59 protein-coding genes and 1 tRNA gene (1 of these 60 cut by a window edge) are annotated in these 57,671 nt (G+C 41.8%); 52 read left to right on the top strand and 8 right to left on the bottom strand.

What is annotated here, in order from left to right:
• Positions 1–103 precede the first annotated feature (103 nt).
• Positions 104–1,558 carry a BglG family transcription antiterminator gene (locus tag DAHG_RS13850; protein ID WP_022938946.1) on the bottom strand — a complete coding sequence of 485 codons (1,455 nt, stop codon included), beginning with the start codon at positions 1,556–1,558 and terminating at the stop codon, positions 104–106.
• 146 nt (positions 1,559–1,704) lie between these two features.
• Between DAHG_RS13850 and DAHG_RS13855 the strand changes: the two genes are divergently transcribed.
• From DAHG_RS13855 to DAHG_RS13880, 6 genes are all read left to right on the top strand, one after another.
• A complete protein-coding gene (locus DAHG_RS13855) occupies positions 1,705–2,031 on the top strand; it encodes a PTS lactose/cellobiose transporter subunit IIA (RefSeq protein ID WP_022938947.1) in 327 nt (108 codons plus the stop codon).
• Complete coding sequence (locus DAHG_RS13860; RefSeq protein ID WP_022938948.1) at positions 2,028–3,419, top strand: glycoside hydrolase family 1 protein; 1,392 nt, start codon at positions 2,028–2,030, stop codon at positions 3,417–3,419. The genes DAHG_RS13855 and DAHG_RS13860 overlap by 4 nt, the downstream gene beginning before the upstream one ends.
• Before the next feature lie 10 nt (positions 3,420–3,429).
• Complete coding sequence (locus tag DAHG_RS13865; RefSeq protein ID WP_022938949.1) at positions 3,430–4,734, top strand: PTS sugar transporter subunit IIC; 1,305 nt, start codon at positions 3,430–3,432, stop codon at positions 4,732–4,734.
• Between the two features lie 14 nt (positions 4,735–4,748).
• Positions 4,749–5,054 (top strand): PTS sugar transporter subunit IIB, encoded by a 306-nt coding sequence (locus tag DAHG_RS13870; protein WP_022938950.1) that lies wholly within the window; start codon positions 4,749–4,751, stop codon positions 5,052–5,054.
• Between the two features lie 41 nt (positions 5,055–5,095).
• Positions 5,096–5,515 (top strand): hypothetical protein, encoded by a 420-nt coding sequence (locus DAHG_RS19740; protein WP_022938951.1) that lies wholly within the window; start codon positions 5,096–5,098, stop codon positions 5,513–5,515.
• Between the two features lie 100 nt (positions 5,516–5,615).
• Positions 5,616–6,164, top strand: coding sequence for an HD domain-containing protein (locus DAHG_RS13880; protein WP_022938952.1), 549 nt, complete (start codon positions 5,616–5,618; stop codon positions 6,162–6,164).
• 49 nt (positions 6,165–6,213) lie between these two features.
• On the opposite strand, the gene DAHG_RS13885 is transcribed toward DAHG_RS13880, so the two are convergent.
• A complete protein-coding gene (locus DAHG_RS13885) occupies positions 6,214–6,777 on the bottom strand; it encodes a hypothetical protein (protein WP_022938953.1) in 564 nt (187 codons plus the stop codon).
• Positions 6,774–7,232 (bottom strand): thioredoxin-dependent thiol peroxidase, encoded by a 459-nt coding sequence (gene bcp, locus DAHG_RS13890; RefSeq protein ID WP_022938954.1) that lies wholly within the window; start codon positions 7,230–7,232, stop codon positions 6,774–6,776. The genes DAHG_RS13885 and bcp overlap by 4 nt, the downstream gene beginning before the upstream one ends.
• 163 nt (positions 7,233–7,395) lie before the next feature.
• Between bcp and DAHG_RS13895 the strand changes: the two genes are divergently transcribed.
• A tRNA-Ile gene (locus DAHG_RS13895) sits at positions 7,396–7,472 on the top strand.
• Positions 7,473–7,530: 58 nt separating this feature from the next.
• Here the strand turns inward: DAHG_RS13895 and DAHG_RS13900 are convergent.
• Genes DAHG_RS13900 through lpdD form a run of 3 tightly spaced genes read right to left on the bottom strand, consistent with a single transcriptional unit; the run spans position 7,531 to position 9,950 of the window.
• A complete protein-coding gene (locus tag DAHG_RS13900; protein ID WP_022938955.1) occupies positions 7,531–8,100 on the bottom strand; it encodes a UbiX family flavin prenyltransferase in 570 nt (189 codons plus the stop codon).
• Positions 8,097–9,572, bottom strand: coding sequence for a UbiD family decarboxylase (locus DAHG_RS13905; RefSeq protein WP_022938956.1), 1,476 nt, complete (start codon positions 9,570–9,572; stop codon positions 8,097–8,099). The genes DAHG_RS13900 and DAHG_RS13905 overlap by 4 nt, the downstream gene beginning before the upstream one ends.
• A 12-nt stretch (positions 9,573–9,584) precedes the next feature.
• On the bottom strand, positions 9,585–9,950 hold the full coding sequence (lpdD, locus tag DAHG_RS13910) for a prenylated flavin chaperone LpdD (RefSeq protein ID WP_022938957.1): 366 nt from the start codon (positions 9,948–9,950) through the stop codon (positions 9,585–9,587).
• Between the two features lie 90 nt (positions 9,951–10,040).
• Between lpdD and DAHG_RS19745 the strand changes: the two genes are divergently transcribed.
• Positions 10,041–10,907, top strand: coding sequence for a LysR family transcriptional regulator (locus tag DAHG_RS19745; protein WP_022938958.1), 867 nt, complete (start codon positions 10,041–10,043; stop codon positions 10,905–10,907).
• Positions 10,908–11,061: 154 nt separating this feature from the next.
• A complete protein-coding gene (locus tag DAHG_RS13920; protein ID WP_022938959.1) occupies positions 11,062–11,916 on the top strand; it encodes a ChbG/HpnK family deacetylase in 855 nt (284 codons plus the stop codon).
• A 118-nt stretch (positions 11,917–12,034) separates the two neighbouring features.
• Here DAHG_RS13920 and DAHG_RS13925 read toward each other — a convergent pair whose 3' ends face one another.
• The gene (locus DAHG_RS13925) at positions 12,035–13,942 is read right to left on the bottom strand and encodes a BglG family transcription antiterminator (RefSeq protein WP_022938960.1); all 1,908 of its coding nucleotides are present in this window, start codon (positions 13,940–13,942) and stop codon (positions 12,035–12,037) included.
• Positions 13,943–14,029: 87 nt separating this feature from the next.
• Positions 14,030–14,845 (bottom strand): HAD-IIB family hydrolase, encoded by an 816-nt coding sequence (locus DAHG_RS13930; RefSeq protein WP_022938961.1) that lies wholly within the window; start codon positions 14,843–14,845, stop codon positions 14,030–14,032.
• Between the two features lie 260 nt (positions 14,846–15,105).
• On the opposite strand from DAHG_RS13930, the gene DAHG_RS13935 reads away from it, so the two are divergent.
• From DAHG_RS13935 to DAHG_RS14150, 43 genes are all read left to right on the top strand, one after another.
• Positions 15,106–15,897 (top strand): PTS sugar transporter subunit IIC, encoded by a 792-nt coding sequence (locus tag DAHG_RS13935; protein WP_022938962.1) that lies wholly within the window; start codon positions 15,106–15,108, stop codon positions 15,895–15,897.
• Entirely contained in the window at positions 15,897–16,721 is an 825-nt protein-coding gene (locus DAHG_RS13940) for a PTS system mannose/fructose/sorbose family transporter subunit IID (protein ID WP_022938963.1), read from the top strand. The genes DAHG_RS13935 and DAHG_RS13940 overlap by 1 nt, the downstream gene beginning before the upstream one ends.
• Before the next feature lie 71 nt (positions 16,722–16,792).
• A complete protein-coding gene (locus DAHG_RS19750) occupies positions 16,793–17,284 on the top strand; it encodes a PTS system mannose/fructose/N-acetylgalactosamine-transporter subunit IIB (protein ID WP_022938964.1) in 492 nt (163 codons plus the stop codon).
• The gene (locus DAHG_RS13950) at positions 17,277–18,194 is read left to right on the top strand and encodes a hypothetical protein (protein ID WP_022938965.1); all 918 of its coding nucleotides are present in this window, start codon (positions 17,277–17,279) and stop codon (positions 18,192–18,194) included. The genes DAHG_RS19750 and DAHG_RS13950 overlap by 8 nt, the downstream gene beginning before the upstream one ends.
• A gap of 21 nt (positions 18,195–18,215) precedes the next feature.
• The gene (locus tag DAHG_RS13955) at positions 18,216–19,055 is read left to right on the top strand and encodes a Nif3-like dinuclear metal center hexameric protein (protein WP_022938966.1); all 840 of its coding nucleotides are present in this window, start codon (positions 18,216–18,218) and stop codon (positions 19,053–19,055) included.
• Positions 19,052–19,468 (top strand): PTS sugar transporter subunit IIA, encoded by a 417-nt coding sequence (locus DAHG_RS13960; RefSeq protein WP_022938967.1) that lies wholly within the window; start codon positions 19,052–19,054, stop codon positions 19,466–19,468. The genes DAHG_RS13955 and DAHG_RS13960 overlap by 4 nt, the downstream gene beginning before the upstream one ends.
• 26 nt (positions 19,469–19,494) lie before the next feature.
• Positions 19,495–20,295, top strand: coding sequence for a ChbG/HpnK family deacetylase (locus DAHG_RS13965; RefSeq protein WP_022938968.1), 801 nt, complete (start codon positions 19,495–19,497; stop codon positions 20,293–20,295).
• 18 nt (positions 20,296–20,313) lie between these two features.
• Positions 20,314–21,147: a ChbG/HpnK family deacetylase gene (locus DAHG_RS13970; RefSeq protein WP_022938969.1), complete on the top strand. Its 834-nt coding sequence runs from the start codon at positions 20,314–20,316 to the stop codon at positions 21,145–21,147.
• 283 nt (positions 21,148–21,430) lie between these two features.
• On the top strand, positions 21,431–22,861 hold the full coding sequence (locus DAHG_RS13980; RefSeq protein ID WP_022938971.1) for an NAD(P)/FAD-dependent oxidoreductase: 1,431 nt from the start codon (positions 21,431–21,433) through the stop codon (positions 22,859–22,861).
• Positions 22,861–24,114, top strand: a complete 1,254-nt coding sequence (locus tag DAHG_RS13985) for an NAD(P)/FAD-dependent oxidoreductase (protein ID WP_022938972.1) — start codon at positions 22,861–22,863, stop codon at positions 24,112–24,114. Before DAHG_RS13980 ends, DAHG_RS13985 begins: the two co-directional genes overlap by 1 nt.
• On the top strand, positions 24,111–24,485 hold the full coding sequence (locus DAHG_RS13990; protein WP_022938973.1) for a DUF1667 domain-containing protein: 375 nt from the start codon (positions 24,111–24,113) through the stop codon (positions 24,483–24,485). Before DAHG_RS13985 ends, DAHG_RS13990 begins: the two co-directional genes overlap by 4 nt.
• A gap of 80 nt (positions 24,486–24,565) precedes the next feature.
• On the top strand, positions 24,566–24,940 hold the full coding sequence (locus tag DAHG_RS13995; protein WP_022938974.1) for a GntR family transcriptional regulator: 375 nt from the start codon (positions 24,566–24,568) through the stop codon (positions 24,938–24,940).
• A gap of 24 nt (positions 24,941–24,964) precedes the next feature.
• Entirely contained in the window at positions 24,965–25,669 is a 705-nt protein-coding gene (locus DAHG_RS14000; RefSeq protein WP_022938975.1) for a hypothetical protein, read from the top strand.
• Between the two features lies 1 nt (position 25,670).
• Complete coding sequence (locus DAHG_RS14005) at positions 25,671–26,831, top strand: hypothetical protein (protein ID WP_022938976.1); 1,161 nt, start codon at positions 25,671–25,673, stop codon at positions 26,829–26,831.
• 4 nt (positions 26,832–26,835) lie between these two features.
• Positions 26,836–27,528, top strand: a complete 693-nt coding sequence (locus DAHG_RS19755) for an ATP-binding cassette domain-containing protein (RefSeq protein ID WP_022938977.1) — start codon at positions 26,836–26,838, stop codon at positions 27,526–27,528.
• A gap of 54 nt (positions 27,529–27,582) precedes the next feature.
• Entirely contained in the window at positions 27,583–29,436 is a 1,854-nt protein-coding gene (locus tag DAHG_RS19760) for a YgiQ family radical SAM protein (protein WP_022938978.1), read from the top strand.
• Between the two features lie 252 nt (positions 29,437–29,688).
• On the top strand, positions 29,689–30,828 hold the full coding sequence (gene nagA, locus DAHG_RS14020; protein ID WP_022938979.1) for an N-acetylglucosamine-6-phosphate deacetylase: 1,140 nt from the start codon (positions 29,689–29,691) through the stop codon (positions 30,826–30,828).
• Positions 30,829–30,861: 33 nt separating this feature from the next.
• Positions 30,862–31,659 (top strand): Cof-type HAD-IIB family hydrolase, encoded by a 798-nt coding sequence (locus DAHG_RS14025; protein WP_022938980.1) that lies wholly within the window; start codon positions 30,862–30,864, stop codon positions 31,657–31,659.
• Positions 31,656–32,504, top strand: a complete 849-nt coding sequence (locus tag DAHG_RS14030) for an aldose 1-epimerase family protein (protein WP_022938981.1) — start codon at positions 31,656–31,658, stop codon at positions 32,502–32,504. The genes DAHG_RS14025 and DAHG_RS14030 overlap by 4 nt, the downstream gene beginning before the upstream one ends.
• 54 nt (positions 32,505–32,558) lie before the next feature.
• Positions 32,559–33,458, top strand: coding sequence for an ROK family protein (locus tag DAHG_RS14035; RefSeq protein ID WP_022938982.1), 900 nt, complete (start codon positions 32,559–32,561; stop codon positions 33,456–33,458).
• A 9-nt stretch (positions 33,459–33,467) separates the two neighbouring features.
• Positions 33,468–34,697 carry an aminopeptidase gene (locus DAHG_RS14040; RefSeq protein ID WP_022938983.1) on the top strand — a complete coding sequence of 410 codons (1,230 nt, stop codon included), beginning with the start codon at positions 33,468–33,470 and terminating at the stop codon, positions 34,695–34,697.
• Between the two features lie 333 nt (positions 34,698–35,030).
• Positions 35,031–36,761 carry a threonine--tRNA ligase gene (gene thrS / locus DAHG_RS14045; protein WP_022938984.1) on the top strand — a complete coding sequence of 577 codons (1,731 nt, stop codon included), beginning with the start codon at positions 35,031–35,033 and terminating at the stop codon, positions 36,759–36,761.
• Positions 36,758–37,708: a hypothetical protein gene (locus DAHG_RS14050; RefSeq protein WP_022938985.1), complete on the top strand. Its 951-nt coding sequence runs from the start codon at positions 36,758–36,760 to the stop codon at positions 37,706–37,708. The genes thrS and DAHG_RS14050 overlap by 4 nt, the downstream gene beginning before the upstream one ends.
• Positions 37,709–37,736: 28 nt before the next feature.
• Positions 37,737–38,471: an ABC transporter permease gene (locus DAHG_RS14055; RefSeq protein WP_022938986.1), complete on the top strand. Its 735-nt coding sequence runs from the start codon at positions 37,737–37,739 to the stop codon at positions 38,469–38,471.
• Positions 38,472–38,750: 279 nt separating this feature from the next.
• Positions 38,751–39,239, top strand: a complete 489-nt coding sequence (locus DAHG_RS14060) for an NADH-quinone oxidoreductase subunit NuoE family protein (RefSeq protein ID WP_022938987.1) — start codon at positions 38,751–38,753, stop codon at positions 39,237–39,239.
• Between the two features lie 4 nt (positions 39,240–39,243).
• Positions 39,244–39,600 carry a hypothetical protein gene (locus DAHG_RS14065; protein ID WP_022938988.1) on the top strand — a complete coding sequence of 119 codons (357 nt, stop codon included), beginning with the start codon at positions 39,244–39,246 and terminating at the stop codon, positions 39,598–39,600.
• The gene (locus DAHG_RS14070; RefSeq protein ID WP_022938989.1) at positions 39,597–40,022 is read left to right on the top strand and encodes an ATP-binding protein; all 426 of its coding nucleotides are present in this window, start codon (positions 39,597–39,599) and stop codon (positions 40,020–40,022) included. The genes DAHG_RS14065 and DAHG_RS14070 overlap by 4 nt, the downstream gene beginning before the upstream one ends.
• Positions 40,019–41,194, top strand: a complete 1,176-nt coding sequence (locus tag DAHG_RS19765) for a [Fe-Fe] hydrogenase large subunit C-terminal domain-containing protein (protein WP_022938990.1) — start codon at positions 40,019–40,021, stop codon at positions 41,192–41,194. The genes DAHG_RS14070 and DAHG_RS19765 overlap by 4 nt, the downstream gene beginning before the upstream one ends.
• Entirely contained in the window at positions 41,191–41,523 is a 333-nt protein-coding gene (locus tag DAHG_RS14080; protein ID WP_022938991.1) for a hypothetical protein, read from the top strand. Before DAHG_RS19765 ends, DAHG_RS14080 begins: the two co-directional genes overlap by 4 nt.
• Before the next feature lie 2 nt (positions 41,524–41,525).
• Complete coding sequence (locus DAHG_RS14085; protein ID WP_022938992.1) at positions 41,526–42,224, top strand: PHP domain-containing protein; 699 nt, start codon at positions 41,526–41,528, stop codon at positions 42,222–42,224.
• Entirely contained in the window at positions 42,221–42,784 is a 564-nt protein-coding gene (locus tag DAHG_RS14090) for an ATP-binding protein (RefSeq protein WP_022938993.1), read from the top strand. Before DAHG_RS14085 ends, DAHG_RS14090 begins: the two co-directional genes overlap by 4 nt.
• On the top strand, positions 42,781–43,146 hold the full coding sequence (locus DAHG_RS14095) for a (2Fe-2S) ferredoxin domain-containing protein (protein ID WP_022938994.1): 366 nt from the start codon (positions 42,781–42,783) through the stop codon (positions 43,144–43,146). The genes DAHG_RS14090 and DAHG_RS14095 overlap by 4 nt, the downstream gene beginning before the upstream one ends.
• 11 nt (positions 43,147–43,157) lie before the next feature.
• Complete coding sequence (locus DAHG_RS14100) at positions 43,158–44,954, top strand: NADH-quinone oxidoreductase subunit NuoF (protein WP_022938995.1); 1,797 nt, start codon at positions 43,158–43,160, stop codon at positions 44,952–44,954.
• A gap of 10 nt (positions 44,955–44,964) precedes the next feature.
• Positions 44,965–46,707, top strand: coding sequence for an NADH-dependent [FeFe] hydrogenase, group A6 (locus tag DAHG_RS14105; protein ID WP_022938996.1), 1,743 nt, complete (start codon positions 44,965–44,967; stop codon positions 46,705–46,707).
• Positions 46,708–47,184: 477 nt separating this feature from the next.
• Entirely contained in the window at positions 47,185–47,412 is a 228-nt protein-coding gene (locus tag DAHG_RS21740) for a type IV toxin-antitoxin system AbiEi family antitoxin domain-containing protein (RefSeq protein WP_022938997.1), read from the top strand.
• 658 nt (positions 47,413–48,070) lie between these two features.
• Positions 48,071–48,412: a nucleotidyl transferase AbiEii/AbiGii toxin family protein gene (locus DAHG_RS21745; RefSeq protein WP_205408122.1), complete on the top strand. Its 342-nt coding sequence runs from the start codon at positions 48,071–48,073 to the stop codon at positions 48,410–48,412.
• 638 nt (positions 48,413–49,050) lie between these two features.
• Positions 49,051–49,659, top strand: a complete 609-nt coding sequence (locus DAHG_RS14120; RefSeq protein WP_022938999.1) for a DivIVA domain-containing protein — start codon at positions 49,051–49,053, stop codon at positions 49,657–49,659.
• Positions 49,660–49,702: 43 nt separating this feature from the next.
• Positions 49,703–51,388 (top strand): hypothetical protein, encoded by a 1,686-nt coding sequence (locus tag DAHG_RS14125; protein WP_022939000.1) that lies wholly within the window; start codon positions 49,703–49,705, stop codon positions 51,386–51,388.
• Entirely contained in the window at positions 51,336–51,860 is a 525-nt protein-coding gene (locus DAHG_RS14130) for a hypothetical protein (protein ID WP_146211914.1), read from the top strand. The genes DAHG_RS14125 and DAHG_RS14130 overlap by 53 nt, the downstream gene beginning before the upstream one ends.
• A gap of 211 nt (positions 51,861–52,071) precedes the next feature.
• Positions 52,072–53,268: a hypothetical protein gene (locus DAHG_RS14135; RefSeq protein WP_147576405.1), complete on the top strand. Its 1,197-nt coding sequence runs from the start codon at positions 52,072–52,074 to the stop codon at positions 53,266–53,268.
• Positions 53,265–54,515 (top strand): sugar transferase, encoded by a 1,251-nt coding sequence (locus DAHG_RS21905; protein ID WP_022939003.1) that lies wholly within the window; start codon positions 53,265–53,267, stop codon positions 54,513–54,515. The genes DAHG_RS14135 and DAHG_RS21905 overlap by 4 nt, the downstream gene beginning before the upstream one ends.
• A gap of 84 nt (positions 54,516–54,599) precedes the next feature.
• On the top strand, positions 54,600–57,368 hold the full coding sequence (locus DAHG_RS14145; protein ID WP_022939004.1) for a hypothetical protein: 2,769 nt from the start codon (positions 54,600–54,602) through the stop codon (positions 57,366–57,368).
• Positions 57,369–57,449: 81 nt separating this feature from the next.
• On the top strand, positions 57,450–57,671 hold the start of the coding sequence (locus DAHG_RS14150) for an O-antigen ligase family protein (RefSeq protein WP_022939005.1). The gene runs 1,119 nt beyond the window's last position; the window shows 222 of its 1,341 coding nt (coding positions 1–222); it begins with the start codon at positions 57,450–57,452; its stop codon lies beyond the right edge, outside the window.

A 57,671-nucleotide genomic window follows, 5' to 3' on the forward strand; every position in this document is an offset into this window, starting at 1 on the left:
AGAAATATAAAGAGTCATTAAGGCAATTAAAAACCCAATCAGCTGAGTGCCAATTGGGATAAAAATTTTATTTATTTTATGTGTCTACTTGACAGGGTCCAGATCAGCATGATGTCAGAAAGACATTGTTGCGGCGCAGCTTTTTTTCTTTTAAATACTTGGCGATCGCTTCATCGACCTGCGCACGTTCCACTACATCAAAGAAAGGCGATATATTGATGATTTGCTTGCCGATAATTTCTAATGGCACTGTTGATATCACAAAGTCGATATTTTGTTTTGGCACGACATTGCTTGCCGGGTCCATCACGTGCAGGCGCAGAATATCTTTATGGCGCTCTAAAAGCTTGTTTTGAATATGCTCGGCGATTCCCTGATAATGATTGGCAATCAAGAGGATATCAATATATTGATCATTATCCATAGAATTCTCAATGATAAAACCAATATGAACACTTAAAAAGCCAATCTCATCATCAGGGATCGTTATATGAAAGGCTTCCTCTAACTGTTTGGCAAGACTGACAGCCACATCATAAATAAAGGGGCATTTCTGTTTCATCGTGCTGTGTATTTGAGTGCTGACAAAATTATTGGAATTACTGCGTTTAATCAGATCAAAGATATGCAGTGAAAGGTTGTGAACCATACTGGCATAGTCAACCTCCAACATATATTTCTCAAAGGTAGTTGCGAGAATTGAACTGATCTTTGTTTCAAATTCAAAATCATAACTGTCATAAGGTGATTCACGGTTTGGGTGAACGACTTGTCCGCAGAATAGGCTGGTAATATAAGCTATATCACCTTCGGTAACTGTTTTATTAAAATGCTTTGTATAACGATGACAAACTTCAGAAGCTAATTTATATTCGATTGAATCAGTGTCTACATCTTTCAGCTTCGGTGTATGAATGTCTTGACTGATGCGGTATAAGCCGATAATTAAATTTAATGAAAGACTTGATGAATAGGCATCCTGGATATAATAACCATTTGCTTCGACACTGCTTAATACAATAGTATAAAGACTGCTGATATCCATATCATGAAAGTAATCTGCCAGATTATCGATATTCATCATTCGACTGGGGAAATCGGCATAGATCATTTTACGGATCATTAATCTTTTATTCAATTCAGTACCTTCAATTCTTACTGTATTATGCGCGTAAATTAATTGCAGATCATTTTCACAAATGAGCTTATTAATTTCTTTCAGCTTATTGCGCAGCGACGAGGTGCTGACATAAAATTCATCAGCGAGCTCATCAACATCAATGGCCTGATTAGCATTGAGAAGCCGCCGTAGGATTTTTTGTCTCAGGTCGGTATCTTCTAAGGCCATCAGCTGCAGTGAAGATTCATCATCAATGATTTTATAACCGGCATTATCTGAATCAACTAAGGCCATTCTTTTTAATTCTGCCATTTCACTTGTAAGTGTTCTTAATGAAATATTCATGTTTTCCGCAAGCAGCTTGCCGCTGGCTCGGCCATGGCATTTCATTAGTAATTGAAGTATCTTTTTTTCCCGTTCACTTAATGTATTGCTCATGATGCACTCACCTTCTTCTTATTTATTTTAACTAATAAGAGCATAATTAAACAAACAAACATTTGCAAGGGGGTACGCAATTGTTAATTTGTATCGCAAAGCAGTGCATCGTAGAATGAAGGCGTGGAAGGAAGTGGCAGCAAATCATGAATAAGGAAGAATGTCAGCTGATAGCCTGCAGTGTTATCGCTAATGCAGGGAGTGCTTATGATTGTTTTATATCAGCGGTCAAGGAAGCGGATAAGGGCGCTTTTGAGGCGGCTGAGAATCTGATGAAAAACGGTGATGAGTATCTGCTGAATGCCCACCGTGCGCAGACGGATCTGCTGAATGCGGAAATGCGGGGGGAAGAAATACCCATCGGAATATTGATGGTACACGCACAGGATCATTTTATGCATGCGATGACGTATAAACAGAGTGCAGCTGATCTGATCCGGCTTTACAAGAAAATGGAAGGAGTGAAAGAATGAGTGAATTTTTATGGGGCAGCGCTACTGCTGCATATCAGTGTGAAGGAGCTTGGAATGAGGATGGCAAGGGCTTATCTATGTGGGATACTTATTGTCACAGTGAGCGTAATGAAGGCGGCATCAGCGGTGATGTTGCCAGTGATTTCTATCATCGTTATGAAGAGGATATCCGTATGCTTGCAAAAAGCGGTCAGAATGCGTTTCGTTTTTCATTGTCATGGACCAGAATTATTCCTGACGGTGTAGGGGCCGTGAATCAAAAGGGAATTGATTTCTATCTGAAGGTCATCGAAACATGCCGTCGTTATCATGTGGAACCGTTTGTAACAATTTATCATTACGATTTACCTGAATCATTATATCAAAAGGGCGGCTGGGAGAATCGCGAAACCGCTGTGGCATTTGCTGAATATGCCGCGGTATGTTTTGAAGCCTTCCATGATAAAATTAATTTTTGGACGACAATCAATGAACCGGATTATGAGTCAATGTGCGGATATATCGTTGGCAATTATCCACCGCATGTTCATGATGTAAGCCGCCGCAGCAAGGCGCTGTATCACATGCTGCTGGGTTCCGCGATGGCCGTCAAAATCTTCAGAGATAAACAGTATAACGGTCAAATTGGTTTAGTTTATACGCCAAGCTCCGTTCAGATCCGCGTTGATAATGAAGCTTATCGTCAGGTGGCAGAGAATGCTGAACTCTATTACAACACCGCGGTCAGCGATGTCATCGTTAAGGGTTGGTTTCCAGAAAAACTCATTGCCAAGATGCAGGCAAGCGGCTTAAATTTAGACTATGTAAAAGCTGAGGATAAAGCCGTATTTCAGGCTGGTATCGTCGATTTCTTAGGTGTCAACAGCTATAATCGGGTATTAGTTAAGCCTTATACTGCCGGTGAATCGACGATGTTTATGAATAATAAGGGAAAACAGAATAAAACCAATCATGCTTCGAGTATTATCAAGGGTTGGTTTGAGACAGATTTTGATCCAAAGGCTAAGTATAATCCATGGGGGTCAGAAATCTATCCGGATACCATTTACGATATGCTTAAAGATATCAAGCAGATGTATGGTGATATCCCTGTGTATATAACGGAAAGCGGCATCGGCACTTATGATGAATTAAATGCAGAGGGTAAAGTTGACGATGATTACCGCATTGAAATTTTAGAAGGCTGGGTAGATGGCTTGCTGCGGGCAAAAGCTGAGGGCTGTAATGTTTTAGGGTATTTTATCTGGTCGACAATGGATTTATACAGCTGGATCAACGGTTATGAAAAACGGTATGGCTTAGTTTATGTTGATTATGAGCATGACTGTCAGCGCATTCCGAAAAAGAGCTACAGCTGGTATCAAAAAAAGATAAAAGAGAATCTATAGGGAGGATAATATGAAGAAATTATCAGAAATGCTGGAAAAGAAATTATTGCCGATGGCAAATAAATTTTCTAAGCAGCGGCATTTAAGAGCAATCTCAAATTCATTTTTAAGCATTGTTCCTTTTTTAACCATCGGATCTTTAGCACTGGTGTTAATTTCACCGCCGGTTGATTATACAACATTAGAGCCTGGTTTTATGTATAGCTTTTTTCAGGCATGGGCTGTATTTGCTGAACAGATAGCTACGCCGATTGGGTCTATCTATACGATATGTATGGAATTTATGTCAATCTTTGTGGCTGCGGCTATCGGTTATTTCTTAGCACAGGAATATAAAATGAAGGGCTTTCTGCCGCCTGTTCTATCAACAGTTGCCTTTTTGATCTTGGCAGGTTTGGGCGCTGATGGCAGCAAGACCTTTGATTATTTTGGCGGTACCGGCTTGTTTACGGCAATTATCGGCAGCATTATAGCCATTGAAATCCTGCATTTCTTATTTAAACGTAAAGTCGGTTATATTTCATTAGAAGGTCAGGGGGTACCGGAAGCATTAACGCAGGCCTTTGCCTTACTGATACCTACGGCCATTACATTAATTGGTATTGGCTTGCTGCATTGGGGTATTGTCAGTCTTACCGGTGATACTTTACCGGCTTTGATGACGGTGCTGCTTTCACCGGTATTGAGCGCGACAGATTCACTGCCTGGTGTCTTCCTATTAGCCTTTTTAGTTATGACATTCTGGTGGTTTGGTATTCATGATTCTTGTATTACCGGTCCGATGACAGCTTTTTGGACCATCGCGCTGACGGCGAATATCGCTGCTTTCAACAGCGGTGCGGCAACTACGGCAGTTCCATATATTGTGACTGATCCATATTGGTTTATGTTCCTGATGATCGGCGGTTCCGGGGCGACCTTCGGTTTGTGCATCGTCTTGCTGACCTGTAAATCAAAACAGCTGAAAACAGTCGGCAAGCTCGGTATTGTGCCTGCTTTCTTCAATATTAATGAACCGGTTATTTTCGGTGTGCCGTTAATGCTGAATCCAATGATGTATATCCCTTTTGTCGGCGCCGTATTGGTAAATTGTGTCATATCATATGGCGCGATGTATTTTGGTCTGGTGGGCAGAACGATTGCTCAGCCGGGATGGAATATGTTCTGTCCAATCGGGGGACTGCTTTCAACGCTGGACATCAAGGCAATGCTGCTGATTGTGGGATTGATTGTATTAGATGCGCTTATTTACTTTCCGTTTATCAAAGTGTATGATAAACAAAAGTATGAAGAAGAAATGGCCAGCGTCAAATAGAAGGAGAACGAGCGATGAAAATATTATTAATGTGTTACGGCGGGTTAAGTACCGGCTTAATGAAAGTCAGACTGGAAGAAGAAGCAAAGAAGTATGGTGTTGAGGATATTGAAGTTGTCGCTACGGCGCTTGCGGAGGCTGAGAATGATTTCGGTGATTATGATGTTTATTTGTTAGGGCCGCAGGTGCGTTATGCCTATGATGACATTAAGGCGAAGCTGGCAGATCGTCTTGTGCTGACGATTTCAGCGTCTGACTTTGGTTTAATGCGGGCGGATAATGTATGGCAGGAAATTGTCAAAGGATTGGATAGAACATAGGGATCAGCAATGCTGATTCCTATTTCTTAGGCTGGCTGAAAATGAAATTAATAGCCCTGCTGATTATTCTCGTTTCCGGGGTGCTGTATCAGATCTGCTCAAAATCCATTCCTTCTGATGTGAATCCGTTCATCCCTTTATTGTGTACTTATGCTGTCGCTTTTCTCTGTGCTTTACTGCTTGCTGCGGCTAGCGGTGGCTTGGCTCAGATCGGTACTGAGTTAAAGAAAGTAAATCGCTTCAGCTTTTTACTTGGAGCTGTGATCTGCTTTTATGAATTAGGCTTTCTGCTTGCTTACCGTCATGGTTTCAGCTTGACAACTTTACCGCCTCTGGCCAATATTCTAGTTATTGTAGCCGTCTGCGGTATCGGGTTACTATTTTATGGTGAATCAATGCCGCCTCTGCATCTTGCCGGTTTGGGCTTGGCGGTTGTAGGTGTCATACTGACCATTGTTTAATCATTAATTAAGAGATAAGCAAAAACTTCACAAAGATTTCAGATAAAGTCAATTGACTTTTATTTTCAGTATGTTATTCTAGTAAATAGAGGTGAAGAGATTGGAAAAAGCGATTTATTCTAGATTAGACTTGAATGACATTACAAATCCAAAAATCAGGGAGTTTAATGAAATATTAAGTGACCTGCTTACAATGAATGAAGTACAGCAGCTTGATGAGTTTTCCCAGCATTTAAATACAACACGACTCCAGCATTCTTTGAATGTTGCTTATTATACGTTTCTGATTTGCCGTAAGTTTAACTGGCATACGAAAGAGGCTACAAGGGCGGCTTTGCTGCATGATCTGTTTCACTATGATTGGCGTGAAAAGACACATGAAGGCTGGCATCCGGCTCTGCATCCGCGGGTAGCGCTTGAAAACGCGCGTAAAATCGCTGATGTAACACCTTTGATGGCTGACTGCATCGTTAAGCATATGTGGCCGATGACTTTAAAAGCGCCTCGCTATAAAGAGGGCTGGGTAATTACCGGCATGGATAAGTATTGCGCGACATTAGAATGCATTCATCAATCTTCATCGATTGTAAGAAAGTCAGCAGCTGTAATGTATCTCGCTTCTTTTATATCTTTTATACATTTAGGATAAACCGATCTCAGATCGGTTTTTTATATGAAAAAGCTGGCGGCGGCCAGCTTTAATTAATAAATAGGGGCAGTTGACTGGTTTTTGCCAGCTGTGCCATTTCCAAGTAAAGATTTAATGCCTCCAGGGCCATTTTACTTACTTGATTCACGGTTGTTTCATCCTTAAATGCACTGCGTTTCAGACGCAGGCATTGATCAATCAATTCATCAAGACTGCCAAAAAGCATCACTTCTTCATTCATATCAGCAAATTCAAAATTATAAGGGAAATTACCGGGCAGGAAGATATCAACACTGCGCAGCAGCTGCTTATATTTTGAATCATTGCTGTTGGCCGCCTTACTATAAATCTTATCCTCATCCCATACGCTCTTTAATTTAGCGGGCAGCGGTTTCTTCGCTTCCGTATAAGCGGCGCAAAGGGCGAGGGCAGCCAGACATTCCTCATCGATTTCTTTGACGGCAAAGGCTGAACTATCTTCCTGCCAGCCGTCAATCATGATTTCATTTTCTTTTAAGACGTCAATCAGGGCAGCCTGCCAAGTTTGCGTATCTTTTAATTCTGCGCCTTCATAACAGTGGGCAAAGCTGGATACGGTTAATTCTATTTTCATACATTCAGTACCGCCGCAACTTCAAGCGGATTTTTTTCTGGATTGACCTTTTCCATCGCATGCAGAATCTTGCCTTCTTCATCGATGATGTAAGTAGAACGGACAATGCCCATATATTCATGACCCGCTAGCTTCTTCTTTTTCCATACCTCATATTCCTGAAGTATATTTGTCTGCGGATCACTTAGAAGGGTAAAGGGCAGCTCATACTTCTCTATGAATTTCTTATGTGAGGCAGCGGAATCTTTGCTGATTCCAATCACTTCAATATCCTTGCTGCGGAAAGCCTCATACATACTTTTAAACGCGCAGGCCTGCTTGGTGCAGCCAGGTGTATTATCTTTAGGGTAGAAATAGAGAACGACCTTTTTGCCTAGAAAATCACTGAGATGAACAATGTTGCCATGCTGATCAGCGAGTGCAAAATCAGGTGCTTTTGTATTGATTTGTAACATAATGTACCTCCTATGGTAGCTATTATACCATGACTTAAAGGTTTAAACCAAGACAACGCTTAAAAACCATCCGCAAAGAAAATGCCGGCTAAGAACAATTTTTTGTAATGTTTATCTTGCAAGCTAAAATGCTTTATGGTATTATATATGGGCACTAACAAGTGGGCCTGTAGCTCAGGTGGTTAGAGCGCACCCCTGATAAGGGTGAGGTCGTTGGTTCGAGTCCATTCAGGCCCACCAGATTAATGATTACCGGAGACAAATGTTTCCGGTTTTTTTAATATATATATGAAAGTTATCAGCAGTTTGGCTGCCATGGCTTAAAAGGCTGATAGGACAGTTCAAATTGCGCCAGCAGCTTACCGATCAGATGATCCTCCATTTCTTTGATTGTTGTGGGTTTTTGATAATACGTCAGTATCATCGGCATAATGGTTATGTTTGAGAATCTGGATAGTTTAAGCAGATTTTCTAAATGAATCGCACTGAGAGGATTTTCACGTACAGCCAAGATAAGCTGCCGATGCTCTTTAATCATTACATCGGCACAGCGCAATAATAAATTATCTGAATAACCATTGGCGATTCCGGCAGCGGTTTTCATCGAGCAGGGGATAATAATCATGCCTGCACTTGGATAGGTACCGCTGGCAATCGCTGCCCCTATGTTTTTCACATCTTCGTAATGATCGGCCTTAGATAGTAAGCTTTCAAAGCTGATTGATGTTTCAAGCATCAATGTTTGCTTGGCACTTTCACTGACGGTCAGAATTGTTTCAACCTCAGGATTCATTTTTAATGCTTCCAGCAGATGAACTGCCAGCGGCAGTCCGCTAGCACCGCTGATGCCAACTATGATGCGTTTCATTGATCGTCCTCCTTAAACCAGTGACGCGGATCTACATCTTGAAATTTTGCTCTTTCAAAGCGCTGCTTCTGATTAAATGGAACGGTGCAGTCAAAAATGGCTTTGCATGCATTGCCGTGTTCTTTAAGCAATGGATTATAGACAGGATCATTGGAAGGATCAAGCGGATGGCATTGAATGCCAGGTAAAAGAATCAAATCACGGTCAGCCTGAAAGCGGGTGGTCATGGCCCATAGGACATCATTCATATCAAAACAGTCAACATCTTCATCAACAAGGAAGACATGTTTTAATTCCGCGAATGCACTGAATGCCAGTAAGGCTGCTTGTCTGTGACGGCCCTCGTCAGAAGCGACTGACTTTTGGAACTGTAAAACAGCAATATATTTTCCGCCGCCGCTGGACGCGCAGTAAACATTTTTCAGTTTGCCGGGCATGGCTTTATCAACCATTTGCAGAATACTGGCTTCGGTTGGAATACCGGCCATTGAAACGTGTTCTTCGCTAGGCCCGATACATGTCTGCATAATGGGATTTTTACGGGTGGTAACCGCTTTTACTTTAATAACAGGCAATGAAGGATTGGCAGGACCGCAATAACCGGGGAATTCCGGCATTGCCTTACCAGAGTTGCTATTTATATCCTCACGCATTCTAACTTTGGGCAGAATTTCACCTTCAATGACATATTCAGCATTGGCAATTGCTTTTTCATTAATTGTCAGACATTGGACTAATTCAACAGGCTTATTGCGGATCGCGCCTGCAATCTGCAGCTCATCATAACCAATAGGGGTGGTAGGCGGTTCAAAGCATGCCGTCACTTCGATGGCTGGATCAACACCGATACTGATTGATATCGGCAGCGGCTGCCCCTTTGCCTCAGCAAGCTCATGGAAAGCACCGATATGCCGTGCTCCCGGCTGCAGAAAAATGGTCATTTCATCTTTTGACTGAATACAGAGACGATGAATCGAAACATCTGATTCACCAGTGATTGGATTAGAGGCATAAGCCATTCCGAGGGTAATATAAGGCCCGGCATCTTCGATGCTGTTGGTGGATGCCGGAATCAGTTTCCGTAAATCAAAGTCATGTTCATCCGCTCGGTACACAAGTGTTTGACATAAGGCTTCCGCCTGTGGAATAGTAATCGGTCTAACCGGCCTTTCAACGGCATTCTTTAATAAAAAGCCAAGCTTTTCGGGCTGACAGTTTAATAAATAGCCTACTCTTTTCCGGCTTGCTAAAAGGCCTATTGCAATACGTGCCTCAGGGTATCCTTTAATTCTATTAAAAACAGCTGCCGGACCTTCCTTAGTTGGCCGCATGACTGTACCGCCGGCACCTATTTTCCGATATAAGCCAGCCAATTCATTCATTGGATCGATTTCTATATCAGTCTCAATGAATTGATTTTCCATGGTTTTTAATAAGTCCAAAGCTGATCGCAGATCGTTAATTTGATTCATAATTCCTCCTTTTTAGCTGACACTTAGGTCTGTCAAAACTTGGTTTAATAATTCATCAGCAAGCTTTTGGATTTCTTCCAGCTGCTGACTGGTCGCCTGTTCGATATGAATGCCGCAGCTGCAGACACAGCGGCATCCCAATTGTGCGGCTGCCGTACTGGCATAATGCTCTGCAAGTACACCGTCCTTATGACCTGTAACATTGAGTATGCTGGCAGTAGCGCTCAGCTTGCCGCCGTTTAGGCTCAAGCGGGGAATGGCTAATGCAGTGCTGCCTAAATGAGCTTCACCGCCGGTTAAAATTAGTGAAAGGTCTTTTCCCATTTTAACGGCAATACATTCCAGTTTTATACCATTTTTTTCATTGAACCATTTCATATATTCCTCCTGATTCAATCGTATCAAAAAACATGCACGAATCAATTTGATTTTTGGTATAATATATTCCATAAAGGAATAGGTGAGCGTATGACATTGGAACAGTTGCAGTATTTTGTTGTAATTGTAGAAACGGGAACTTTTTTAGGCGCGGCTGAGGAGCTGCATCTTTCTCAGTCCTCTCTATCAAAAAGTATTCAGCGCATGGAAAGAGAATTAAATGTTGTTTTATTTGACCGCAGCGGCCGCAGTGCGAGATTAACTGAGGCAGGTCATCAATTTTATAATGATGCCAAAAATGTTCTATCCGCATACACTCAATTGATCAGTAATTTGAATCAGATTAAAGACAGTCATGAAAATACTTTAAAATTAGGATTGCTGCCCATTCAGGCAAGCTTTCGTATAGCCAGCAGATTAAAGCAATTCCGATCCGCATACCCCAAGCTTGATTTTCAAATTTATGAGTTAGAGGATGCTGCCCTGCTTGACAAGCTGCTGGATGGAACCTTGGACTTGGCGATTCTGCGCTCTGATTTCCCTCATCCTAAACTTAGCTACTTCTCCTTTGCATTAGATCATATGGTTTGCCTGCTGCCTAAACAGCATCCGCTTGCCGCTTTCAGTGCCATTTCTTTAACCCAGCTCAAACCGGAAGCCTTTATTTTGATGCCGGCTTATACCGCAGTTACCAAAAGGGCTATGAGCGTATGTCAAAAGGCTGGTTATGTGCCGGAGCGGGTACGGTATTGCCGGACTGAAAGCATCATCAGTTCTGTTGCTGAGGGGGAGGGGATTTCCTTATTGATGGAGTCAAACATTGAAGCCTTTTCGTTAAACAATGTGGTTATCATGCCATTATTGGAGGCGGTTAGGGGAAGTGTTGCCTTTGCCTGTCTAAAAGAGAAGCCGCTGTCATTGCCTGCGAAGCGTCTGATTGAATTATTCAAAAAATAAAAAATTCTGCTTAACCAGAATTTTCTTGATTCTTTTATATTGGATTACACCAAGTCCGGTGAAAAAGTAAAGCTGATAAACGGAAAAAATCTTATAGAATTTAAGTATCAGATAAAATAGGTGAGTCTGAAAGATAAAAGAAAAGAGGGAAAAAATGAAAGTAATATTTAGAGCAGATGATGTCGGTTATACGGATGTTCATAATTTAGGTACTTGGCAGGCAATTGAAAAAGGTATTGTTACGGCCTGCGATTTAATGCTTGATACACCAGGCTTTGAATCAGCGTGCAAATATTTGCGTAATTGTCCTTGGATTACGATTGGCTGGCATACGCATTTTTGGGGCAGACCCGTTCTTAAGCCAAGTGAAGTACCTTCAATGGTTGATGACGAGGGTAAATTCAAATGGCGGAAGGATAAAAAAGCATTGATGGAAGTCGATTATGAAGAAGCATTAAAAGAATGTCGGGCTCAGCTTCAGCGTTGCTATGATTGGCTGGGAAGACTGCCGGATACATGCGGCGGCGCCCGCGGTCCGCTTGGTGATGCAATAAAAAAAGTTTGTGATGAAAATGGCATTGTTTATGATTTCGTGGGCGGCATCGGCTATGATGGCAAAGAAAAACAACCGGCTGAAAAATATCGCTCATTAAATATTAAAGAATGGATTGATTTAAGCGGCAAGCACCATAAATCATTAAAAGTTACAGATTTTCCATATTATGATCCAGCTGGCGCAATCATGGAAATGCCGATTGATGAAGATGTAATATGGATGCGGTCACAGCACCCGGGTTATCTCGATGACTATGTATTAGCTGAATCAAGCTGTACGATTCCGCGGGTTAAAGATGTTGAGGCCTATTGTGATCCAAAAGTTAAGCAGTGGATCATCGAAAATAAAATTGAACTGATTAATACTCATGATGCTCTTTATGGTACTAATCAGTATCAGGAACATTTAAAAGCGATCAATTCACCATTGTGGATTGGTAATATGAAGGCATAAAAATCAGTATAACTATTGAGTTGTTTCTCCCCCATAGGATCTGTTTATTATATAAAGGAGCAGTTATCCTGCTCCTGATTTAGAATGATTTGTGTGAGTGATTTAAAGATCACTCTTTTTATATTAGCAGATCAACGAAATCCTGACAGCAGCGGCAATGTGTTAATTTTCGGATAAAGGCTTTTTCCTGCAGCTTCTCAGAGAGAAAACTGATAATGTCGCCATAAGTGCTGAGGTATTCGTCAGCGGCTGATGCAAAAAGCAATATTACTTTCACGCTGTTGTTCCCCCATGCAATAGGTGCCTGTGATATCAGGATACTCAGCGAGGAAGCGGCTGCGTTTGAATTCATTGAATGCGGCACCGCGGCAATTCCGATGACGGTATCTGAAAGCTGCTCACGCTTTAAAACTTGCTGTTTAAAATCATCGCTTACACTGCCGTCTTTAATCAGCGGCTGAATCATTAAATCAAGTGCTGCATCACGATCAGGTATTCCCGCTGGGTCTAAATAAAAATATTCATCTTTCATTAAATGAATGCAGTTATTCTTCAGTTTAGATTTATGCTTCTCCTTGCGTATGTCATCAATTGTGCGGTAAATAATTTTTCGATCCTGATCACTCTTGATTGGACTGATTAATAGAAAGGGAATCTTTAAATCATAATGATTTAATTTAGAAGTAGAAATAATTAAATCATAGGGTTCAAGATCCAATTCAGAATCCAGATGAGAGATACAGTTAGACGTAATGTATTTATCAAACTGATCACTGTAAAACTGATAGAGATCTTGATTGATATTGTAATAATTTGGTAAGACAAACAGCACTTTCAATTTACTGTTGTGACTCTTTTTATTTTCAAAAATACTGCCGATATATAATGCTAAATAAGCGATTTCGTCTTCACTTACAATAATCGGATAATTATATTGAATTGTGTTTGCGATATAAACGGCACAGTCATAAATTGCCGGATGCCGATATTTTATATCTTTCAGATAAGGGTTCTTAATACTGATTGTGGCTGTCAGCCGGTGTATCAGTGAACGGATATGAAGCGCGAAATTCACAAAATTGTCAGCATCGTCATAAAGATCAATGTTATAGAAATGCTTCATATTATCGGCTACCTGAATCACGAGATTGTAACAGCCGGCCCATAAATTTTCTTTTAGATTATCGATGGTGATTTCTGAACGGTCATTATTGACGACAATCGCCGCCATAAGCAGTGCAATCTGCATGATTTCAATTTCAGGGAAGCTGATCTGAAAGGCTTTGGATAATTTGGCGCAGATTTCTCTGGCAATCGTAAAATTATGATTTCTGACAAATTTTAAGTATAGCTCTCTATCTAAAATATGATTATGTGAAATACGATTCATTGCTATGCCTATATGATAGAGCGTATTAAGAAAAGCATAATCAGACATCGTATAATGATATTTAGCGATGATTTCTGAGAGAATAGTCTGAATTTTATTAAAATCATAACCAGGAAATGCGGCTTGAATGGTTTCCAGATTATAGACATTTTGATCGGCGTCATTGAATAAAGTTGAGAATAAGAATTCACGCTTTTTTTGTTCAGGACCGCTGATCGTTGCCGTGTTGTAGTTAAAGCTGATTGTCAGCTCATAGGCTTCAACCATTTCTTTTATCTTATATAAATCAGAACGAATCGTTGTTTCGCTGTAATACAGCTCATAACCGATGTTGGTAATATTGATGCTGTCACGGGTGCCTGTCAGCAGCTGCAGAATAATATAGCTGATTCGCTCTGACGGTTCCGCAGATACGATGGTTGGAAAGTCATCGATGATTTGAGACAACAGCTCGTTATTAATGTAATATCCCTTATTGTTTGATAGAATCAAGGTTGGATAAGTTTCGTTAATTTTTTTTACATAGCTGATGATCGAACGTTTGGATACTTGAAGACAGTCGGCCAGATAATTAGATGATGAAACTTTTTGATCGTTAAGTAATTCAATTAAATCAACCTGTGTTTTATTTAGCATCCTATCGATCCTCCTAATCAAATTGTAGCAAAGCGCTGATATGATGTCAATGCGGCCAGCTGCTGTGCGTTATTGGCAAAAAGCCTATTAACGATTTAAAATATGCTTTTCAACATAGTCAGCCCAGCCATCCTCATCAGCGGCTTTCTCAGAAATGAAGTCGGCAGCTGCTTTTGCGTCTTCAGAGCCATTCAGCATGCAAACCCCTATACCGGCAGCCTGCAGCATACTGATATCATTGGTCATATCACCAAAACAGCAGACTTGTTGTAAATCAATATCATGTCTTGAACAGAAGCGCTTCAGCATGCTGCCTTTTGAAGCTTCCGCATTACAGAATTCAAACATTGTATTTTCCGTTTTAAAGCCCTTGAATGCTTGTGACGGAAATTTGGCGGCACGTTTTTCAATTGCGGGCATATCTTCTGCTTTAACTCGAAAGCCAACCTTAAAAGCGGGTCCCTGCCAGAATTCAGCGTCATCCTTAACGATATGTACTTGATGGTCATTTTTTATATAAGCAGAGGAGGCGGCAACATTCTTATCATAATTGCGCACATAGCTGATGCCGTCTCTGCGCAGGGTAGGATTGCAGTCAAAGGGTGCCATAATTTCAAAGCAGGCTTTAATCCATGCAGGTTCCATAAAATAGAGCTGTTCGCTGAAATCGTCCAAACCATCATATAGTTCAGAACCATTCAAGCCGATTATGACATCACAGCGGATATTCCAAGATGTTTCAAGCCGATGCAGCTGACTGATTGACCTGCCGGAGGCGAGACCAAATAAAATCTCGCTTTTTTTTAATTGGTGAATGGCTTGTACAGCCCGTTCACTTAAATCTTGATGCTTAGGCACCAGTGTATTGTCAATATCACAGAGTATCAATTTTATTTTTTCCATATCTTTTATCCTTTTTTTGTATTATTTATATTTTAACATCGCTGCCGGGATCAGAATTTATATAATTTCATCAGGAGAAGTGAAGCTTGCTGTATCAGTCATAAATTGAGCGGTTGCACTGCGGCTGGTGAAAATTCAACAATTGAAAGCGCTTTTTTAACCGTTACAATATAGCCAACAAGTTAAGGAGGAATGTGTTGAGAATTAATTAGGGATTTGTTTAAGCCTGAACATTAAAAAACAGAGAGGAGTGGATGATAATGTTGCAAGGTGCGCTTATTTGCGTTTTTGTTTTTTGGATATCAAATGTATTGCAGAAAGTATTTTTAATAAATATTTCTTATTCTCCTATTTGCTTGTGTACACTGTTGGGACTCTTAGTCGGCAAGCCAACCGAGGGATTGGTAATGGGCGGCTATCTGCAGGCAATTTTCTTAGGTGTAATGGCGATTGGCGGTGTAGCACCGGCAAATAAACAATTAGGTTCAATTATTCCATGTGCCTTCGTCTTATTGGGCGGTATGGAATTAGAAGCCGGTTTAGCAATCGCTTATACGATTGGTGTTCTCAGTAATAGTATTAATCAATTGGCTAATACAATATTTGCTGCTTCTGAACCATGGTGGAAAAATTTGGCTTTAAAGGCAAATGCAAAAAGCTATTCCATGGCTCACTGGGTATGGTTTTTAGTAATCAGTATGCTTCCGTCAGCGCTTATCATTTTCTTCAGTGTTGCTTTCGGTACTGAAGTTGTAGCTAATTTAGTTAATTTGCTGCCGGCAAAATTCATGACGGGCTTAAGTGTTGCTTCTAACTGTATGACTGCAGTTGGTATTGCTATCGCGTTAAAGATGACATGGCAGACAAAATTTGCCGGTTTCTTCTTCCTTGGCTGGATTTTAGCTTATGTAATTGGTTTAACACAGATCCAATGCGCGATCGTTGCAGTAGCAATCGGTGCGATTTGGTACTTTATCTCAGCTGATCTTGATAAGAAGATTAAATTGAATCAATCGGCAGGCAGTGTGAATCGAGGAGGTGACTTTTTCTAATGGCTAAGAATAATTTAACAAAAGAAGATAAAAAGGTAATGTGGAACCTATTCTGGCGTTCTAATCTGATTATGGGTTCCAACAATCCAGTTGTTATGGGCGGACATGGTGTTTTATTTACTGTTGCGCCATATTTAGAAGAGTTCTACAAAGATGATGAAGCAGAAAAAGTTGCTGCTTTTGATCGTCATAGTGTCTATTACAATACAAATCCATATACTGGTGCGATTGTTTGGGCATTGATTTATATTATGGAGAAAAAACGCAGTCTGAATAAGACAGCGGTAAGCGGTGAATCAATTCAGAATATGAAGATTGCCTTGATGGGGCCTTTAGCCGCAATTGGTGATACACTTTTCCAGGGTTCTATCGGTATCATTATTGCCGCCATGGTCATGGGTATGGCTCAGGAAGGAAATTTCCTGGCGCCGATTATATATTTAGGCTTATTCTTAATTCTGTTTGCCGGCGGTAAATGGCTGTTCTTAAGAATCACTTATGTTAAGGGTGAAGAATTTGTTACAGAGCTGCTGCAGACGGATATGTTTGACCGCATGGAAGAGGTTATTTCAATTGCCGGTTTGATGATGATGGGCTGTCTGACTGCGACAACAATTAGATTTAATTTTAACTGGGTCATCAATTTTGGCGGTGTTGAAACAGATTTCCAAACTGCTTTCTTAGATGCATTGCTGCCAGGCTTACTTCCATTGGTAATATTGTTTACATGCTTTGGCTTGTTAAATAAGAAGGTCACACCAACTAAATTGATTTATGGCATCATGGTTGTCTGTATCATTTTCGCTTATTTAGGAATTGTTTAATCAGCACATGAGTAAGCCGTGATTCCATGGCTTACTCATTCTGCTCATAGAAAGAAAAGAGGGAAAATATTATGATCGATTTACTTCGTTTAGATGAAAGATTAATACATGGACAAATTGCTGCGGCATGGGTGAAAACGCTGCCGGTAGATACCTTGCTGGTTATTGATGATACGAGTGCTACCGACCCATTTCTGACCAAAACGCTTTATATGGCTTCGCCGGCAAATATTAAAACTTTTGTTATGACTAATGAGGAAGCGTTAAAAGTATTAAATGATCCGCGCTGTGCTGATCGGCATATTTTTGTGGTTGTCAGAACGATTGACACGCTTTTGAATATTGCTGAAAATGCCAAGGATGTTAAAGAAATCAATGTATCAAATTATGGCCGGCTGGTAACGAGCGGTAAGGAGAGAAAAGGGTATACGGATCATTTGTTCCTCGATGATGATGAAGCTGTTAACTTGAAAAAAGTTCTTGCTTTTGATATCCCTGCTTTCATGCAGATGACGCCTTCACAGCCTAAAACACCGTTGACAAATATATTGAAAAATGTCTGATATTGAGAATCGTTTAGAGGAACAGCTGCTTCAATATACGTATTATTATGGCATCAGAAATTCCAATAAAGATAAGCAAAGATGCTATTCGTATATTGAAAGTAAATTTGCGAAAGAATTTGGTTTAGATGTGAAGTTTGATAAGCTTTCAGTAGGTATCAGCAAGATTGGTTTATGTATTGCCGGCAATTTGGATAAAGCTGATAAAATCTTGATTGCGCCTTTGGATACACCGCGTAAATCTTATTATAAACAGTACAGCTATTATCCTTTTAATGAAAAGAAAAGTGATCGAAATCATATGCTGGCTGCATTGATTAATGGCAGTATCGGCGTTTTGTTGACAGCGGCTGTCTGTTGGCTTGTCTATTTGCTTTTTAAGCAATTTTGGCTTTCCTGTATTTGTGCTTTCGTAAGCTTTTTACTCTATTTGTATTCGCTGCGCAATATTTTTAATTTCAGCAGCAGTGCGCCGCTCGCGCTTTTCACTTATATTGCGGCACATCGAAGGAAAGATGAACAAATTGCTTATGTGTTTTTAGATCACAGTGCTCAGAATTATCTGAGTTTGAAGCTGTTTCTGGTTAAATATAAAAAGCAGTGCGAACGTGCTGATGCGGTTATTTATTTTAATAATTTAGCACATGGTCAGCATTTGGTTTCAGCCTATAAAGAGCTGGATAAGAATAAAAGTCAATTCATTGAGGCATGTGAGGCAGAGGGCTTAAAGATTGAAGACGAGGGTGTGCTGCATTGTTTTGAGAGCTCTTCAAAGCTGATGATTATGACTGCTGCTGAACGCGATCAAAGCAATGAGTATTATGTAAAGGATATTCGCAGCCGCCGGGATAAAACCGTTGATGTTAAACGGTTAAAGCGTATTGGCGATTTATTGATTAAGACAGCTTAGCTGTAAATTGAAGGAGAATTTATGAAGATAAAAGAAGTAATTGAGCGGCTGTGCGAATGGCATCAGCCCTTTATTGAACATGAAGGCGGCCGTGATAAGATATTATGTGGTGATGCTGATCAGGAATGCAGCGGCATAGCGATAACGGTATGCGCTACCTTTGAGGTATTAAAAAAAGCCAAGGAACAAAATATTAACCTGATCATCACTCATGAATCTATCTTTTTCGGCGGTCGTGTTGATGCTGATGAGCTTGCTGACAATGACGTTTATCAGGCAAAGCTTAATTATATTAAGGAAAATAATTTAGTGATTTGGCGTGATCATGATCATATTCACGGCAATGGCAAGCCTTTCTATCCGGAAAGAAAGAATCCGGATTATATATTCTATGGAATATGTAAGGAACTGGGCTGGGACGATTATGTGGTAGGTGATAAGCTGAAGCCGCTTTGGTATAAGATTCCTAAGATTAAGGCTGCTGATTTAGCTGATTTTATTATGGCTAAATTTAATCTTCAAGGGATGCGGATTGTCGGTAACTTGGATCAGGATATATCTACGGTATGGTTTGCGGAACATGTCATGGGCAGCAAGACTGACGGTGAGAAAATCAAAAGCGGCTTAAAGGCAGATGTAATCATCCCTTTTGAAATTTGTGATTATACATTAACGCAGTATGTTCATGACGCGGCTTATCTGAATCAGGCAAAGGTTTTGTTTGAAATGGGACATTTTAATTGTGAAGAATTAGGTATGAAATATATGCTTCAATGGCTGCCGGAAGCTTTGCAGGAAGAAATACCAATGGTATTTATTCAATCAGGTGATTATTTTCACTATTTAGAGAGGGTATTATGACAAAAATATTTTTAGCAACACATGGCCGTATGGCCAGCGGTATGAAATCATCGATTGATTTATTAATGGGCAGCAGTGAAGCACTTACTGTTTTCGATGCGTATCTGCCAGGTGTAACAGTTTCAGTCGGCGAGCAGGCGGCACAGTTTCTGGCGCAGTGTGAACCCTCAGAGACTAAGCTTTTGGTGTCCGATATGCTGGGCGGCAGTGTAAATCAAGAACTGATGAAATATTCAGATCTGGAGAATGTTTTTGTGATTACGGGGATAACACTTACCTTGCTTTTAGAGTTATTGTGTCAGTGTCATCAAAACTTCACCGCATCCCAGCTGGATGAGCTTATCGAAAACAGCCGATTAATGACGCAGCGAGTTTCTTTAGATGTGAATAGTTCGCAGGATCAGTTTTTCTAACAGCGGTTGATAAACCGGGAGGTAATATGAAATTATTAGTACAAGGTGATGATTTTGGCTTTACGCGGGGTGTGACCTACGGCATTATTGATTCCATTGATCATGGCATCTTAAGAAATACAGGGCTGTTTGCTAATATGCCTTCGGCAGCATTAGCCGTCAGCTTTATGAAGGCGCGTCCCCATGTTTGTTTTGGCATCGATTTTAATATTGTGTCAGGTCCATGCTGCGCCGATCCGTTGCTGATTCCGCATTTAGTAGATCATGACGGTAATTTTATCAGAAGCAGTGTCCGCGTTAAAGATCCGCGTTATAAAAGTGAAGAAGGCCGCCGGGAAATGTTCCCCATTGAAGAATGCTATATTGAGATGAAAGCGCAGTATGAGCGTTTTATCGAAATGAGCGGTCAAAAACCGGGGTATCTTCATTCACATTCCATTGGACCGGAGCCCTATTTAGAAACCATTCAGCGTTTAGAGCAGGAGACGGGTATTTTCTATTCACGTACGATCAGAAAGCAAATGAATGTCGGCAGTATTCCTTATCAGCGCAGCAGTGATGGCGTACCTAAAAAGGAATTTGACGCGGGCGGTCAATTAGCGAAAGATAAAGTACAGAATGTGCTTGATCACAGTGATCTGCTGCTTTCTTATGATATTGCTGCGATTGGCGGCCATCCGGGTTATGTTGATGCCGATTTGCTGAGTTTGACGACCTTATCTTTAGAACGTTTACGGGATGCTGAAATGTGTATGTCACCGATTATTAAGCAATGGATTGATGATCATAATATTGAATTGATAACGTATTATGATTTAAAAAAATAACTATCTGGAGGTGAATGGATGAAATTATTGGTACAGGGTGATGATTTTGGTTTTACGAGGGCTGTTACTTATGGAATTTTGGATGCGATTGAAAATGGTATCTTGAATTGTACCGGATTGTTTGTAAATATGCCAAGCAGTGCTTGGGCGGCAAAACAGATTGCTGCGCATCCGCAAACTTGTTTTGGTCTTGATTTTAATATCACATCCGGAAAATGTGTTGCCAATCCCCAATTAATTCCGCATTTAGTTGATGCTGACGGTGAATTTATCCGTTCAACTGTGAAGTATGCCGATCCGCTCTTCATGGCTGATCAGGGCAGGGATGTTTTATGGCCTTATGATGAAGTGATGATTGAGCTGGAGGCCCAGTTTCAAAAATATGTTGAATTAGCGGGCAGTCAGCCTGAATATGTTCATACACACTCGATTGGCAGAACTGTGCCAAGCTATGCCAAAGCCGTATCAGATATTGGCAGAGTGCATGGTGTCTGTATGGCCAAAGAGATGCGGGAGCATTTTGGCTTTGCGGATCTGCATAAAACATGGACGCCGATGGGCAAGCGGCCTAAAAAAGTATTTGATATTGAAAAACAGCTGAATAAAGATACATTAGGGACAGTCATTGCTAATCGTGATGAGCTGCTTCAATATGAATATGCGGCCTTAGATGGTCATCCTGGTTATGTGGATGCAGAATTGATTGCTGATTCAACGGTTTCAATTGAACGGCTGCGGGATGTTGAGATGATGATGTCACCGGTGATGAAGGATTGGATCAAGGAACATCATGTTGAGATGGTTACCTATCGTGATCTGAAAAAGCGGATGGCAATGAATCAAAGTGAATAAGCATTTGAATAGAGTATCAGCGCACTTTATCGAAAGTGCGTTTTTCTTATGGAAATATATGGGAATCTGTGAGTATCTATTTTTATCAGGCAGGGCTTTAGAAAGCTTGAAATTTGGATGCAGCAGATATGAAGCGAACGTTTTTCAGATTGCTTCATGGCTAAATCTTTTGGTTGTGCTTGTTGAATGCAAACGCTTTCAATGCTATAATTATATATAGAAAAAACGAGCAGCTTGTTTGCATAAAAGCACTTATCGGTGCTTTTTCGGTTATGGAGGACTTATGGAAGATATTGTCATTATTGGCGGCGGCGTTATCGGAACCCTGATTGCTTATGCCTGTTCGAGATATAATTGTAATGTAACCTTGATTGAGAAGGAAAATGATGTGGCTAACAGTACGAGTATGGCTAACAGCGCCATCATTCATGCCGGCTATGATCCGCGTGATAATACATTAAAAGCGGCGATGAATTTACGGGGCGCGCAGCTTTATCCAACTTTATGCAGGGAATTAAAGGTTGACTATAAACAGGTCGGCAGTTTAGTTGTGGCAATGAATGATGAACAATGCGCCGCATTGGCTGAATTAAAGGCGCGTGCGGATCAAAGGGGCATCGTTGTTTCATTGATTGATGGGGATGAAGCAAGAGCGTTGGAGAGTCATTTGTCAAAGCGGGTCGTTCAGGCCTTATTTTGTGAATCAACAGCGATTGTCACACCTTGGAAGATTGCTATTGCGGCGATGGAAACAGCGATGGGCAATGGAACGCGGTTATTGCTGAATGAAGAGGTTAAAGCTATCACCAAGCTTGCTGATGGCTATGAGGTAGAGTCAGCAACACAAAAAATTAAAACACGGATGGTAATCAACTGCGCCGGCTTGTATGCAGATCGTATCAGTGCGATGGTGAATGGGCAGGCACACTTTAAAATCAATCCTAAAAAGGGTGAATATTTTGTCTTAAGCAAACGCTGTCATGAGCTGATAAAGCATGTGCTTTATCCGGTGCCGACGGCCAAAGGCAAGGGGGTGCTGGCGGTGCCGACGGTTCACGGCAATGTCCTGTTAGGTCCTAACGCAGCGGTACATGATGATTGTGATGATGTTGCCACTACCTCGATGGGCTTGGCTGAGGTGCTGGAAAAAATAAGTGAGATGCTGGATGAGGTGCCGGCCTCTGAAATCATTCACAGTTTCAGCGGCAATCGGCCGACAACGGCAGAGGATGATTTTATTATTGAAGAAAGCTGTCCGCATTTTATTGATGTGGCGGGTATTGATTCACCAGGCTTAGCGAGTGCGCCGGCGATCGCAGAAAAGGTGATGAAGGAGTTTGTGCTGCCGGCATTTGATTTACAGCCGCGTTCAATATTGAAGCATCGTCAGAAAAATGTCGTGCTGTCAGAATGCAGTGAAGAAGAGAAGAAGCAGTACATTGCTCATAATCCGCGTTATGGTGAAATCATATGCCGCTGTGAACAAGTATCAGCTCAGGAAATTATTGATTGTATTAAACGCAGCTGCGGTGCCCGCAGTGTGGTTGGTGTTAAGAAACGGGTTCGTCCGGGCATGGGGGATTGTCAGGGCGGCTTTTGTGAACCATTGGTTGTAAGACTGCTGTCGGAAACATTAAAGATACCGATGGAGGAGGTTGACTATAATCAAAAGGGTTCACATATCTTATATAAAATGACAAAGGGGGAACGCTGATGAAAACTTGTGATTGTCTGATTGTCGGCGGCGGCTCAGCGGCGCTGGCGTGTGCGTTATCGCTTTATCAGCAGGGGATTCATGATGTTGTAATTGTCGAGCGTGACAATACGCTTGGCGGTGTATTGAATCAGTGCATTCATAACGGTTTTGGACTTCAGGTTTTTAAAGCTGAACTGACCGGGCCGCAGTATGCCCAGCGATACATTGATCTTTTAAAGCGAATCAGTATTACTGTTTATTCTCAGGCGACGGTTTTATCCTTGGATGAAACAAAAACCGCCATGATTTTAAGTAAAAAAGAAGGGTATATAAAGCTTCAGGCAAAAGCGGTCGTCATGGCTTCGGGCTGCCGAGAACGCTCACGCGGTTCAATCTCTATTCCAGGTGATCGCTGCTGCGGCATCATGAGTGCCGGCACTGCCCAGCATTATTTGAATCTTGACGGCTACCTGCCTGGTAAAGATGTATTTATTTTAGGCAGCGGCGATATTGGCCTGATCATGGCGCGGCGTATGACCTTAGAAGGGGCGGCTGTCCATGGCGTGGCGGAAATAATGCCTTATTCCAATGGCTTAAAAAGAAATATTGTCCAATGTCTAGAGGACTTTAATATTCCATTGTATCTGAGTACGACAGTCATTAAAACGATTGGGCGGAACCGGCTTGAAAAGATTGTGCTGGCAAAGGTAGATGAAAATCTGAAACCGATTGCCGGCAGTGAGTGGGAAGTTGAATGTGACTGTCTGCTGCTGTCAGTCGGGCTTATTCCCGAACTGCGTTTATTCGACGATTTGCCGATCATTCAAGATCCGGCTACAAAGAGCGCACGTGTTAATGAGAGCTATGAAACAAATCTGCCCGGCTTCTTTGTCTGCGGCAACGCTTTGCATGTGCATGATCTGGTAGATTTTGTCAGCCGTGAAGCGGAACAGTGCGGACGTTTTGTGGCTCGTTATCTGAAAAATCAGCTGCATGAGGGCGCGGCGGTGGATTGCATCGCTTTAAATAATATCACTGCGTTAGTTCCGCAATGTCTGCGTGTGGAAAATATTAATCAGGAAGTTGAATTTACTTTCCGGGTACGGCGGCCGATGAAAAATTGTGAATTAGTTATTGTTAAGAATGGCGAGGAATTACGGCGAATCCGCAAGCGAATCGTGCTGCCGGCGGAAATGGAAACCGTCAGACTCAGTGCTAAGGAGCTGAAAGGATTAACCAGTCTGAGCTTTGAAATGAGGGAATGCGAATGAAAAAAGAAATGACTTGTATCGTATGTCCGATGGGCTGTCAGCTGCAGCTGGATATTGATGATGCGACATTAAAATTAAGCGTCAGCGGCAATAATTGCCCGCGGGGTATTAAATACGCGCATGAGGAGCTGACAAATCCTAAGCGGACACTGACAACAACAGTGCTGCTTGAAAGGGCTGAACTGACAAGGCTGCCGGTAGTTACGGATGGCCCGATTCCTAAAGGCAAGCTAATGGAAGCGATGCAGGTGCTGAACCGCCTGCGGGTGAAGGCGCCGGTTCATGTCAATGACATCCTTGTGAAAAATATCTGTCAAAGCGGTGTCAATGTGATTGCCTCGCGTACCGTCACCCGTATCAGTAATAAATAAACACGAAGCAGCAATCCATGCTGCTTTAGCTTTACACAAAAGTGTATTAAGGGTATAATACACTTAGAGGAGATGATCGCTTGAATCCATTCATTGATATCCGATTGAACCATGATCTGCCGGTTTATCAGCAGCTCTGTCTGCATATAAAACGCAAGATACTTAGGGGGGAATGCACGAATTATCAAGAACTGCCCAGCCGCCGTGAAGTAGCTGCCCAGCTTTCAATTAACCCCAATACTGTTCAGAAAGCATATCGGATAATGGAAGAGGAGGGCTATCTGAAAACAATTGCCAATGTGAAGAGCGTAATCATCGTTAATGACGCACTGATTGAAAAAATCCGCCGTGAGTTGGTGGATCAGATGCTTCATGATTTTGTGATTCAATGTCTTGAGACAGGTATTGATCGGGAAACCCTGATTGCTATGCTGAATGAGCATTGGCACTCATAATTCTTTGATGAGAGGGGGTATAAAATGAAAAATTTTATAAAAACATGGGCTTATCGTTTTGATGCGACACTGGGGCCATGTCTGATTGTTTATGCTGTAATGGCACTTATTAACGCACAATGCATTTTTCAGACAAAATCCAATGAGTTTACCGGTATGGGCGCTTGGTTTACAGCTAAGCATTTAGATTTTGTTTTTCTGGGCGCTTTTATCGCGATTATTCTGATTCATGTAATGTATCTGCAGCGCTATTATTTATATCGACCCTTGCAGCGGCGTTTAATGATTCTGCCGCAGTCAAGAGCCGCACTCTATTTTTCCGAACTATTTACAATATTCTTTACTTTTTTAGCGCTTGCGGTTATTCAGGGAGCTTTCTGGCTGATTGCACTGAAGCATTTCTATGACGCACAAGCCATGAATTTAATGCTTGCGAGTGTTTATGAATCAGCTTTAATGCAGATGCTGTTTGCCAATGGCTTTACAACCTTCTTTGTTTATCTGAGCTTTTTAGAGCTTGCCGGTTTTATTCTGTTAATCCTGTGCGGGGACGGCCGATCATTTTCACTGCTGCCGCGCTTAGCTATCGTCTTAATCATTGCTACGGGTTTTATCTATTTAAACTTTATTGATGAGAAGTTTTATATTTTTGTACCGAATCTGGCATTAGCGACCGTTATGCTTCGTTCCTCCTATGATTTATATATGCATAATAAGGCGGGTGTCTGATATGAAAAAACTTAAACTATGCCTCTTTGTTCTGATTGTTGTCAGCGGCTTGTTTTATTTTCTGAACTTGTATTCAGTAAATCCACAGACTGATTTAATTCTGAAAGATGTGCTGCCAAATGATGCAATCCGCAGCCAGCTGAATTTCAGTTTTACACAGGAGTTTGCCAATTTAGAAAGCACTGCCTGGCAGGTGACGGCGGGTGAACTCAAAATCAGCAAGCCGATGAATCAACAAGAAGCATTCTATAAACAAAATCCTTTTTACCCTTATTCCAACATCGTGCATCCTTATTCAATCAGCGGTTTTGAAGATTTCACAACCAGCAAAGTTCTGAGTGTGAATTTTAAAATCAGGCTGGATGAAGCGGCGGCCAATACACAGCGGATCTATGCTTATCCCAAAATCATAAAGGGTCAGCTTTTTAAGGAGATCGCGATTGATCTGACAGTACCGATTCCTGAAAAGCAATTTGTTTGTATTGCGGATATTAAAGCGGGACAAGCAATCCCTGAAACATTTGAAGATTGCAGTGTCAGTCCTGAATTTGCCGGTGTCATAAACACTTTGCAGGATGATATCAGCATCATTCATGCCACGATCAATCAAACCCGTTACTGGAGCTTATCAAATACAAAGGGAATGACTGGTGAAAATCATCTCTATCAATCACCGGTTGGCCGTTTTGATCAGCCGACGATTCTTGCCTCCTGGGATAATCGCGAGAAGCAAGTGCTTAGTTTAGTAACAACTCCTGATCGAATCTTGCTGATTTGTGAAGATCGTATAGATGAATATGATGTGCAGGGTACTTTAATCAATAGCTATGCTTATCAGGCGCTGACGGATACAGTTGTCACACAATGGACGGAAAACCAGCTTTTGTTGAGTTATTATAATCAGTTTGATGAATTGCAGACTGTTCAATCCTTTGATCTGCCAACTCAGACCTTGTATACCTATGAACTTGGCGCTTATGCAAAGGAAAACTGGAATAATTTTTTTGCTTATAAAAATGGCTGTGTTTATCTGTTAAGGAATAATCAGGATTCAATTCAAATTGAAGTGTATGATGGTTATGAAAAGATTTATGAAGGTGTGATTGAAGGCCAGACCTTTAATAATAAAGGTATGACTTTTGCGCATTGTGAATGGAGGTGACGGTATGCTGAAATTAAATGAATTGAAGGTGAAACGGCGCTCGGCAGTGCTTTTATCCTGTGATCAAATCACCATGAAAGCCGGGGAAATCGTCGGTATCCTTGGCTTAAACGGTGCCGGAAAAACGACGTTGATTAAAGCGATTCTGAATCTGATTCAGCATGAAGGCTCGGCGGATCTAGATGAATGGGAAGTTGCTAAGCATTATGAAAAGGTAGCCTATATCAGTGAGGAATATTCCTTTATCCCTTATTTTACACCGTATCAATATGGCTGCTATCTGCTTGATTATTACCCGTGTTTTGATTTTGACACTTATCAGCAGCGGTGCAGCTTATTTGATCTTGAAATGGATAAGAAAATTGAACGCATGAGCCGCGGTCAGCAGCTGAAGGTTGAAATAGCCGCCGGTCTTTCTCAGCGGGCACAGCTGATCATAATGGATGAACCTTTTACGAATCTTGATGTAGTATCTAAGGGAATTGCCGTTCAAATGTTAATTAACAGCTTAGAGGGAAATGAGATTGTTTTGGTTGCAACTCATGATCTGGATGAAATTGAAAATGTATTGGATCGCTGTTTGATTTTAGATAAGGGTGTCATTAAAGATGATTTCTACGTGGAGGAACTGCATGCCAAGGGTGCGTCATTAAGAGATTATTTCTATGATTTTACGAAGCAAAAATCAAATCTATGAATCAAGGGTGTTTCTATGATACAATAATTAAATGAATTAAGGAGAAGTGAAATTATGACTTTTTTGCCGACGAATCGTGAAGAAATGCTGGAACAGGGTTTTGAACAAGTAGATTTTGTTTATGTATGCGGTGATGCTTATGTAGATCATCCTTCATTTGGCTGCGCGATCATTACCCGGACTTTGCAGGCCTATGGTTACAGCTGTGCTATTTTAGCTCAGCCTGACTGGCATCATGATGAAGAATTTTTACAGTTTGGTACGCCGCGTTTGGGTTTTCTTGTCTCAGCGGGCAACATTGATTCGATGGTGAATCATTATTCAGTCAATAAGCGCCGGCGTGACAAAGACAACTACAGTGATGATGGTGTAATGGGACGGCGTCCGGATCGGCCAACGATTGTTTATACGCAGATTTTGAAACGGCTGTTTCCCCAGAGCCCAGTTTTAGTAGGCGGTATTGAAGCTTCGTTGCGCCGGCTGGCTCATTATGATTATTGGGATGACAAGGTGCGCCGTTCAATTTTAATTGATTCCCAAGCCGATCTATTGATGTATGGCATGGGAGAAAATACGATCATTGAGGTTGCGGAAGCATTAAACAGCGGCTTAAGAGCCGAAGATTGCTGTTTTATACGCGGCTGTGTCTATAAAACAAAGGATATTTCTCTGATTCCTGATGCCATTGTGCTGCCATCCTTTGAGGAAGTTAAAAATGATAAGGTCATGTATGCGAAAAGCTTCCAGATTCAGCATGAGAACATTGATGCGATTGCCGCTCATGTATTGATTGAACCCTATGACGGCTGGTATGTAGTACAGAATAAACCGCCGCTACCATTAACCCAGCAGGAAATGGATTTTACCTATTCACTGCCTTATGAGCGGACGTTTCATCCTAAATATCACTATATCCCCGCTATTGAAGAGGTGCAGTTTTCACTTGTCAGCAACCGCGGCTGTTTTGGTTCATGTGCCTTCTGCGCGATTACCCATCATCAAGGCCGGGTAATATCAACACGCAGTAAGGAGAGCTTGCTTGCGGAGGCGAAAAGTATCACTGAAATGCCGAATTTTAAGGGGTATATCCATGATATCGGCGGCCCTACCGCGAACTTTTCAAGAACCGCCTGTGACAAACAGCTAAAATATGGTGCCTGTGTGCATCGTGAATGTCTGAGTCCAAAGTGTCCGAATCTAGTGGTTGATCATAGTGATTATGTTGATATTCTTCGCAGCTTAAGAGCCTTGCCGAAAGTGAAAAAGGTTTTTATCCGCTCCGGTATCCGTTATGATTATCTGATGTATGACAAGGATGATACATTCTTTGAAGAATTGGTGCAATATCATATTTCTGGTCAGCTTAAGGTTGCGCCGGAGCATATTTCACCGAAGGTACTCGATAAGATGGGGAAGCCGCATAAGGAGCTCTATCTTAAATTTGTCGATAAATATCATGAAATTAATAAGAAATACAATAAGCGTCAATTTTTGGTTCCTTATCTGATGAGCTCGCATCCGGGCAGTGATCTTAATGCCGCCATTGAACTGGCGCAATATTTAAAAAAGATTCATTATACCCCGCAGCAGGTGCAGGATTTTTATCCGACACCGGGAACCCGGGCAACATGTATGTATTATACCGGCCTTGATCCACAGACGATGCAGCCGGTTTATGTGGCCAGAACCTATGAAGAAAAGGCAATGCAGCGGGCATTGATGCAGTTTACCTATCCGCAGAATTATCAGCTTGTCTACAAGGCGCTGAAAACAGCGGGGCGGCTTGATCTGGTCGGCAATACTCCTAAATGCTTAATTCCATACCGCAGTGATTTGATCCATGGCGGCAAGCGTCATGTCAAACCTCAAGACCGCAAGACGAAGAAGCATCTGAAGCAGGGAATGTAATACGTGTTTCATCTAAATTCTTTAAGTGCGGCATATGTCAGCGTTGCAATTTATTTAATGTTTACTTATAAACGGCTTATGCCGTTTTTCTTTTGCGAATGGTTTTCTCTTTTTCATAAATTTATCCAGTGATTTTAGGATTCTTGCGTAAACCTATCAGTTACTTGCTTTTTTCTAAAAAAAACAGTCGTTAGAGTTTAAAAAAGCAGGGGGGTGGAGTATAATAAAACCATCAATACAAGGAGGTTACTTATGATACTACAAAGTAAGCGAGTTTGGATCAGCGGCCAGTTTATCCCAGCTCAGATTGAAATTGAAGAAGGTAAAATTAAGGCAATTCATAATTATGGAGCTAAAGCAGAGTGCGAGGATTATGGCAATGAACGCATTGTGCCGGGTTTCATTGATATTCATACACATGGTGCTTATAAATTTGATACCAATGATGCGAACCCAGAGGGTCTGCGCAATTGGATGAAGAATATTACCCATGAGGGTGTTACTGGTATTTGTCCAACTACGATTACCCAAAGCAAGGAGGTTTTAACTAAAGCGGTTGAAAATGTTGCGAAGGTTGTCGAAGAAGGCTATGAAGGCGCGGAAATCTTAGGTATTCATTTTGAGGGCCCTTATCTGGATATGGTTTATAAAGGCGCTCAGCCGGAGCAGTACATACTGGCACCGACTGTAGAAGAATTTAAGCATTATCAGGAACATGCCAAGGGCTTGATCAAGGTCATTACAATGGCTTGTGAAAAGGATGAGGATTTTGCTTTAACTCGTTATGCATCTGAAAATGGCGTATTAGTAAGCATCGGTCATTCAGCGGCTACTTATGAAGAGGCATTGATGGCAGTGGCTAACGGTGCTAACAGCATGACTCATATCTTTAACGGTATGACACCGTTCCATCACCGCAATCCGGGCTTAGTAGGCGCGGCAATGCGTTTCCGTGATGTATTTGGTGAAGTGATCTGTGATGGCTGTCATTCAAATGTAAATTCATTAAATAACTTATATGCTGCTAAAGGCCGTGATTATACAATCATGATCACTGACTCATTGATGGCAAAAGGCTGTCCGATCGGTTCTAAGTTCTTATTCGGCGGCAATGAAATTGAAATCTATCCAGACGGCAGCGCGCATTTAACTTCGACCAAGGGTCTTGCCGGTTCAACATTACGGGTTAATGAAGGTCTGCGTATCCTTGTGGAAGAAGCAATGGTTCCGTTTGATGCAGCTTTAAATTCTTGTACGATCAATCCGGCGCGTGCTTTGAAGCTGGATAACCGCAAGGGTAAGCTTTGCAGCGGTTATGATGCTGATATCGTGGTTCTGGATGACGCTTATCAGGTTGTTCAAACTTACGCAAGAGGGCTTAAACAGAAATAAGACAGCCGACGCTGTCTTTTTTTGGTAGAACATATGGAAAATAAAATAAAGGTTTGTTTTTTTGATATCGACGGAACAATTTATGAGCATAGGCTGCATGATTTTCCGCATTCAACGCAAAGTGCTTTATACCGTTTGAAAGAAAATGGGTATCGAATTGTGATTGCCACCAGCCGCTGTCGGCAGGAGATGCAGCATACACCTTCATTTTTCAGAAGCTTTCCATGGGATGCCGTTATTTATGACGGCGGTGCTGTCATGGAAATCGATCATGAGGTGGTCATGGAGAAGACCATTGATGCTTCAGATATGGAAAAAATCATTAAGGTATGCAATGAGAAACAGCTGTATATGCGTTATGCGAATTATGCGGTGGATTATTTCAACCGTCCTTTTCCAACTGAATTAAGCGATATTTATTTTCAGCTCTATCTGATGGTGCCGACGGTAAAGCCCTATGATGGCGAAGGTGTGACAAATATGCTGCTTTATGCCGATGATGAGACGATGAACCAGCTGAAAAAGACTTTAAATGCAAGTAATATTGTTGATCATCAGGCACTTTATGAAATAACGGCAAAGGGTGTCAATAAAGCCACCGCAATTGAGGAAATCATTAAACGCTGGGGATATTCCATGCATGAGGTGATCGCTTTTGGCGATGGCTATAATGATGTGGAAATGCTGAAGCGTTCAGGCATCGGTGTAGCGATGGGCAATGGCTGTGAGGAAGCGAAGGCGGCGGCTGATTATGTAGCGGATGAAATTGGTAAGGACGGTTTATATAAAGCATGCCGTCATTTTGGATTGATCAAGGAGGATCTGATATGATTATTGAAAATGAAAAGGTTCGGTTAGAGGTTGTTGAGCATGGCGGTGAGATTCAGAGCTTTTATGATCTGACTCATCAGCTTGAGTATATGTGGCAGGGAGATGCCGCTTTTTGGAGCGGTAAGAATCCATCGCTGTTTCCTATGGTATCTAATACATGGACAAAAGATTATGAATGGCAGGGTCAGCGTTATGCGATGAAAAATCACGGGCTTGTGCGTTATGCGGATTTAAAATGTGTGAAGCATACAGCAGATGAGATTGTGATGGAACTGCATGAAAATGAGGATACCTTAAAGCAGTATCCATTTCATTTCACTTTTCAGATTCATTATCGTCTAAACGGCAAGCGTCTGGATGTGGTTTATCATATTACAAATGATTCTGAGGATGTGATGCCTTTCAGCTTCGGTCTGCATCCAGGATTTAACTGTCCGCTGCTGCCAGGTGAAAAATTCAGCGATTACAAGCTTGTTTTCCCGCAGGATGAACAGCCTAAGCAGCTGGCGTTTCATGGCCGGCATGAGATTATCGACCGCAGCTTTAAAGAAATAGCCTTAAATTATGAATTGTTTGAGGAGTATGCGACTTTGGTTTATAAGGATATCAAGAGTCCGTATGTAGAACTGGTGGGCCCTAAGCATAAAGTGCGTGTCGGCTGTTTGGGTTATCCTTTCTTGGCTTTCTGGACTGCTAAACGGGATGCACCGTTTATCTGCATTGAACCATGGTATGGGCATGGCGATTTTGAAGAAGTGAATTGCAGCTTTGATCAGCGTGAGGGAACGATGAATCTCAAACCGCATGAGGGATTTACCACTTCTTATTTTATTGAACTTTTTTAAGCTGTTCAGGCAGCCTAAGTCTTGATATAATAAAAGAAAACAGGAGGAAGTATCATGAAATACTATATTGGCGTAGATCTTGGGGGTACCAATGTTCGTGTCGCACGGGTCAGCGAGCAAGGTCAGATCGTAAAGGTAATCAAGGAAGCCACAGAAATTGAGCAGGGTGTTGAACATGTTTTGGATAAGATTATCCGCATGATTGAGGAAATCGGTGAGCTGGATACAATCAGCGGCATCGGCATGGGTGTGCCGGGACCGGTTGATACGGATAATGGTGTGATGATGCTGGCGACTAATCTGCCGGGCTTTGAAGGCTATCCGATGGCTGAGACAATCAGAAAGCACTTCAATATTCCGGTTTTTGCCGATAATGATGTGAATGTGGCATGTCTTGCCGAGAGCTTTCACGGTGCCGGCAAGGGCTATCCGCTTTGTTACTATGTGACGATTTCAACGGGTATCGGCGGTGCCTTCTCATTTAATAATCGTCTTGTATCCGGTAAGAATGGTTATGCCGGTGAGATTGCCAACATTATTATTGACCGCAATCGTGAAAAGGTAAATTATCTGAATGTCGGAGCTGTTGAGAATGAAGCCAGCGGTACGGCTATTACCCGCAAGGGAAAGGCGGTATTCGGCGATCATATCAAGCATGCGGGCATGGTCTTTGATATGGCGCGTGAAGGCGATGAAAAGGCTTTAAAGATTGTTGATGACATGGCTTATGATTTGGCGCAGATGTTTTCATCGATTGCGCATGTAGTTGATCCGCATATCTTTGTTGTCGGCGGCGGCTGCATGAAGTCTAAGGATGTATTCTGGGATAAAATGATTCAATACTATAAACCAATGGTGCATATCGGCATGCAGGATGTAATTTTCGCGGAAGCCATGCTTGATGAACCGGGCTTGGTTGGCGCGGCGATGCTGCCGATGTCGTTTGGTAAATAGGAGTTTGACATGAAAAAATGTTTAGATAAGTACGCGGAATTAATTATCAAAAAGGGTGTTAATCTTCAGCCTGATCAGCCGCTGATTGTTAATGCGCCTGTCACTTCTTATGAGCTGGTGCGCCAGCTTTGCAAAAAAGCGTATGAGGCAGGTGCCTGTGAGGTTTATATTAACTGGAAGGATGATTTAATTAAGCGTTATGATTTAGAATATCAAAGTGAGGAACGCTTAAGCAAACCGCATTCATGGTTTATCGATGCCCGTCTTGAACCAATCAAAGAGGGAGCGGCCGTGGCGAGTATCGCATCACCGACGCCTAAATATCTGAAGGGTGTGGACAGCCAAAAGGTGAATCTTGCAAATGAAGTGTTGGATCGTGCGCTCAAACCTTTTTATGACGCGACGCGCAGCGATCAAAATGAGTGGTGTGTGTTTGCCGACAGTAATCCGGCCTGGGCTAAGGCAGTTTTCCCTGAACTGGATGAAAAGGAAGCGGAAGATAAGCTTTGGGATGCGATTCTTAAGGCTGTTTATATCGATGAGGAAAATGATGCGATGGCGGCTTGGGATGAACATGACCGCTTGCTGAGTGAGCGCTGTGATAAGCTGAATCAGAAGGCTTTTAAGGCACTGCATTTTAAAAATGAAAAAGGAACGAATCTTTATGTGGGACTGCCGGAAGGTCATATTTGGTCAGGCGGCGGTGAGAAGTCACAGAAGGGTGTTTTCTTTAATGCTAATATGCCGACCGAGGAAATCTTTACAGCACCGATGAAATGGCAGGTTAATGGTAAGGTAGTGGCTACTAAACCATTGGATCACAGCGGCAGTCTGATTGAAAATTTCTGGTTTGAATTTAAAGACGGCAAGGTCATCGATTTCTGCGCTGAAAAAGAAGCTGATGCTTTAAAACGGATCTTAGAAGCCGATGAAGGCAGCTGTTATCTTGGTGAAGTTGCTCTTGTTGAACATGAGTCACCGATCTCACAAAGCGGTATTCTGTTCTATAATACATTATTTGATGAAAATGCGTCATGTCATCTGGCACTGGGAGCGGCTTATCCGCTTTCGGTTGAGGGCGGCTGTGAGATGAGTCCCGAAAAGATGGCTGAGGTGGGCGTCAACGATTCAATCAAGCATGTAGATTTTATGTTTGGTGATGAAACGATGTGTATCCGCGGTCTTGATCAAGACGGCAATGAAACGCTGATTTTTGAGAATGGACGTTTTGTGCTGTAATATTTAGACGGATATCATTTTCTAAGGATCACATATAAAATGCGTATCATCGAGTTTTACGGTTGACAAAAAGCGGCTTTGGTTGTTAAATAGATACATAAGCAATGATCCGGATATGAGATCCTTTGAGCTAATCAGAGAGGGAAGTGGTGGTGAAAACTTCCTGCGGCAGATTGATCTTACTCCCGGTGAGCTGTCCCTGAAAAGGTGTACCGTTTAATCTGCGTTAAAGAGTTGAGGCATGCAGCAATGTATGCGAAGCAAGGTGGTACCGCGACAGACTCTCGTCCTTCAGATGGAGTCTGTTTTTATTTTGTTAGGAGGTAAATAAAAATGATTGATATTAAACAAGATGAAAAATTAAGTGTATTGAATCATTCCTGCGCACACTTGATGGCTCAGGCAGTGAAGCATCTGTATCCACAGGCTAAATTCTGGGTAGGACCGGTTATTTCTGAGGGCTTCTATTATGATATTGATCTGGGTGATGAAGTCATCAAGGAAGAAGATCTGGCTAAGATTGAAAAGGAAATGAAAAAGCTGGTTAAAGATGGCAAGCGTATTGTCCGTGAAGAAATCAGCAAGGAAGAAGCCTTGGAGAAATTTAAAGATGATCCTTATAAGATTGAATTGATTAAGGATCTTGAGGATGGAACAATCAGCTGTTACCGTCAGGGTGATTTTACAGATTTGTGCCGCGGTCCGCATGTTGAGACTGTGAAGCAATTGAAGAACTTTAAGCTATTGAAGCATTCCGGCGCTTATTGGAAGGGCGATGCGAATAATAAGATGCTGCAGCGTATCTATGGTATCTGCTTTGAGACACCGGAAGCGCTGGAAGAGCATTTATATTTGCTTGAGGAAGCTAAAAAACGCGATCATAAGAAATTAGGCCGTGAGCTTGATTTATTTATGATGAGTGAATATGCACCGGGAGCGCCGTTCTTTCTGCCAAATGGCATGATTTTAAGAAATGAATTAGAGCGTTTCTGGTATGATGAGCATACTAAAGAGAATTATGAATTTATCAAGACACCGATCATGATGAGCAAGGAATTATGGGAAGTCAGCGGTCACTGGTTCAACTATAAGGAAAATATGTATACTTCAATGGTTGATGATCGTGAATTTGCGATTAAACCGATGAACTGTCCAGGTTCTATGCTGGTTTATAAGAACAGCCTGCATTCCTATAAGGATCTGCCTTTACGCATGGGTGAGCTTGGTCAGGTACACCGTCATGAAGCAAGCGGCGCCTTGAACGGTTTATTCCGTGTGCGTACATTTACTCAGGATGATGCCCATATCTTTATGCGTCCGGATCAGATTGAGAGCGAGGTTATCAGCTTAATCAATTTCATCGACCGTGTGTATAAGATTTTTAATCTGACTTACAGCATTGAATTATCAACACGGCCGGAAGAGAAGTATATCGGTGATATTGAAATTTGGAATAAGAGTGAAGATGCACTGGCTAAAGCCTGTGAGCATGCCGGCAAGACTTATAAGATCAATCCGGGAGACGGTGCCTTCTACGGCCCTAAGCTGGACTTCCATATCAAGGATTCATTAGGCCGCGTATGGCAATGCGGTACGATTCAGCTGGATATGAATCTGCCTGAACGTTTTGATTTGACTTATATCGATGAGCATGGCGAAAAGGTCCGTCCGGTAATGCTGCATCGTGTTATCTTCGGTTCAATTGAACGCTTTATCGGTATTCTGATTGAACATTACGCAGGTAAATTCCCAATGTGGCTGGCACCGGTACAAGTAGAAGTTATTCCAGTACATCATGAGCTGCATTATGATTATGCCAAGCAGATCAATGATCAGTTAAAGGCTTTAGGTTTCAGAAGCAAATTGGATGCAAGAAATGAAAAATTAGGGTATCGTATAAGAGAAGCACAGATGAAGAAGGTACCAGTACAGCTTGTGTTAGGTGATGGTGAGGCAGAAGCAGGCACTGTATCTATCCGCCGTCAAGGTGAAAAAGAAAGTCTGACTGTACCATTTGAAGAATTCATCCAATCATTGCGCTTAGAAATTGAGGAGAAAAGATGAAACTATTTAAAGGCTTATTAGTAGCAGCACTGTTGTTGACAGGCTGCGCGGCACCGGCTGGTAATGTTAATGAACCAAAGGGTGAGGAACCAAAGAATCCGGCCGCAGAACCGATTAAAGTATTAGCGCCTACGGGAGCACCGGCATTATCCGTGATGGAGCTGGCTGCGGATGGTGTGAATACAGTTGATTTTGTTACCGGCAGTGAGGCGTTAAGCGCTGAATTTGCCAAGAGTGATTCAGATTATGACATGATCTTAGCGCCGATTAATTTAGGCGCTAAGCTGATCAGTGCGGATAAGACTGACTATCGTCTTGAAGCGGTAATTACATGGGGGAATCTGTATCTTGTAGGCACTAGTGATACAGCTCTTGAAGAGGCTGGCAATTTCGCGGCTTTCGGTGAAGGCAGCGTGCCGGATATCGTATTTAAGAATGCAGTTGATGTGGCAGGCATTGTTCCAGAGATTACTTATTATTCAAGCGCTCAAGATGTTCAGGGAATCTTGCTGAGCGGCAAGGCGGAAAGCGGCCTGCTGGCGGAACCGGCAGTGACAGCTACGATTGCGAAGGCAAAGGAGCAGGGCATTGAATTGAAGGTGATTCTGGATCTGCAGAGCGCTTATCAGGAAAAGATGTCCACAGCATCTTCAGGCTTCCCGCAGGCGGCCATCTTTGTAAAGCAGGGCAGTGAGGAAAAGGTCAGCGCGGCATTGGCGCAGATTGAAAGCTTTGTAAGCGCGGCTGCCAGTGATTCTTCCAAGGTCAGCAGCTTAGTCGATCAGCTGACACCAGAGGTTTTAGGTGTGCCTAGCAGTAAAATTGCGGCGGCTACTTGGGCGAAGCAGAATATCCGCTATACGTCTGCGAGCTTATGCGAGGCTGATATTACAACGATGCTGAAGCTGTTTGGTATTGATTATACAAGTGAAATGTTAAGTAAATAATTCCATTCGATTGAAGGGAGTGAAGGTGATGAAGAAAAAAGGCGCAGCCGTAATTATCGTGCTTTTGCTTTTGTGGATCGTGCTGGCGGCACAGATCAACAATGAATTCATGCTTCCGCTCCCTTTTGATGTTTTTAAACAGATGCTTTTCCAGCTCACTTCACCGGCATTTTATCAGGCAATAGTGATGAGCCTTTACCGTTCGTTAAGCGGTTTGGCGATCGCTTATAGCTGTGCCTTGCTGCTGGGTTTATTATGCGGTTATTATCGCTGGCTGGCGGAGCTGTTTGCCCCGATTTATCTGATTTTGAAAAGTATTCCCAATATCTCATATATTTTAATTGCCCTGATCTGGACTAATAATGAAACTGCTGTGCGGCTGATTTGTTTTATGATTTTGTTTCCGATGATTTATGCCAATGTACTAAGCGGAATCAAAAGTATTGATCAGGATCTCCTTGATGTCGCGAGAGTCTATCCTGAGTCAATGCCGAATATTTTGTTTCGGGTCTATCTGCCGCTGATTCTGCCTTATCTTAAAGCGGCATTATCCACCGGGGCAGGGCTGGCTTTTAAGGTGGGTGTCATGGCGGAAATTATCGGTTCGGTATCGCCGGGAATTGGCCGTCAGCTGCAGATCTGCCGGATCAATATGGACATGTCAGGCTTGTTTGCCTGGACGCTGTGGATTATCCTATTGTTGGCATTTACTGAGTTTATTTCAAAAAAAATCATGAAATATCTGGAAAAAAGGGAAATTTAAGTTGTGAAATTATTGCTTATATGATGCATCGGGTTAGCTCGATGTTTTTTTATTTGATGCATGAAAAGTACGGAAACATTCAGCTTATCTTAAATTGATAATATATTAACAAAAATGTTCTAGCTGTTTAATTTGACCATTTTTTAACTTGTGAAATTATTAATTTTTGTGAAAATATACACGAGGTAAATGTTTTAAATGAAGCGTTTACATGGTATTATTATAGAGTAAATAGAACTACCTTATTTACTTCATGAGATAAAGAAAGAGGTGCATGAAATGGAAAAACTGAATGCTCAGTCACTGGCTGTGATTGATGCAATTGTTGAACGTCACAAGGATAAGCTAGGTCCTGTGAAGCTGATGCTTCATGATGTTCAGCACGATTTGGGATACATTCCTTTTGAGGCTATGGTGAAGATCGCTGATGCGTGTCACGAACCGGTTGCAAAGGTGTATGGCGTGGTTACATTCTATACCCAGTTTACCACTGAGCCAAAGGGAAAACATGTGATCAATGTCTGCATGGGTACGGCTTGTTATGTAAAGGGCGCCCAGAAGCTGCTGGAGACGATTTGTGATATCTGCGGCTGTAAGGTAAACGGAACAAGTGAAGATGGTTTCTTCTCAATCGATGCTACCCGCTGTCTGGGAGCCTGCGGTTTGGCACCGGTTGCGACGATTGATGGTAAGGTGCATGGTAATTTAGCTGATCCAACGGAAATTAAAGTTATTTTACGTGATATGATCGAAGCTGAACGGGGGTAAGCCTATGAAGCTGAAACAGCTGCTGCAGCTGATAGACGGGACAGCTTTAACACCTTATGATGAAAATCAGGAATTTAATTATGTATTTGCCAGTGATCTGATGAGCGATGTCTTAGCCTTAGTGCAGAAGGACAGCGATCAAACGGTTTTGGTTACGGGGTTATGTAATGCTCAAAGTCTGCGTACGGCGGATATGCTTGATATCGGAACCGTGCTTTATGTCCGTGATAAACACGTGAGTGATGAGGATCTTCAGCTTGCTGAAAGCATGGGGCTGACACTTCTGGCAACGCGCTGCACAATGTATGAAACCTGCGGTCTGCTTTATGGACACGGCTTGAAGCCAGTGGAGAAAGCATGAGTCTGTTTCATCAGGATTATCAGGTGCAGCGTGAGGATTATGCCAATGCCGGCCGTGTGTCAAGCAGTATCAAGAGTGTGCTGAAACAGATGGGATTGAATCCGAATGTGCTGAGAAATATTGCGGTTGCCTGTTATGAGGCAGAGATCAATATGATCATCCATTCTGAAGGCGGAGAAATAGAACTTAATATTGCTGAGGATGGTTTGCTGAGCATTCATTTTAATGATCACGGGCCAGGCATCAGCGATCTTGAGAAAGCAATGTCGCCGGGCTGGTCGACGGCCAGTGAAAAGGCGCGGGAGTTTGGCTTTGGTGCAGGTATGGGGCTGCCGAATATCAAGCGGGTGAGTGATGAGTTTGAAATTGAAACTTCACCGCAGGGTACACGGCTTATGATTGGATTTAGGATTCAGCCATGAGTGTAATTTCCTATACTTTGCATAAATGTACCAAATGCATGCATTGCCTTCGTATCTGCCCTACGGAAGCCATCACGATTCAGAATGAACGAGCAATTATATCTCCCAAGAAGTGCATTAACTGCGGTCAGTGCATGGATGCGTGTACAAATTTGGGGTTACAGGCTAAGGGCTCTACGATTATCGATAAGGATAATTATGAAAAGAGCGTATTGTTAGTGCCAACCTCAATTTATTCAGACTGCAGCTCATTAGAAGAAGTTGAAACACTGAATGCCGCATTAGATCAATTGGGATTTGATGAAGTTTTGTCACTGGGCGAATATGAGGCAGCGGTTTATGCTGCGACCAGTGATTATATGAAGTATAATGATTCAAGATTATTGATTTCTTCTTTCTGTCCGGTGATTAACCGGCTGATTGAATTGAAATATCCAATGCTTTTAAGTAATATTCTGCCTTTTGATTATCCGGCTGAAATCGCGGCAAGAGCGGTGCGGGCGGCGGCAGATGATCCGAATAAGCTAGGGATATTCCTATTCTGTGAATGTCCGTCAAAGCTTACGCTGGCCAAGTATCCATATGGGAAGCAGTCAGCGATTGATCATGCGCTGTCCATCGTTGATTTGTTTCCGCAGATCAATCATGTGCGCAATGAAACACGCAAGCCGATGGTGCTGTATGAGGAAGCGATTAAATCAGTGGTCAGCGGTCTGAATATGCAGGTGAATAATCAGATGCTGGCGGTAGATGGCTTGGATAAGATTAAAAAGGTATTGGAGCTGGCGGAGTTTGGTTTGCTGAAAGAGGTCAAATATCTGTCATTGTCGGCGTGCAGCAATGGCTGTATCGGCGGCAAGTTTATATGGGGTAATCCGTTTAACGGCAAGGTGAATATGACAAGATTGCTGCAGGAAGCCGAGCCGATGCTGAAAAAATTTAAGATTGCAGATCTGTATGGTGAGGAAACCAACAGCAATATTGAATCAATGCCGAATATTTTTGCTCAGCTTGCAAAATTTAAATCGGTAAATGAACAGCTTGAGGTTCTGCCGGGCTTTGACTGCGGCGCGTGCGGTTTTCCTTCATGCCGAACAATGGCTGAAGAAATCGTTGACGGCAGGAAAACGCTGCATGACTGCAAAATCTTGGGAAAGCGGGATGATGTATGAAAGTAAAGGAAGTACTTGCTGAAACAAACTGGCCGATAACGGCCAGTGAGGAATCGCTTGAAAAAGAAATAAGCGGTGTGTTCTGCGGCGATCTGCTGAGCTGGGTCATGGGTAACTGTGAACCGGGGCAGGCTTGGATTACCGTACAGACGCATCTGAATATTGTAGCTGTCGCGGCTTTAAAAGAAATCAGCTGTCTGATTATTGTTCAGGGAGCCGAAGTGCCGCAGGCTACGCTTGATAAGGTGCTGGAAGAGAATATCGCTTTGTTTCAAGTGCCGAAGAGTGCCTATGATGTGTGCTGTGAGTGCTTTAAGCTGGGCATATAGTTATGTTTTATGATCTGCATATTCATTCCGGTTTGTCACCCTGTGCCAATGATGATATGAGTCCGAATAATATTGCCGGTATGGCAATGCTGAAAGGATTACAGCTGATTGCTGTTACTGATCACAATTCGCTGAAACAGCAGCGGGTTATGGCGGCAGCCGCAAAGCAGTATGGTTTATCCTATGTATACGGTGTAGAGGTGCAGACGCTGGAAGAAGTGCATGTACTTGCTTATTTTAAGCAGCTGAATGATGCGGAGCAGTTCCAAAGCTGGCTGGCTCAGCGGCTGCTGCCAATTAAAAATGATGTGCAGTATTTTGGTCATCAATATTTGTTTGATCTTGAGGATCAAGTGATCGGCAATGAAGAGGTGCTGCTGCTTCAATCGGTAATGGCGGATATTGATGAGACGATGATGGCAATTCATGAGCATCATGGGCTAGCGGTGCTGGCACATGTGCTGGATCGTTCAAATTCAATTACCACGCAGCTGGGTTTCATTCCGGAAACGCTGCAGTTTGACGGTATTGAAATCAAACACCCAACTGATTATCAGCGGGTGATGGCAATGCATCCTTGGATCAGCAGTCAGGTTTTCTGGCTCTGCGACAGTGATGCGCATCAGCTGGTGGATATATCAGAGGCTGAGCATGCTGTTGATCTTGAAGTGCTGGAAGCTGTTTGGAGGAAATATTTATGATGCAGAATCTGTCAATGCATGTGTTGGATATCGCGGCTAATTCGGTAAGAGCAAAAGCTACGAAGGTATCGGTTGCGGTAGTGGACAGTGAGCTGCGCAATCAGATTAAGATTACCGTCAGCGATAATGGCTGTGGTATGAATGAGGAAATGTGCCGGAAGGTACAAGATCCGTTCTTCACTTCCCGAACGACGAGAAAAATCGGTTTGGGGGTTCCTTTCTTTAAGGAATTGAGTGAGCAGTGCGGCGGTGAGTTTAGTTTAAAATCAAAGGAAGGGGCAGGAACTGAGATTTCTGCCAGTATGCAGCGGGATCATTGGGATACGCCGCCGATGGGTGATATCGGTGACGCGGTAATGATCGCGGCGACAACTGATTGCAGTGTCCATTTTATTTTTACTTATCAAAACGACGCGGGATGCTTTGTTTTTGATACCGATGAAATTAAGGCGATTCTTGGTGATGAGGTGAGTATCGCGGATGCTGAAATCATGCTTTGGTGTAAGGATTATATTAATCAGGGAATTGCAATGTGCGGAAAAAAAGAGGAGGATTTATGAAATCATTAGCAGATTTACAAAAGCTGCGTGAACAGGCTAAAAAACGTCTTGATTTACGTGAAGGCGAAGCGGAGTACCGCGTCGTTGTGGGAATGGCTACCTGCGGCATTGCGGCAGGGGCAAGACCTGTGCTGAATGCGCTTGTAGAAGAAGCTGCGAATAAGAATTATAACTGCGTGGTTACACAGACCGGCTGTATCGGTATGTGCACACTGGAACCGATCGTTGAAGTATTTGATAAGAATGGTTCAAAAACCACCTATGTATTAATGACGCCTGAAAAGGCCGTAGAAATGCTGGAAAGTCATATTAAAAATGGCGTCGTGCTTGAAAAATATACGGTTGGCACGGAAAAGGCATAAGGAGGAAGCGCATGGAACGAATTAATGTACTGATTTGTGCTGGTACTGGCTGTACTTCCAGCAATTCACCGGCAATTGAAGCTGAGTTTGAACGCTGGATCGCTCAGTTTGGTCTTGAAAAAGAAGTTAAAATCGTAAAAACAGGCTGCTTTGGTTTATGTCAGAAAGGGCCGATCGTAGCGATTCATCCTGACCGTGTTTTCTATTGTCAGGTAAAGCCTGAAGATGTTCATGAAATTGTCAGTGAGCATTTGTATAAGGGCCGCCGTGTTGAACGTTTGGAAATGCACGATATTGATGAAGAAACAAAGGATAAGATTTTCAATATTGATAAGATCCGTTTTTACGCAAAGCAGCAGCGTATCGCTCTGCGTAACTGCGGGGTAATCAATCCTGAGGATATTATGGAATATATTGCCCGTGACGGTTATATGGCATTGGGCAAGGTGCTGACGGAAATGACTCCTCAGCAGGTTGTTGATGAAATCATGGCCAGCGGCTTGCGCGGACGCGGCGGCGGCGGTTTCCCAACCGGCCGTAAATGGCAGTTTGCACTGAATGAGAAAAATGATGAAAAATATGTAATCTGTAATGCTGATGAGGGTGACCCGGGTGCGTTTATGGATCGTTCAATTTTGGAAGGTGATCCGCATGCGGTGCTTGAAGCTATGGCAATTGCTGGTTATGCGATTGGATCACATCATGGTTATATTTATATCCGTGCTGAATATCCAATTGCGGTTGACCGTTTAAAGATTGCTATCCGACAGGCTGAAGAAAATGGTCTGCTTGGCAAGAATATTCTGGGAACTGGTTTTGATTTCACATTGGAGATCCGTCTGGGTGCCGGTGCCTTTGTCTGCGGTGAAGAAACAGCTTTAATTGCTTCAATCGAAGGCAAGCGCGGTATGCCGACACCGAAGCCGCCATTCCCTGCGGTAAAGGGTGTTTGGGGCAAACCGACAATTATTAATAATGTTGAGACATTTGCCAATGTGGCACAGATCATCAACAAAGGAGCTGCCTGGTTTAAATCAATCGGTACTGAAAAGTCAAGCGGTACCAAGGTATTCGCATTGGGCGGCAAGGTTGTCAATACCGGTCTTGTAGAAGTTCCAATGGGTACAACACTGCGCGAGGTAATTTATGAAATCGGCGGCGGCTGTCCAAACAATAAACGCTTTAAAGCGGTTCAGACCGGCGGCCCAAGCGGCGGCTGTCTGACAGAAGCGGATCTTGATTCACCAATCGATTTCGATACACTGATTGCGAAGGGCTCAATGATGGGTTCCGGCGGTATGATCGTTATGGATGAGGATAACTGTATGGTTGATATTGCCCGTTTCTATATGGATTTCATCGTTGATGAATCATGCGGCAAATGTACGCCATGCCGTGTTGGTACGAAACGTCTGCTTGAATTGCTGACGGATATCTGTGAAGGCCGCGGTACTCTTGAAACCATTGATGAGCTTGAACGCTTAAGCTATTCAATCAAGGATACAGCTTTATGCGGTTTAGGTCAGACGGCCCCAAATCCTGTGCTTTCTACACTGCGTTTCTTTAAGGATGAATATATTGCTCATGTCGTTGATAAGAAGTGTCCGGCTAAGGTCTGCAAGGCATTGCTGGAATATACGATTGATCCTGATACTTGCCGTAAATGTTCACTATGTGCCAAGGGTTGTCCGGTTGGCGCGATTACTGGTGTGCCTGGCAAAGAGCCATATAAAATTGATACTGAAAAATGCATCAAGTGCGGTGCCTGCATGAATGCCTGCCACTTTAATGCGATTTCATTAGGATAGGAGGTACATCATGGTAAAATTAACAATTAATAATCGTGAAGTTGAAGCACCTGAGGGTTCTACGATTCTTGAAGCTGCCCGTTTAAACGGTATTCAGATTCCTACTTTATGTTTTTTAAAGGATTTGACAGGTACTGGCGCATGCCGTGTCTGCAACGTTGAAGTAAAAGGGGCTCGTTCTTTATGTGCAGCCTGTGTTTACCCAATCAATGAGGGTATGGTAGTTTATACAAATTCTAAGAAGGCTTTGGATGCCCGCCGTACAGTTGTAGAATTGATTGTTTCTAATCATTCAAAGAACTGTCTGCAGTGTATCCGCAATAACAATTGTGAATTGCAGCGTCTTGCTCAGCAGGTAGGCATCCGTGAGGAAGCTTTCAAGGGCGAGCATACAGCACCGCATTTTGATGAAGTATCACCAGGGGTTGTCCGTGATACAAGTAAATGTGTGCTTTGCGGCCGCTGTGTTGCTGCGTGTGAGAAGATTCAGGGCTTGGGCTGTCTGAATTATATTAACCGCGGTTTCAAAACAACAGTAGGGCCAGTGTTTAATAAATCATTGGCTGAAGTAAACTGCATGCAGTGCGGTCAGTGCATTAATGTATGTCCAGTAGGCGCTTTGCATGAAAAGGAAGAAATCCATGAAGTTATCGATGCGCTGAATGATCCGACTAAACATGTCATCGTCCAGACAGCACCGGCAATCCGTGCAGGTTTGGGTGAAGAGTTTGGTTTGCCAATCGGTACGAAAGTAACCGGCCGCATGGTAACCGCATTAAAACTGTTAGGCTTTGACCGTGTTTATGATACTAATTACGCGGCTGACTTGACGATTATGGAAGAGGGCTATGAATTCCTGAATCGTGTTCAGCATGGCGGTGTTCTGCCGATGATTACTTCTTGTTCACCAGGCTGGATCAATTATGCAGAAAAGGAATATCCGGATCTGCTGAATCATTTATCAAGCTGTAAATCACCGCATATGATGTTTGGCGCTATCTTGAAATCTTATTACGCTCAGCAGAAGGGAATTGATCCAAAGGATATTTATGTTGTGTCAATCATGCCTTGTGTTGCGAAAAAAGGTGAAAAAGGCCGCCGTGAAAATCTGACAAATGGTCTGCAGGATGTCGATGCTGTATTGACAACCAGAGAGCTGGGCCGTCTGATTAAAATGTACGGTATTGATTTTGTTGATCTGGTTGACAGTGAGTTTGACCAGGATATGTTTGGCGAATACAGCGGTGCCGGCGTTATTTTCGGTACCAGCGGCGGTGTTATGGAAGCTGCGCTTCGTACCGTTGCGGAAGTGCTTGCTAAACATGAGCTGAAAAATATTGATTATACGGCAGTCCGCGGTGTTGAGGGCTTGAAAGAAGCGACCTTAAACATTGCTGGCCTGGAAGTTAAGGTAGCGGTAGCTCACAGCATGTCAATTGCGAAACCATTGCTTGATGATATCAGAGCAGGAAAATCACCTTATCATTTCATTGAAATCATGGGCTGTCCTGGCGGCTGTATCAATGGCGGCGGTATGCCGATTGTCAGCGCTCAGATTCGCAACAGCGGTCTTAACTATAAACAGAAACGTTCTGAAGCACTCTATACTGAAGATTCTGAGTGCAAGGTGCGTAAGTCTCATGAAAATACGCAAATTCAGGAACTGTATAAGAATTTCTTAAAGGAACCTAACAGTGAACTTGCACATGAACTGCTGCATACGCATTATTCAAAGAAGGAAAGATTTCAATAATTAACATGAAGGCTCATCCCATCGGGTGGGCCTTTTTAAGTGGTTAAGCATGGATTAAAGCCTTATGCAGCTGGGCGTATCAAGTACAGGAATATTGGATTTGTAAACCTGCTTAAAGTTAAATGGTACAAAGATAGTGTAATATTTAGTGTTAGAGTAATGGTAAAGAGGTGAAGGAGGATACTTATGATTAATTTGTCTAGTTATAAATATTAGTATTTACAATAGTATTAACAATTCGTATTCATAAATGTGTAGTGTGAGGTCTAAAGGTAAATGGTTGCGTGTAGAAAACTTGTAATTTGATTTGACTAGAAATTAAATCTGTTGTGGAAGTTAGTGAACCTTTGCCTATTTTCATGGATGAATATGCTGTAAAAGGAAGATTACTGAATGTATTAATTATCATGAAGCAGTTTACTTTTGAATCGAAATGATGCATAATTCCAATCAAAAGTAAACAAGGAGAGTGCAAAGATGAATATAAATGAGAAAATAATAAAGAACAATAATATGATAACAACATCTCAGGTACTATCCTTAGGGTTTTCAAAACAGATTTTGACAATTTATGTAAAAGAAGGATTATTTGAACGATGCAGACATGGCATTTATATCCTGCCTAATACGATACATGATGATATGTATACTATGATGTTGCGGTCGGATCAAATTGTATTTTCACATGATCCAGCATTTTTTTAAATGGATTGTCTGAACGGACACCTTTTATACATACAGTAACGATATTAAGCAATATAGCTTTGCCAAACTCGTTAAAGGGAGAATGTATCTGCTTTTATGTAAAATCAAATCTGCATGATATTGGTATTATAGAAAAAAGAACAACATTAGGAAATAGTGTAAAATGTTATAAGATAGAAAGAACAATTTGTGATTTTATTAGATGCCGCAGTCGTTGTGATGAAGAAACAGTCATTAGAGATATAAAAAAATATGCTGCATATGACAATAAGGACTCAAATCTCTTATCTGTATATGCAGAACAGTTTAAGATTACAAAAGAGTTGAAGAAATATCTGGAGGTGCTGTTATGAGTTCAAAAGCCATGAGTTTAAAAGCTAAGATTAAAAATTATGCTAAGAAAAATAAAATAACTGTCCAAGTAGTTCTTTAGAATTAGATGTTTGAACGTTTTCTAGCAAGATTGTCAGCCACTCACGAAAGAAAACGTTGTGAAAGCTGTGAAGAATATATGTGATATAAATCTTGACGATAATGTAACTTTTGAAACTATATCAATTGCACCAATCCGTCATGATAACCTATATGGTGGATTCTGTGTAAGATTGTATGATTGATGTATCAATTTGTGATTTTATTACATCATCTGCGGTTCTATATGAATTTTTTTGATGCTGAAGTATGGCACAAGCTTTGGGGTTATAATATTGAAACAGTAATGATAGAGAAAGTTGAAACTATTTTAAGTCGTGGAATATTCAATACCAGACCCAGAGATTATTATGATATTTATATTCTTGCCACAACTCAAAATTATGATATAAAACTGTTTAAAGAAGCATTGTCAGCTACTGCAAAGCATAGAGAGAGTAATGAGAAAATTAAAGATGCAGATACAATTATTAAATTGTTATCAATTAGTAAAGATTTACAGAATATGTGGTTGAAGTATCAAAAAAATAGGCTTATGCTGCCAATATTACATATGATTAAATTATAGTTATATAAGAAAAGCTGCTAGCATGAAGATTATAAGTCAGATTAGATAAATGAAAATATCTGGCTTATACAAAAGGTTATACATAACACTATAATTTACTACAATAATGCAAGGTACTCTTTTAAAGTGAGTACCTTTTGTTTTACGCTAAAATAAGCGAATATCATAAAAAAATCCTGCTTGTCAATGCTTGGATGCGGTTCAACTATCAAAAGGTAGAGGAAGCAAGACATTGAAATACAGGAAGGATAACACGATAAGTAAGTGTTTGAATGCAATCTGCATTGATTAAAACAACAGAAATAAACATTTGGAATAATTAGAACAAAATGGGAACTGTCTCATAAAGTATACTTTTTGAGACACTCAAATTGTATCCTTTTTTTGGCCATTTGTAAATATTATTTTACGAATTTGTTCATTTTGTGACCTTTTTTTGTTAGTGACCTTCATTTTAAAAGTGTCTTATAAAGTATACATTTTAAGATGTTTTTTTGAAAACTGGGGTTTATATTTATGGGAGCGTAGTTTAGCTTCCGCCAATCTAGGAATGATGTTTTCCCCCAAGTTTCATCATTCCTGTTTTTTATGTATGACTAACTGATTCCATCAGTTAGATTGATATAGGAGGGTCCAGCATGAAAAATCTCGTGAAGTTCAGATCAGTTCTCAATGGCTATTGTAAAGAGGAAGTTGATACATACATCGATCAATTACGAAATGAAATAAAAAATGAGCAATTGGCTGTCAGTCGTCTGTTGCTTCAAACACAGAAACAAAGTGAGCGAATCATCGCTGAAGCTGAAAGTAAGGCTCAAGACATCATCCGAGATGCGGAACTCAAGCATCAAAAGCTGGAACAGTCTGCGAATCAGGCAAAGGATCAGCTCATCTCAGAAATGCGTGAGGATTTTGTGGAATTGTTGGAAATGACGAAACAGTTGAGAAAAATCGTTCTTGATTCGCAGCAGAACTTTGATCGCAGTACAGCCTGCGTATTGTCGGCCTTGCCCGGTGAAGAAAACGTGGATGCAGCGATTGAAAAAATCATGCAGATGTATCAGGTAATGGAAACAAGTCCTAAGCTTCATACTGACCCCAAAACAATCATACAAACGATGAATACAGTGCCTATCCATCAAGAAGCAGAACGAATGCAGGAAACGCTGAAAGTCAAAGAACCTTCTGTAACGGTTGAGAACATTGAAGATTTAATGAATTCGATCAATGCTCAACGCCGAGGATAGGTAAGTGAAGAGAAGGAAAGGGAGGGGGATAATTCTGCTATGGATGTCAGCGTTACTTGGATTAACACCAGAACATCTATCGATGAGTATAGAGGCCAAGAAGTGGCAGACACAGGAAGCAGAAGAGAATGATGATTTTGTGAATGAAGAGGAAGAATCATCACCAAGCCAAAACGATGACGATAAAGACGATGAAAGTCTAAAATCAGATTCAAAGATAGAGGCGAATGAGGAACAATCGACAGGATCCGAGGATGAATTTAAGGAAATCGAAAAGGAAGAAGTCATACCTGATGAAGATATTCCTAATGAAGCCATACCTGATGATGTCTTACCTCCCAATGAGAATCATCAGAACGAAGTGAATACGGTCTGTTTGGTCATCGATGCAGAAAGCTTTCAAAGCTGTGTGAGTGATAGAAATGAAATTAATTTGAAATTGGAGGCCGATTTGGAACTAGAAGCTTCACAGTTACCGATGATCGATGTAGAAGTGTTGAGTATCGATCTGAACGGTCATGTCTTAAGCTTTAATGTCAAAGAAGGTGAAACCTTTGATCCTCTGCGCTGCTCCTTGCTTCAATTGATCAATGATACGGAACGCGCCGGTGGCTTTTTCATCAGTAGTGATAGTTCAAATCTGCCTCCCTTGATTGAGATCTCTTCATATGGCTTTCTGGCGGGGGCCAATGCAGGCATTCAATTTTATTCAAAGATGGAAAACTATACAATAATCGATTTGAGTGAAGAAGCGACGATGAACATTCAGGCTACGAGCCTGATGTGCCGAAAAGGATCGGCAACAACATTGATCAAGCGTGATGGTAATGTGCTGAGTGAAAATGATTGGATCTATTTTGCGGGATTTAATATGTATACCGAATTTCTAGAAAATCAGATCCTCTACCGTTATCAGATGGAAAGCCCCTTTCTTTATGCTCAGGATGAGGATAAATACCGAGTACAGATGGAATGGGGAGATTTGGATTTTGTTTATGATGTAGGATTCGTGGATGAAGAAGGTGGAACGGGCGTTGGCTGGATCGGTAATGATAATGTCAAGAATCATGTGAAGATCAGTAATTATTCCCAATTTCCGATTTATGTCTCTCAGTCATTAACGATCAACGATGAGGCCATCGATGGCCAAGTGTATAAGGAACAGGGAATTGCTGAGAGTAGCGGAAATTATGATTACAATGCGAGTGAATTAGCCAAAAGTCAGGAAATGTTGCTTGGCAGCGCCAGTAATTTGCCGGTCGTCCTTGATCTATATATCGTATTGTCCGGCAAGCCTGATCTGAATCGATATCACAGTGGTCAACAGATCGGCTCACTGACATTGAGCGTCATATCGATGGAAACGGACGATCTTTTATTGAGTGAAGATGAATATGATCTGTACATTGCGGTAGGTGAAGAGCAAACAATCCGTGGAACGCAGAGTCTGGCAGGTGCAGTTTATCGGATTAGCGGCGGTGGAACGGCCATCTTTGATGAGTTTGAAGTGGTCGATGCTCAGGATGGGGCTCTGATCGCCCAAGCAGATGAAACCAGTGAACTCATCGCAGGACCATGGATGGATCTCGAACATTATCGGTTCGTCGATCGTGAGGCACGAACCGTGTCCTATGGTGAATCAGCAGTGGCAATCTATTATCGAAAGGAAGAAGAGGATGAAGAACAGGCAGCCTCAGACAATGAAGCAATTGAAGAAAAGCCGCAGTGATGACCTTTATCAGAAAAAGGTACGATGGACGATAGGGAACGTCATCATAGTCTGTGGGATCATGATCGCCTTGATTGCAGGCTGGAATGGCTTCATCTTGCCAAAGCATGAAGCAGCGGCAGAAGTGATCAGTCTGATTGAATCGGCAGAACAAGAAAAACTAATCGTCGATGAAGGCTATGAAATCTATCTGTGTGTGTCACCGAGCTATGTGGATGGAGCGTTGACGGTCAATCTAGTCAATAGTGAAACGAATGATGTCGATATCCGCTTAGTGATTCGTGATGGTGAAGGGAAGGAAAGAGCGTCGAGCGGCCTACTTTATCCTGGTGAGATGTTACGGAAAATCAACATCACAGGTTTGAATGACAAAGCGATTCAGTTAGAGGTCATGGCCTATGAACAGAACACTCATTATTCCGCAGGCGTGATTCGAGTGAAAACCGAATGGAAGGCAGTATTGGAGGATTAAGATGAAGAAAAAGATATGTCTCTTGGGCGGACTTGTCGGCTTGAATAACAGTTATATCAAGGATTGTTATGCAAAGGTCAAACTGAAGGGAGGCCAAAGCAGTGGGGGATTTGCAGGGTGTAATTATGGCGAGATTTATGATAGTTGGACATTGGCCTACTCCTTGCAAGGAAAGATCATGGCAGGCTTTGCGGCAAAGAACGAAGGGATTATGGAACATGTCTTTTATATTGATGACAGGAAGAAAAAAAAGAAGAAATATATTGATGAAGAATTGGCAGTAGAAGCAGAGAGTGAAGTAGAGCTTCCATGGAACAAAGAGACATGCTGGGAGGCGGAAACTTTTCCCCCCTTGTTCAGGAATGAATATTTCAAAGTTCAAAGCGGATCAAATGAAAGTGTAATCGAGATTGCTACTTTGGAAGAGCTGATTGAAATCACTAAGCACATCAATCAAGGCGAGTGGGAATATCAGAATGCGAACTATAGCTTGATTGCTGACATTGACTGTAAGGGAAAGAAACTCGTACCGATCGGTGAGGATGACAGTCTGCCGTTCAAGGGAATCTTCAATGGCAATGGCCATCTGATTGAGAACTTCAAAATAAAAGGAAAGAAACGGAAATACGGTGGCTTGTTTGGTTGTCTGAGAGATGCGAAAATCATGAATTTGACGGTGGACGGTATCATCGAGAATGCCGAATATGCTGGTGGAATTGCCGGGATGATGGAAGGTGGAATCATCAGCTGCTGCGGCAGTGCGATACGGATTGAGGCTATCAAATATGCCGGAGGTCTGGTCGGAAAGAATCGAGACGGATTCTTAGTCAAGACGTATGCAGTCGGCACAATCCATGAAAAAGGCAGGCCTTGGTTCTTGTTGCTGCTGCTGTTGCCCTTGTTGTATCTACTGCTTAAGATGGGAATTCCTTATCCATCGATTCCGGTCGATGGTAACGTCCAGCGGCTGAATGATGGATTGAAGCCAGGCGGCGGGAATACAGCGGCCTTCGAGTTCAATCGATTGATTATATTCAAAGATGGCATCGGTGAATTGAATTTCTATAACCCCGGAAATTCAACTCAGGACATCGTCGTGAAACTCACGATCACCGACGAAGAATTGATTGATCAGTTGGGCGAATCCCACCGTACGCTTTTCGATCAGAAGCGATTGGAATTGTTGGCCAATTATGATCCAAAGCTGATGCGTCAGGAATTGGCGGTGACTGGACGAATCCCGGCCGGCAGCTCGTTGATGTATCTGGAACTGAAGACATTACAGGATGGAACGGAATTACCCCCGGGTACGTATAAAGCCATCATCGAACTGACTTTCTATGATACCGAGAGTCAGGAAAAAGCGTTGTTGAACAGCCAGCTGCCGGTTGGTATCAGGATCGAATGATGATACTGATCGATCTGGTGATAGAGACAGTGCTGTTAACGCTATTTTGGCGTTTCGGCTATGCAGAAGAAATTTATTATTATTTTTGGGGAAACGTTGTAGTCATTGTGATGATGCTGATCGAAATAGAGGCCTTCAAATTGATCAACGGCGGATATCGGATCGCAGAAAAAGAAAAGGATGAGATCCTTTTTATTCATAGTCTGAGCACGCTGATCTGTCTGCCACTCATCTATCTGGAATTGTCATTGATCGATTATCATATTTTAAAGCTACAGCCCTTGATCGTGTTGGCTTGTGCACAGCTAATATGGGCCTTGCTCTTCAGCCGATTTGCGGATCATTACTTTCGTACTCATCATGGGAGTATGAAGCTGTTTTATGTGGGAGCAGCCAATGAAGAAGTGCTGGAAGAACTGAATCAGCGAAGCAGCCGCTATCAAATCATTTCAAGCTTCAAGGCAGAGGAAATCGATGCGAACCGATTGAAGGAAGCCGATGGGGTGCTGGCGGAGCAACTAGAGGAAAGTGAACGGCGGCGATTGAATCGACTGTGTTATGTGCAAGGAAAGGCATGGTATGAACATCCGCCCTTAGAAGGACTGATGCTGATGAACGGTGAAATGATGTGTGTCGGCGATTTGATGCTGAACCATCAAAAAGGAACGAAGAACGACCGAATGAAACGCTGTTTCGATATCGGCGTTTCACTCATCCTGCTCTTCGTCACATCACCAATCCTGCTCATCACAGCCATCCTGATCAAAGTAGAAGATGGTGGTGCAGTGTTCTATAAGCAAGAGCGATACAGCCTCGATGAGAAAATCATCAGCATCCTGAAGTTTCGTAGTATGCGCGAAGATGCGGAGGCAGACGGAATTGCAAGACTGTGCAGTGAGAACGATCAGCGATTGACAAAAATCGGTAAGGTTATCCGACGATGCCGAATCGATGAACTGCCACAGCTGATCAATGTGTTGAAAGGGGAGATGAGCTTAGTAGGACCACGGCCAGAACGGCCGGAAATCGCCGAGAGAAGGAAACAGGAACTGCCGGAGTTTGCGTATCGAACGAAGGTGAAGGCAGGACTGACCGGATATGCACAGGTGATGGGGAAATACAGTACATCGACAGAGAATAAGCTGCGCTTTGATCTGGTATATATCCAGCAGCAGTCGATGATGTTTGATCTATTGATATTGACTAAGACACTGTGTGCTGTACTGGAACCAAAGCGGTCAAAATGAAGAAAGGAGCAAAAAGGGGGTGATGAACATTAAAGTGAATGGGTAGGGATAAAAAACGAAAGATGAAAGGAGAATTTTCAACTAATGGGAAAATTATTAAAGAAATTGGGAGCATTCTTTGTAGCCATGACGATGGTAGTCACGATGTTTCCATCAGTGATTCAAGCTGCAGAAACAGCGAACACATGGACAGAGGATGGAAAGAATGCGGTTGAGGGAATAGACTACTACATAGTTACTCATGAAAGCTCCAATAGCGTTAAAGAATTTCATGTAAATACAGCTCGCGGCCTTGGCTTTTTTGCTTATGCAATGTCACAGTTTCATGCACAAGCACAAGGTGAATCAACCCTGTATACAGGTTTTGATTCTGCTGATATTTATTTAGAGAAAAACTTAAATTTAGGCGGAAAAAATTGGGTTGGATTAGATGGCTTAAAAGAAGTAAGTGATGCAACCACTTATGATTATAAGAGCTTTTATTATGCGACTCTAGGAAGAAATCTGGATGATTTTTCTAATGAATATTATTTCGCCACAGGTTACGCTTCCGGAGACTGGTATAGTTTTAAAGGATCATTTATAGGAAATGGTCATACAATCAGCAATCTTACCATTCAAAGGAATTTTAGTGGTAGTAGCGATGGAGATACAAAAATAGATAACAATCGCATTGATTGGAATGGTTGGTCCAATGGGATGGCTAGTTATTTCCTTTTAAATTTAGGCTCTGAAGAAGTATTCAAAGACGTTACTTTCAACAATATTAATGTTGTGATTCTTGATCAACAAACAGGTAATGCTTCAAGTGATGCTATTGGTTTTGCGATGGTTATGGAAAATCATGGAACTGTAAGCAATGTAAATGTAAAGGGAAATGTATCGATACTTGCTCCGAATCCTGCTTATTATGGCTTTTCAGCAATTAATCGCGGCACTATTGAGAAAACAAATATGGATGTGAATGTAGATCTGATATTAGATGTTAATCGAATGATTAATAATGGAAATGCATATACAACAGGAATTGGCTTATATGGATTAAAATATGAAGGTAATTCTGATGGTAATGGTGATAGTAGCAATAGAAACACTTACTTCAATATTACGTGGAATTCAACGGTTGCTTTAGTGAGTGGAATAGCAGCTGTAAGTGGTGATGGCGATATAGGGCATAAATCGATGCATGGAAATAGTTTCATTAAAGATTGTACGGTTAAGGGAAATTACAATTTCTATCAGATACCTAAAACACTTGAAAATGGAATAAATGTTCAGACTGAAGATGAACTTACTTATGATTCGGTTACTTTTGATAAACTAAAGGCATTCAAGAGTACACTGCCAATGCTTGAGTATGCTGATTCAAACCAAGAAATTCAGCTAGTAGTTACAGAGAGTGGAAAAAATTTAGTTCATGGCATAACAGCAGCACGTTATAGAGTAACTATTGCTAATTCTAATTCATATGATATCAGTATCGCTGCTGGTGAGTCATTCACTGGAGTAGATGGGTTATTAACTAAAATTACTGATTTTAATGACATGGATTATGGTGATGTTAATACTGACAATGTAACTAATAATTTAAGTGCTGAGAAGGCAACTGTGGCTTTAACTTCAACAGCAATTGAAATGGTAGAGCTTGAAAAAAACACAGAAACTTTTACTTCATCAGTGGGTGGCGTTATTGCATCTAATTGGACTAGATTTACTGATAACGAGATGACAAATAACATTGAAATTCCAATTTATTTACAAACCTTTGGTGAATCAAGCTATCGTGTACGTCTTGATTGGGGTAATATGGAATTTATCTATGATCGCGGAAGCTGGGATGCTGGCACCAATAGCTTTAAACCAGAAAACGGCAATGTACTTGGCTGGAATGGTCATGATAATGTAAATAACCAAATACTTGTAACAAATCAGTCGAATGCTTCAGTCAATGCAAAGTTAGATCTTGCACTTAAAGTTGAAAAGGGTTTGTCAACTGAAATCTATAAAGAAGCAGGTGCAAATACAAATACGAGTGAAAAAGATTATACAGGTAAGTCACAATATGTCTTAGGGGCATATCAGGCCATTGGTGTCAATGAGAATAATGTTCAGGAATTCTATGTTGTATTAGGTGGAGATCCTAAAGGAAAATATACAAATTCCACAAAGATTGGTAGCTTGACGGTAACAATCACATCAGAAAGTATTAGTGAGGCATCAAGTCAGGCAATCACTTATCTGAATAATACAACTACAAGTTCTTATGCAGCAACTGATGACATCCAGCTTAGCGCAGTGGAATTAGGCGCAGATAAGAGTATTACAGTTGCTGATGGTAAAGCAGTCACTTTACTTGGTGCTTTTGATGCTAACAATCATAAGTTGACCTTAAGCAATGGTTCTGCTGGTGCTAAATTGGTAATTGATCCAAGTCTAATTCTAAAATGCACTAAAGTTCAGGATATCTTGTCAGTAAATGGATTAAGTGTGGAAGGCATCACTAAGCTTAAACAGAACGGTTTGATTTGGAAGGATAACTCAGGAAATGTCATTGATGGTACTAATGATGTGTTAACAGCAGGAGATTATACACTAACTTATTTAGGTTCACTTGATACACATTTGACTTCTGAATCAACTGATCCATATATGATTTGCAGTGACACAACAATCAATGCAGTTGAAATTACAAGTGATAAAACACTGATAATCAAAGATAATGCAGAAGTAACGATCACTGGTACACTGAGTGGTGTAGGTTCATTAAAAATCGCTGCGGGTAGTGAGGGCAGTGTTGTTTATGATAGTAACACTTATGTAGGGAATTCTAATCAAAATGTAACAATCCAGTAAGTGAATGAAACGGCAAGGGAACTTGCCGTTCTATCAAAGGGTCTGAGAAATCAGATCTTTTGATAGAACAGGAGGAATGGAATGAAGAAAGATGAAAGATTCATTGTTTATCAATTTTGTGAACTAAGCGGTACGGTTTTAATTATCGCTTGTATTTGCTTGCTTTTAGGAAGTGTGATCGTTGAGCAGCTTTCAGGCCATGATTTTTTGTTTCCACCAGTTTTATATTCACTATGTGTACTGATCTTATTTATCACCGTGTTTAAAATGACTCAAAATGTATTCGTTTTTGATCGGCGTTTA

Source organism: Dielma fastidiosa, from assembly GCF_000313565.1.
GTDB classification, from domain to species: domain Bacteria; phylum Bacillota_I; class Bacilli_A; order Erysipelotrichales; family Erysipelotrichaceae; genus Dielma; species Dielma fastidiosa.

Coding starts and splice junctions, on each gene's coding strand:
- DAHG_RS13850 (WP_022938946.1), bottom strand. CDS start 1,558: ATGAGCAATACATTAAGTGAACGGGAAAAAAAGATACTTCAATTACTA.
- DAHG_RS13855 (WP_022938947.1), top strand. CDS start 1,705: ATGAATAAGGAAGAATGTCAGCTGATAGCCTGCAGTGTTATCGCTAAT.
- DAHG_RS13860 (WP_022938948.1), top strand. CDS start 2,028: ATGAGTGAATTTTTATGGGGCAGCGCTACTGCTGCATATCAGTGTGAA.
- DAHG_RS13865 (WP_022938949.1), top strand. CDS start 3,430: ATGAAGAAATTATCAGAAATGCTGGAAAAGAAATTATTGCCGATGGCA.
- DAHG_RS13870 (WP_022938950.1), top strand. CDS start 4,749: ATGAAAATATTATTAATGTGTTACGGCGGGTTAAGTACCGGCTTAATG.
- DAHG_RS19740 (WP_022938951.1), top strand. CDS start 5,096: ATGAAATTAATAGCCCTGCTGATTATTCTCGTTTCCGGGGTGCTGTAT.
- DAHG_RS13885 (WP_022938953.1), bottom strand. CDS start 6,777: ATGAAAATAGAATTAACCGTATCCAGCTTTGCCCACTGTTATGAAGGC.
- bcp (WP_022938954.1), bottom strand. CDS start 7,232: ATGTTACAAATCAATACAAAAGCACCTGATTTTGCACTCGCTGATCAG.
- DAHG_RS13900 (WP_022938955.1), bottom strand. CDS start 8,100: ATGAAACGCATCATAGTTGGCATCAGCGGTGCTAGCGGACTGCCGCTG.
- DAHG_RS13905 (WP_022938956.1), bottom strand. CDS start 9,572: ATGAATCAAATTAACGATCTGCGATCAGCTTTGGACTTATTAAAAACC.
- lpdD (WP_022938957.1), bottom strand. CDS start 9,950: ATGAAATGGTTCAATGAAAAAAATGGTATAAAACTGGAATGTATTGCC.
- DAHG_RS19745 (WP_022938958.1), top strand. CDS start 10,041: ATGACATTGGAACAGTTGCAGTATTTTGTTGTAATTGTAGAAACGGGA.
- DAHG_RS13920 (WP_022938959.1), top strand. CDS start 11,062: ATGAAAGTAATATTTAGAGCAGATGATGTCGGTTATACGGATGTTCAT.
- DAHG_RS13925 (WP_022938960.1), bottom strand. CDS start 13,942: ATGCTAAATAAAACACAGGTTGATTTAATTGAATTACTTAACGATCAA.
- DAHG_RS13930 (WP_022938961.1), bottom strand. CDS start 14,845: ATGGAAAAAATAAAATTGATACTCTGTGATATTGACAATACACTGGTG.
- DAHG_RS13935 (WP_022938962.1), top strand. CDS start 15,106: ATGTTGCAAGGTGCGCTTATTTGCGTTTTTGTTTTTTGGATATCAAAT.
- DAHG_RS13940 (WP_022938963.1), top strand. CDS start 15,897: ATGGCTAAGAATAATTTAACAAAAGAAGATAAAAAGGTAATGTGGAAC.
- DAHG_RS19750 (WP_022938964.1), top strand. CDS start 16,793: ATGATCGATTTACTTCGTTTAGATGAAAGATTAATACATGGACAAATT.
- DAHG_RS13950 (WP_022938965.1), top strand. CDS start 17,277: ATGTCTGATATTGAGAATCGTTTAGAGGAACAGCTGCTTCAATATACG.
- DAHG_RS13955 (WP_022938966.1), top strand. CDS start 18,216: ATGAAGATAAAAGAAGTAATTGAGCGGCTGTGCGAATGGCATCAGCCC.
- DAHG_RS13960 (WP_022938967.1), top strand. CDS start 19,052: ATGACAAAAATATTTTTAGCAACACATGGCCGTATGGCCAGCGGTATG.
- DAHG_RS13965 (WP_022938968.1), top strand. CDS start 19,495: ATGAAATTATTAGTACAAGGTGATGATTTTGGCTTTACGCGGGGTGTG.
- DAHG_RS13970 (WP_022938969.1), top strand. CDS start 20,314: ATGAAATTATTGGTACAGGGTGATGATTTTGGTTTTACGAGGGCTGTT.
- DAHG_RS13980 (WP_022938971.1), top strand. CDS start 21,431: ATGGAAGATATTGTCATTATTGGCGGCGGCGTTATCGGAACCCTGATT.
- DAHG_RS13985 (WP_022938972.1), top strand. CDS start 22,861: ATGAAAACTTGTGATTGTCTGATTGTCGGCGGCGGCTCAGCGGCGCTG.
- DAHG_RS13990 (WP_022938973.1), top strand. CDS start 24,111: ATGAAAAAAGAAATGACTTGTATCGTATGTCCGATGGGCTGTCAGCTG.
- DAHG_RS14000 (WP_022938975.1), top strand. CDS start 24,965: ATGAAAAATTTTATAAAAACATGGGCTTATCGTTTTGATGCGACACTG.
- DAHG_RS14005 (WP_022938976.1), top strand. CDS start 25,671: ATGAAAAAACTTAAACTATGCCTCTTTGTTCTGATTGTTGTCAGCGGC.
- DAHG_RS19755 (WP_022938977.1), top strand. CDS start 26,836: ATGCTGAAATTAAATGAATTGAAGGTGAAACGGCGCTCGGCAGTGCTT.
- DAHG_RS19760 (WP_022938978.1), top strand. CDS start 27,583: ATGACTTTTTTGCCGACGAATCGTGAAGAAATGCTGGAACAGGGTTTT.
- nagA (WP_022938979.1), top strand. CDS start 29,689: ATGATACTACAAAGTAAGCGAGTTTGGATCAGCGGCCAGTTTATCCCA.
- DAHG_RS14025 (WP_022938980.1), top strand. CDS start 30,862: ATGGAAAATAAAATAAAGGTTTGTTTTTTTGATATCGACGGAACAATT.
- DAHG_RS14030 (WP_022938981.1), top strand. CDS start 31,656: ATGATTATTGAAAATGAAAAGGTTCGGTTAGAGGTTGTTGAGCATGGC.
- DAHG_RS14035 (WP_022938982.1), top strand. CDS start 32,559: ATGAAATACTATATTGGCGTAGATCTTGGGGGTACCAATGTTCGTGTC.
- DAHG_RS14040 (WP_022938983.1), top strand. CDS start 33,468: ATGAAAAAATGTTTAGATAAGTACGCGGAATTAATTATCAAAAAGGGT.
- thrS (WP_022938984.1), top strand. CDS start 35,031: ATGATTGATATTAAACAAGATGAAAAATTAAGTGTATTGAATCATTCC.
- DAHG_RS14050 (WP_022938985.1), top strand. CDS start 36,758: ATGAAACTATTTAAAGGCTTATTAGTAGCAGCACTGTTGTTGACAGGC.
- DAHG_RS14055 (WP_022938986.1), top strand. CDS start 37,737: ATGAAGAAAAAAGGCGCAGCCGTAATTATCGTGCTTTTGCTTTTGTGG.
- DAHG_RS14060 (WP_022938987.1), top strand. CDS start 38,751: ATGGAAAAACTGAATGCTCAGTCACTGGCTGTGATTGATGCAATTGTT.
- DAHG_RS14065 (WP_022938988.1), top strand. CDS start 39,244: ATGAAGCTGAAACAGCTGCTGCAGCTGATAGACGGGACAGCTTTAACA.
- DAHG_RS14070 (WP_022938989.1), top strand. CDS start 39,597: ATGAGTCTGTTTCATCAGGATTATCAGGTGCAGCGTGAGGATTATGCC.
- DAHG_RS19765 (WP_022938990.1), top strand. CDS start 40,019: ATGAGTGTAATTTCCTATACTTTGCATAAATGTACCAAATGCATGCAT.
- DAHG_RS14080 (WP_022938991.1), top strand. CDS start 41,191: ATGAAAGTAAAGGAAGTACTTGCTGAAACAAACTGGCCGATAACGGCC.
- DAHG_RS14085 (WP_022938992.1), top strand. CDS start 41,526: ATGTTTTATGATCTGCATATTCATTCCGGTTTGTCACCCTGTGCCAAT.
- DAHG_RS14090 (WP_022938993.1), top strand. CDS start 42,221: ATGATGCAGAATCTGTCAATGCATGTGTTGGATATCGCGGCTAATTCG.
- DAHG_RS14095 (WP_022938994.1), top strand. CDS start 42,781: ATGAAATCATTAGCAGATTTACAAAAGCTGCGTGAACAGGCTAAAAAA.
- DAHG_RS14100 (WP_022938995.1), top strand. CDS start 43,158: ATGGAACGAATTAATGTACTGATTTGTGCTGGTACTGGCTGTACTTCC.
- DAHG_RS14105 (WP_022938996.1), top strand. CDS start 44,965: ATGGTAAAATTAACAATTAATAATCGTGAAGTTGAAGCACCTGAGGGT.
- DAHG_RS21740 (WP_022938997.1), top strand. CDS start 47,185: ATGAATATAAATGAGAAAATAATAAAGAACAATAATATGATAACAACA.
- DAHG_RS21745 (WP_205408122.1), top strand. CDS start 48,071: ATGAATTTTTTTGATGCTGAAGTATGGCACAAGCTTTGGGGTTATAAT.
- DAHG_RS14120 (WP_022938999.1), top strand. CDS start 49,051: ATGAAAAATCTCGTGAAGTTCAGATCAGTTCTCAATGGCTATTGTAAA.
- DAHG_RS14125 (WP_022939000.1), top strand. CDS start 49,703: ATGTCAGCGTTACTTGGATTAACACCAGAACATCTATCGATGAGTATA.
- DAHG_RS14130 (WP_146211914.1), top strand. CDS start 51,336: ATGAAGAACAGGCAGCCTCAGACAATGAAGCAATTGAAGAAAAGCCGC.
- DAHG_RS14135 (WP_147576405.1), top strand. CDS start 52,072: ATGGAACATGTCTTTTATATTGATGACAGGAAGAAAAAAAAGAAGAAA.
- DAHG_RS21905 (WP_022939003.1), top strand. CDS start 53,265: ATGATGATACTGATCGATCTGGTGATAGAGACAGTGCTGTTAACGCTA.
- DAHG_RS14145 (WP_022939004.1), top strand. CDS start 54,600: ATGGGAAAATTATTAAAGAAATTGGGAGCATTCTTTGTAGCCATGACG.